Consider the following 57671-nt stretch of genomic DNA (forward strand, 5'->3'; position numbering starts at 1 on the left):
CGAAGTAACCCCAGATATGGACCAATATCAAATGCTGCGGGTTTATACCCGCTTACGTAATTGCCACATACGGAACCTCCGGCTTCAGAAAGGCCCCTGTCATAGCTCCAGGGGCCACGATACCCGCCGTCATAATAAGATGTGGCCATTACTACTTTCCGGTTGCCCGTTCCCGCCATATTGCCGGCTATGCGGCAGGCGTGAAGCCCCTGCAACGTAATATGATAACAATAAGGTGAAGCTGCTGTTTGAGGCAACTGCATGCCTGCATCGAGAATAAGCAAAGGTTTATTCAATGCATTGGCCAGTTGGTAGAGTAACTCTGCATTCGCCGAATTACAATAAGCGATCAGTAGATCTACATTGTCGGTCAATACCAGTTTTTCCCCTTTGGCATAATTGAGCGCCTCGTTTTCCCCAAAGCCAATGTTTTCTGTAAAAAAGCTGTATTCCCTTCCGCTGTCCATTGCAAGCCTGCATCGGAGGCCATTCAGCATATCATACCCCATTGCCGGATAATCGGTAGAACGCGGAAGAAGCAGGCCTATTCGGGTTTGCATAATTTGTTTTTTCTATTGGTTATAATTAGGAAAAACGCCGTTCACGCAAATGATATAATTCATCGCCAGCACCGGATGCAGTATCGATAGCAATTGCGGATTTGCACTACCCTCGGCCGAGGTCGCAATTTTAGCCGCATACGAGGCCAGACTTACATTGGCAGAAAATTCATACATATGTTGATTAGAAGTGGTGGCATATACCGAATCTTTGGGTGAAAGCGAATTAGCCACACCGGCAGCATGCGGTGTAATGGTTACCTGAAAAGGATGGGTATGCTCAGGAATGTTTTTTGTTCTCAATGGCGGCAGAATTTCGGCCCCACCTTTATCTCCAATAATATAATCAGAAATTCCTCTCCCTGCCCCTACCACCGCTCTTCCACGAAGATCGGGCAGGGCAAAAGTGTTTATACCGTTACCGCCATAGGTAGTTCCGATTACTGAATATAAAGCCGTATTGGATGCAATCGCTATCAGGCTTCCGTTGCAAAAAGCCCAGTTCCGGGGTGCAAAAGAGCCGGCAAAAATTGTAATAAACCCTAAGACGTCGTCCATATAAATATTATTTAATAATTAAGCGATCAGCCATGCGGCGGATAGATGCCTGCAACACAAATGATATAATTCAAAGTAAGGTATGGCGACAGGGTGTTGACCGGTTCTTTAGATTCGCCATTTACAACAGGGGCCGGCGGGGTTGCAGTTGTTATTGTCGCTTCGCCCATTGAAATGGTATCACTAATACCATTGCTATATTGTGCAGAACCGCCATTGATGATGGCCGGGTAAAGCCCTGTGGGTATATTGGTTGTACCTTTACTATCTGCACAGGATGGTTTGGCCGTTAAGTTTCCCGTTAACTGGTGAGTATGTTGGGGAAGGTTGTCAACGGTGATCATAACGGTTTCATGGCCGCCCATTTCACCCGGTATGTAATAGTGCCCCTGGGGGCCCTGCCCTGCATGCACCGCTACCCGCCCGCATAAATTGGGTAAGGCAAATGTAGTGACGCCATTACCGCCAAAAGTGGTGTCGAGCAAAGAAAAAAGTGCATCGTACTGGCTAATGGGTAATAGCTGGCCCTGGCAGAACATCCAGTTATTGGGTAGACGTATGCCGGCAAATGGTACTACAATTCCTATGTAAGATTCAATGAACATGCGTAAAAATTATTTGATGATAAACAAAAGGTAATGGACCATATGCAGCACATGGCCCATTGACCTAAGATCTGGATGGATAGATACCTTCCAGGCATATGATATGAGTAATAACAAGAAAAGGCGCCCTGGTATCTACCGGTACTCCAGAACCGGCATTTCCAATTGAAACATTCTTATATTCCGGGGCCAACATGGTACTTCCACCGCTTGTTGAATAAGCGCCGGTATGTTCTGCCGGGTAGCCGCCATTCACAGTAGTATCTATTCCGGGATCGCTATTGGCCGGTAAATGCAAAGCAATATCACCGTCGTGCGTATGTGTGGGAATGTGATTCAGGCTTATTGTTACAGATTCTGATCCTGCCGTTTCTCCCAGCGTATAATTATGAAAGAATGATTGTCCCGTTGATACAGCAGATCGCCCGCGAAGATCGGGTAACCTGAATGTAGTAATGCCGTCACCGCCATATTTGTTGCCAAGCAATGAAAACAATGTCTGGTTTTGTGCGATGCTTAATATCTGGCCATCACAGGGTGCAAAATAGCGCGGAATATACGATCCGGCAAAGCATACCACGGTACCGATCACCTGGTCCATAAGCAGAGGTTATTTGAGGTTATTTAATTTCGGATATTGTTTAATGACATCATCACGGTGGCTAAGGTACAGCAGACAAAAGGCTGGAATAACCCGTAAAAAGGGTATTTAAAGGTGGTTTTAAGGCAGCATTAAGCGGTTTTCGCCCTTGGGCATCTAGCGGGAAATAGCTTTCTTTGCCCGCACATGTATCATTATTTTTATAAACCCCAGATCACTTGATAAAACCAAATAATATGAAACCACTTTCCATTTTCTCTCTTATGGCAATCATTTTTATTGCAGCCTGTAATCCTTCGGCCAACGACCCAGGGAAGCCTACACCGATATTAAAGGGCAGCATAGATGTGAAGACCGCAAAACGGTTGGTGAAAAATTTTGAGCCCCGTTCTTATCACGAGACGGGTGAATATGGCTTTTTTGATACCCGTTGCGTATGGTTTAGCATTGAACAGTTAGATACACTCGTACAGAAGATCAAACATGAAAATGGCGATGGCATACGATTTTATTTGGCAGCTTACGATAAGGATTCGGCCATTCACAACAAAAGCGTTTACCGGAACCATTCCACCCTCGTTATGGTTTCAACATTCGATACTGTAGTTATAAGAGACTCCAAACGCGAGCATAAGCATTGGGATTATTATGGCAAGAGCGCAAACGGCATCGATGCAGGGGCCATTTTAACTACAGATCCCGAAAACCGGGGGGAATTATGCCCGCCTCCTGCCACCTGTGGTGAGGAGGGCGCCACTTTATTTAAGCCTTAAGAAACAGATATGACAGCTTACATTACCCTGAATACCGCTTCAGAACTTTCCTGCCTGGTGATAAGTATTCTTTGTTTATATAGAGATAAGGACCCCGTTTGGAGGTCCTTTATCCTTTTTATGTTGCTTACCTGCCTGGTAGAGCTATCAGGAATATATTTGCGAAACAGGCACCTGCCTAACTTTATGTTGTATAATGTTTTTTTAGTGATAGAATGTGCAGTGTTGAATTACTTTTTTTATCATTTGTTTAAAGCTAATCATAACCTGAAGAAGCTGTTGACCGGGTGGCTTATACTTTTCATAATTTTTTATTTCATTGAGCTATATGTAAAGCATTTCAATGCATATGTTTCAGTATCTTCCACAATCGTATCAGTTGAATTGATCCTGGCAAGTGTTTATTATTACTACCTGCTATTGAAAGAAGAAAAGTTCAGGCAATTATGGAAAGATGCTCCTTTCTGGTGGGTGAATGGCACCATTTGCTTTTATTTTGCAGGCATCGCCTGTAATATTTTTTTTAAGTACCTGCTTCAGGATAAAACACCCCAGGCTAGTTCTGCCAATTATATCGTGTTCAGTGTCCTGAATGTTATTTTGTATTCCTGCTGGTCATATTCTTTTATATGCAGATATTTTCAAAGGACCTCACCTTCCTCATAGGTGTAGCGTCAGTCATCTTCCTGATAGCCCCGGTTTCGCTTATTGCTTTTGTTATGTTGTACAACAGCAGAAAAAAAAGGCATGAGCAGGAAAAAGAATGGCTGAAAACCAACTTTGAAAATGAGTTGTTGAAAAGCCAGATGGAAGTACATGAACAAACGATGCAAAACGTTGCCAGTACCCTGCATGATAATATAGGGCAATTGTTAAGCCTGCTGGTGGTAACGCTAAGTACTATTAAATCTGACCAGCCATTGCGCGTACCTGAGAAAGTAGATTCTGCAACGGAGCTTGCCAAACGTTCTATTAAAGAACTAAGGCAGCTTTCCCGTTTAATGTATGGGCAGGAACTTATACGCATGGGGCTGGCCGAAGCGATCGCTTTTGAGCTAGATTATTTAAAAACCGCCGGCCTGCATACCATCCGTTTCCATAACAACTACAGATCGAAAGAAGGACAAACAGATAAAGAGATCATCCTGTTCCGTATTTTCCAGGAAGTACTGAACAACGCCGTGCGCCATGCCGAGGCTACCACCATTGATGTTACTATAGACCAGAATGAACAATACCTGGAACTAACGATCAAAGACAACGGCAAAGGCTTTAATGAAAAAGACCTGCTAAAAGAAAAGAAAGGGATGGGATTGTTTAATATCAGGAAACGGGTAGCTTTGATCGCCGGTGAAGTGGACATTATTACCGCACCCGAAAACGGGACCGAAATAAAAATAGTTATACCCTATCCTTAAAAAATGACCAGGAAAGAAATATTGATTGCCATTGTGGACGATCACACGCTGTTCAGGCAGGGCATCAGCAGTATTTTGTCGGAAACGGAAGACATCAGGATTGTATTTGATGCATCGAACGGAAACGTAATGAAGGAAAAAATAGCTACGCATCCCTTGCCCGATGTGGTGCTGATGGATATTACCATGCCGCAGGTAAACGGGTATGATGCCACGCGCTGGCTTAAACAAAATTATCCATCGGTAAAAGTGCTGGCCTTAAGCATGTTTGAAGAGGATGAACCCATTATTAAAATGCTGAAATGCGGGGCAGGCGGGTATATACTAAAAGAATCGACCGCAGCAGACCTTGAAATTGCTATTAAGACCATTGCCGAGCATGATTATTTTTTGAATAACCAGGTTACCGGTAAGCTCATACGTTCGCTGCAGGAAGAGGTAAAAATGCCAAACGCTGTTAATAATTTAACAGCTAATGAGGTGCGGTTTTTGGAACTTTGCTGCTCTGAACTTACGTACAAGGAAATAGCCATTAAAATGTGCCTGAGTGTACACACGATCGATAATTATCGCGATGCGCTGTTTGAGAAACTCGATCTGAAATCAAGGACGGGGCTGGTATTGTTCGCCTTGAAAAACCATATTGGAAGTTTATGATTTGACGCGGCTGATCACTGATTGAATTCTTCTTCATATACCAGTTTATTGGCGCCATTTCGTAAGCGTACATAATCGATGGCGCCGGTGCCCGTGAAATTGTAAGCAAGCCCAACCACTTTACCGAAGTCATTCTTATATGTGATTGAATAAACAGGCTTTTCATCCAGGTAAATAGTCGCTTTTTTACCGGCTACCTGTACCTGAAGATGCTGCCAGTGCTGAAGATCGCGGCCAAAAGCGGAAAGATCATGATGGATGCCATTATGATATGCTTCGCCCATTTTAATGGCTATTTCCCGCTCACATCCTTTACTCATCAGGCGAACGAAATAAATATGTTCTTCGCAAGTGATCACCAGGTCGAAGCCGGGACAGGCCACCGTTTGCAAGCTGTCGCATAGTATGCGTGTGTCGAGCGAAAAATTATCACTATCGGTGTTTTCAAATTCGCGAACATTAAAATAGCTGAGGATATAATTTTTATTTAAATCGACATTGGAAGCTGCCAGGTCGTCGCGGGTAATATGCAAAGCACCATTGCGTATTGCTTTTTCTTTCCTGATATAAATGGGATCACTATCTGTTAATGAATACCGGGTAAGCGGTAACCAGCCATCGGTTGTAATATGCACCCGAAACCGCTTTATGATAGAATCGTTGGCGATCAGTTTTGCCTTGTGAAAACCCGGCATGTAATAGATATTGGAATAAACGTGATCTTTCGGGTCTATTCTGACCTTATCGAGCGGATTCCATGACTGTTGGAAAAAGAAGCTGTCGGCATCAACGTTCGTAACATCATAATTAAAAATGATGGTGTTCGGTACACCCTGCGTTACTGTTTTATTACCGGTGAATGTAACCGGGCCTTTGATCACTGGTTTATTATTGGCTGGTCCCGAACGGAAGGCGATGATCCAGACCAAAACAACAACCGCAACTGCAACAGGCAGCAATAGCCAGGGATTAAAATACCTTCGATGCCTGGGTTGTGGCCCGGCCGGAGCAATAGTTGTGGTAGTAACCGGTTCCGTTATTGGATCAGCGAGCGGAGCAGTGATGGAAGACGCAACCGGATCAGTAACCTCATCGGCTGCCATCCGCAGCTTAAATTCCTGCCAGTCTTTATACCCCAATACCGACACCAATGCCTGGAGCGTTGTGGGATGCGGCATTTTATCGTAGTCTTTTTTCCAGAGGCGTTTTAATGTAGACAGGCTTAATACAATGCCCGATCTTTCTTCTATGCGATCTGCCAGGTATTCCAGGTCACGCTGACGTAATTCGCCATCCCCATTCCCAAACGGGAATTTTTCTTCGATCTGGCGCTTGCATATGGCAATATACTCTTGTTCAGAACGCTCCATACCAGCAAGTTACGCTAAATGCCCATTTGAATGGTAAATGACCGCAAAATGACCGGTAAATAAAAATGAATTGCTGAGGCCCATTTGTTTATTGCACCAGAAAAATAATCGTATGAAGAAAATGTATTTACTGTTCATGGGCATTGCAATCATGGGCAGCTTTTATGCAAACGGCCAAACCGTTACTGTTCCTTTTACTTCAGACCGGTGGGATAAAGAAAAGGCTAAAAGTACAATTGAAACATTTGGCGGAAAAGAATGCATCCTGCTTACATCGGGTACCATTTTTATAAAGGACCTGGCCCTGCAGGATGGTATTATCGAGACCGATATCAGCTTTCCACAGCATCGTGGTTTTCCCGGCATAGCATTCCGGATGGCAGACCGGGAAAATTATGAAAGTTTTTATATGCGTCCACATCAGTCGGGAAATCCGGATGCCACGCAATACACGCCCATTTTTAACAATCAGGCCGGGTGGCAATTATATCATGGTGAAGGATATTCAAAAGCAACGCCTTTTACATTTGAGCAATGGCATCATATAAAGATCGATATACATGGAAGGCAGGCGGAGATCTATTTCGATGATATGGAAAAACCGTTGATCAAAGTTACCGAGTTGAAACGCGACCCGAAAGCAGGAACAATTGGTGTGAACGGCGGTGGCCTGTCAACGCGCTTTGCCAATTTGCAATACACTATCCGGCAACCGGTGACACAAGCCGCCATGCCGGTGCCTGCCAATGGTGCGGATGGCCTGATAACCAAATGGCAGGTAAGTAAACAGGTAAATGGTCATCTGTTTGAAAGTAAGAAACAACTGACTTCTGACTTCAAGTCAACCCTCACCTGGACCACACAAAACAGTGAACCTTCAGGTACCATCAACCTGTCGAAATTCACGCAACCGAAAGACAGTGGAAATGCGATGGTGGCGAAGCTGATCATTGAATCGGAAGTGGAACAGGTGAAAGCCATATCGTTTGGGTTCAGCGAATATGTGGTGGTGTATCTTAATGATAAAGCCATTTATGCCGGCAGAGACAATTTTCTGTCGCGCGATTACCGCTTCCTGGGAACGATCGGTTATTTTGATACGCTATTGCTTTCGCTTAAGAAAGGGACAAATGAACTATGGTTTGTAGTGGGCAAAGATTTTGGCGGATGGGGCGTGAAGGCGAAGCTGGAAGATATGAAGCAGATTTCGTTGCGGTAAGTTAGCATGCTGTATGCCCAAATAAACGCAATCGAAGGGCGATTGCGTTTATTTTAGTGATATATTTATTATTGACCTGTAAAACGTGATCCTTAACTTCCAGATTTTGGACAGCTTTTTAATTTTTGGCCTAATTGACTGAGTTCATCTTTATCAAATATGAATATCAGATCTTTTACCTTAGGATCTCTACGTTGCTCGTCAATATGGGCATTGGTGCCATCAAAAAGGATTTTAATAGCCGCGTACACCTTGTAATTTCCTTGCTTGTCTTCTTCTGCAAATATTTCGGTGAACCAGATCCCCTGTTCTTCAGGAGTATTATCAAACCAGTCGCCTAAATAGTCGAGACCTGCAAAGAAGTTGGAGGGCAAGGCTTTTTTTACCTTTTGAATTTGAGATTCAAAAAATGCCGTATCAAATTTATATTCCCTGGAAAGGTTTAGAACTTTTTGTTCACGAATGGTTGCCATCCCGGACACACATTTCCAAATAATTTTTACTTGTGATTGAAACGTGACCGTACGCATTTCCCCCTGACAATTTCTTAGGTTGTAAATCCTGCCTTTTTGCGAATACAGGTTTGAAGCTAGAACCAAAAGCGAAAGAATTAAAAGGGATTGTTTCATTTCTAAATAGATTTTTAATCCGTTTTTTTAACTTTGAATACTACTTCTTAGCACTTTTTCGTAGATACTTTCTGAAAGTTGTTGTGTATCTGTCGCCAAACTTTACAATTGTGATGTCCTTATATGGTATGGTGGTTAACTTGTTTTCTAATAAGCCTGTTGGTGAATAATACTGTATGGCTAAGGAGTTGGTGCCAATGCGTTTGATGATGCCAATATCAAATAAGGGCTCGTCCATGTCTTCGCATTCAATAATAACATGGTAATCATTTTTCTTTAAGTCGCGAAATATGGTCTGCCAGGTTGTTAATTTAATTGATATGTTTATACCATAATTCTTGTCAATTACCCCTTCCTGTTTCAATATCTTTTTTATAGTATGGTCGTACTTGTTACAACGTAAGCTATCAAACTGATCTTTTCTTATTATGGAATAACCGTTTAATAAGAATTCATTTTCACATTGAACTAATAAAAAAGTTTTGCTTAGGCCTAAAATAAAACCGGAAATAGGGTCCTCTCTTTCCTTAAAAGTTCTGTTGATCTTTACAAAGTCCTTTTTGTCGATATGTTTTTGCAACATAAGATCATAGGCCTTAATCTTGTCTTTTAATTTAGTTGTCATGACTGGGGTTTCTCTATATCGCCTCAAAATAACAATTTAACTTTGAATATCCAGTCCATGACTTACAGGTCTTTCAACTTTGCATGCCCTATCCTACCCGTTATTGAAATATGCTCACGAATGGTTATCTTTAATAGTAATTAAAGTTTCAATGAACGATCCCATTGACGATATCAAAAATTATATCTGGAACGTTTTCTATTTTAACCGAAATGATCCTCGCATTATAGTTCCCAAAAGAGCGAGGTTTTTAGGCTGGACAGTTAATTTTGCCCGTCGCGAATGCTATTGGCTCTTATTAGTTTTGTTTTTGTTTTGTTTCTATCTTGGCACCCAATAATATCGTAAAGTTGCCTAAACCATATCTGGCATTAATGAAACTGTGCCGTTTCAGTACTATTGTTCAACGCAATCGTAGAGGATGTTCCCTGCTGAATAATATTCTGAACCATATCAAAATAACCGGTACCTACAAAGCTCTGGTGTTTTACTGCTTTAAAACCTTTGGCCTGAAGGGCGAATTCCCTTTGCTGCAGTTGGGAAAAGCCGGCCATTCCTTTTTCTTTATACGATGCAGATAATTCGAACATGGAGGTATTCAATGCATGAAAACCTGCCAGGGTTATGAACTGAAATTTGAATCCCAATGCGGCCAGTTCTTCGCAGAAAGTCTCCATTTCCTGCTCGCTTAAATGACTTCCCCAGTTAAATGACGGAGAACAGTTGTATGCCAGTAATTTTCCTGGATACCGCTCATGAATGCCTTGTGCAAATTCTTTTGCCATGCCAATATCGGGGTGCGAGGTTTCCATCCAAAGCATATCGGCATAGGGTGCGTAAGCGATGCCACGCGCAATGCATTGCTGCAGCCCATTGCGTACATAATAGAATCCCTCATTAGTTCTTTTGCCGGTAACAAACGGCTGGTCTCTTTCATCAATATCAACAGTCAATAAATTGGCTGCTTCGGCATCTGTTCTTGCAATGATCAGCGTTGAGGTATTCATTACATCTGCCGCCAGGCGGGCCGCTACCAGCTTGTTTATGGCTTCCTGGGTTGGCACCAGCACTTTACCGCCCAGGTGTCCGCATTTTTTTACGCTCGACAACTGGTCTTCAAAATGCACGCCGGAGGCGCCGGCTTCAATCATCGCCTTCATTAATTCAAACGCATTCAGGTTGCCGCCAAAGCCTGCTTCTGCGTCTGCTACTATCGGGCACATCCAGTCGGTAGTTGTTATATCGTTTACCGAATCTATCTGTTCGCAACGCAGCAAGGCATTATTAATGCGTTTTACCACGTCAGGGACCGAATTAACAGGATATAACGATTGATCGGGATACATGGCGCCTGCTCCATTGGCATCTGCAGCTACCTGCCAGCCGCTTAAATAAATGGCATCTAAACCGGCAGCCACTTCCTGTATGGCCTGGTTTCCTGTTAATGCGCCCAAAGCCGCTACGTAGGGTTGTGTATGTAATAATTTCCAAAGTTTTTGTGCGCCCTGGTTGGCCAGGGAATATTCAATGGCTACCCTTCCTCTTAATTTTAACACTTCTTCTGCGGTGTACGGGCGTTTAATTCCGTTCCATCTTGGGTTTGTTTCCCATTCGCCTGTCATTTGTAATAGCTGCTGTTCCCTGTTCATAAATTTGTTTTTAGTGAGTGGTGTAATGCATGTCATGGCTATGCGCGATTTCCGGTTCCTGTACCTTTTCTGGTTCGGAAACTTCAGCTTCTCCTGGCTCCTGGCAAACTTTTTTGTCGTTGTTTGAAAGAATGGCATCATAAGCCGGTATGGTGAGGAACTCTTCGAATGCTTCGTTTACAACGAGCCGGTTAAATAAGCAAATAGCCTGCACAAATTGCCCCTGCTGGTATTGTAAAGAACCAACTGTTTGCCTAATTTTTTCAATTTCTTCATCGCGCCAATCTTCATACAGGGCCTGGTTAAACAGGCGGCCGTCGGCTAATTGTGATTCTTCGTGCAACCATTGCCAAAGCTGTGTACGGCATATTTCTGCTGTTGCGGCATCTTCCATCAGGTTGTTAATGGCCGCTGCACCATTGCCCCGCAGCCAGCTTTCCATGTATAGGATACCAACGCTGATATTAGTGCGGATACCTTCCTCGGTTATTGTGCCTTCCGGAATATGCAGCAGGGTGGCTTCTGTACAATAAAAGTCTTCTCTTGTGCGGTGCAACTGGTTGGGGGTTGCCATGTGTGTATTGAATATTTCCAGAGCAACAGGCACCAAACCGGGGTGTGCTACCCAGGTGCCGTCGTGCCCGTCTGTTACTTCCCGCAGTTTATCAGCCTTAACTTTTTCCAGGGCTATTTCATTGGCTTTTGCATTATTTTTTATAGGTATTTGGGCCGCCATGCCGCCGATGGCATGCGCTCCTCTTTGATGGCAGGTTTGAATTACCAGTTGGGTATAGGCCCGCATACAGGGGACCGTCATAGTTACCTGCGACCTGTCGGGGAAAATATGACCTGGTATATTTCTGAATTTTTTGATGAAAGAAAAAATATAATCCCACCTGCCGCAGTTCATGCCGGCCGAGTGATCGCTCAGCACCCACAAAATTTCATGAAGCTGAAAAGTTGCCAATATGGTTTCTACCAGCACGGTTGCTTTAATGGTGCCTTGCGGTATGCCGCAATAATCCTGGGCAAATACAAACACATCGTTCCATAACCGCGCTTCTTTATAGCTTTCCATTTTAGGCAGGTAGAAGTATGGGCCAGTTCCATTTTCAATCAGGGTTTTTGCATTGTGATAAAAGTACAGGCCGAAATCAACCAGGCTGGCGCTGGCCGGCTCGCCATCAATAAGTATATGTTTTTCGGTGAGATGCCAACCCCGGGGGCGCACCATAAGCGTGGCCACTTTTTCCTGCAGGCGGTATTCTTTCCCGTTCTCATTAACATAAGAAATCGTTCTGTTAATAGCATCTTTCAGGTTGATCTGTCCCTGGATGGTATTGTCCCAGGTAGGCGTATGACTGTCTTCAAAATCGGCCATAAATATGCTGGCGCCGGAGTTCAACGCATTAATGATCATTTTTCGCTCTACCGGCCCTGTTATTTCCACTCTTCTGTCGCGGAGGTCGGCAGGAACCGGTGCAACGGTCCACTTGCTGTTCCTGATGGCTGCTGTTTCAGGCAGGAACTGCGGTTTCCAGCCATGATTGATCTGGTGCTGAATGGTGGCTCTTTCCATTAATACAATTTTCCTGGCCTGGTTAAAGCGGCGCTGGAGTTCCGTTAAAAATTGTAAAGCACCGGGAGTAAGTATGCTGTTGTATGCAGTTGGCTGGGGGGCCTGGATGCTCCAGGCAAGTGGATGTTCTGTCAAATTTCTCATACGCCTAAGTTTCTACTAATTTAAGAAATTATTTGAATTAGCGAAAAATTCGCTGATAAATTTATTTTCGTATTTTTTGCTTTTATCTTATTTTGGGGATATGATCACGGAAAATGAAAGCATTCGCCTCATCTTTGGGTTGAAAGTAAAATCGCTTCGCCAGGAAAGAGGCTTGTCGTACCAGCAACTGGCCGATAAAGCAGGCTTGTCGCTCTCTTATGTACATGATATAGAAACCGGAAAAAAATTTCCCAAGTCAGACAAGATCATTATCCTGGCCAAAACGCTGGGCGTTGACTACGACTATCTTGTTTCATTACGGGCCAGTAAAAAGTTGCAGCCGATCATAGACCTGATCAATTCTGATTTTATCAATGCCGTTCCCTGGGAGCATTTTGGATTGGCCCCGGCTGCCCTGCTCGATCTTTTTTCCAATACGCCCGATAAGGTCACCGCTTTTATCAGCACCCTGCTGCAGATCTCGAGAAGCTACCAGCTTTCAAAAGAAAGCTTTTACAAATCTGCTTTACGCTCATACCAGAATTTGCATGATAATTATTTTGAAGAGTTGGAAGATGCCGTACAAAAATTCAGGATACAATATAAATTAGAGGAAATAGTTCCCCTGGAAGGCGCCCGGCTTGAATCGATCCTTCAAAGCATGGGAATAAAGGTCAACAAAAGGAAGATGGGGAGTATGGAAGCGTTAAACAGATTGCGGTCGTACTATTCGGTAAAAACCCAAACCCTGTTCCTGAATAAGGGCCTGAGCCAGGCGCAGGAGAATTTTTTGATAGCGAGAGAATTGGGTTTCCAGTTCCTGAAGCTTACCGACCGGCCGTATGATACAGTGAATACACACAGCTCCTCATTTGATACCATGCTGAATAATTTCAAAGCATCGTATTTTGCGGTAGCCCTGCTGATGCCCGAAGAAGTTTTTACCGATGATATTAAACGGATCATTACTCAGGCAAAATGGAATGCCAAATCATGGATGGACCTTACAGCTGCTTACAATGTAACGCCCGAAATGATGATGCAGCGGCTAACCAATATATTACCCAGGCATTTTGGTATTGAGAACCTGTTTTTTTTACGAATGAATGGTAATAAGGAGGAGAACCGTTTTGAGATGACGAAGGAGTTGCATTTATCGCAATTGCACAACCCGTATGCCAATGCATTGCATGAACATTACTGTCACCGGTGGATCTCTATCAAATCCATTAAACGGGTTACCGAACTGTTCAAAAACAAAAAATACCGCTCGCCTATTATTGAAGTACAAATTTCGGAGTATTGGCAAACACACAATAAATATTTGTGTATATCCATTGCCAAGCCGGTTGTTAAGGGAGAAGTGGATGCCGCCAGCGTAACCATCGGTTTGTTGATTGATCAAAAGCTGCTGTATACCATGCCTTTTGTCAATGATCCGGCCATTCCGGTCCTAACGGTACATACCACCTGCGAAAGATGCGGCCTCATGGATTGTAAAGAGCGCGCTGCCAAACCAACCGTGATCATTGAAATGGAAAAAGAAAAAAAGGAAGCAGACGCCATGCGATTGCTGGATTAATGATCCAATACATTTACTTCCCACGACATACCCGAAAGCCCTGATCGGGCCCCTTGCCATTCGCTTCGAGGCTGGCCCGGAAAGACGATGCGCAGCAGAAGTCGGCGCCGATCCAGCCCCCACCCTTCCAGGTGCGTCCCTGCGGAGCTGCCGTTCCTTCAGGCTGCTGCCAATCCCAACACCATTCCCGTACATTGCCCGACATATCGTACAACCCTAACTCATTGGGATACTTGCTGCCGACTGGTTTGGTTTTGTTATTGTTTTTTTCCAATAGCTTCCAGGCCCAATAGCCGGTCAGGTATTTATTGCCGGCGTTTTTCCAATACCAGGCTGCTTCGTCTACATTATTACTGCCGCTATAGGTGTAACTCTTGCTTAGTTGGCCTCCTCCTGCAGCATATTCCCACTCCGCCTCTGTCGGCAACCGGTAGCCATTGGCTTTCTCATTGATGGTGACCGACCATTTTATACTATCGAGGTCATTGGTATTATACGCATCTTTTTTATTCCTGTCGATATTGTAATACGGCTGTAAACCTTCTTTTATACTTCTTTTATTACAGTACTCAACGCAGTCATACCAGCTTACCATTTCTACCGGTAACTTGTGGCCTTTGAATGCCGAGGGATTGTTTCCCATTACTTCCAGCCACTCTTTTTGCGTTACTTCATATTTGCCGAGATAAAAGTCAGGTATGGTTACACTTTTTCCGTAGTAGTTGCTCTTTGTGTTCTTAAATGTTTCGCCGCCATTGACCAGTACAAAATTGTCGGGCACTTTTTTTTGCGAACAGGCGCTGGCAACAACCATTGCGGTTATAACCTGGATCAATAATCTACTCATTGAAATATCTTCTTTATGTAATGTTCGATGGCCTGATTGCCTGATTGCCGGGTGTTTGAATGTAAAGCCGCCATGAGTAATGGCAGCATTACTAAGTTCACAGGTCATAGCCATCAAATAATCAAACCATCAAACAATTTAACAGACTACCATGTAGTTGCGTTTATATATCCGCTTTTATTACCCCATGCCTCTAACGCAAAGATCATGTAATTGTAACTGCCAAAACCCTGACCACCCCTGCTGCGCCAGTTGTTTATGTGGTTGGCCATATTAACGGAGCGGTTTTGTGCGGTTGGCGCTCCGCCCCAGGTGTCTTTATACTGCCAGAAAGTGGCTGTACCTATAATGGAAGGTGCGTTTACCCGTTGTTGTTTGTAAAAGCTGTACGAATGCCCGTCACTGCTTATGGAGTTAATGTACGTTCCGCCCGTTACAGAGCCTTTTTCAGCAACGTAATATTCTATAAGCGGGTTTGTCGTCCACCCATAAACACCCACAAAATTATAGCTGCCGCTAAGCGCGCCTACATTGTAACCTACGGTCCTGGCCGATCCGGGGTTCCAGCCTTTACCGCCTACCACGTCATTGACATTGCTATAGCTGATGGCGAAATTGCCGCCCGAACCATGGGTAATGCTGGCCGATCCGCCTTCGCGGTATAACGACCAGAACCAACCGTTAATGGTACCCTGGTCTTCCGTTGTAGCATCGTCCTTAACAAAGCCGCTCTGTCGTTCGCCGGCAGCTTCGGGCGCTGAAGTACTTTTTTTATTACAACCTGAGAAGATGGAGGCGGTGGCAACGAGCATGAAAGTCGCTGCTCCGAAAATAACCTTCCTGGTTACTTCCGGTAGGAATGTGTTTGATTTCATAATGGCAATAATTAGTTAGATGATAAATTTAACAAAGTCACCGCATAAATGTAACCGATTACAAAAATAAAGTTCGCATTTACACCATAAGCTGTTTATAACGGTGATGCAACCGTTTACACAGTTAAAATGTATTTAGTACAACTAATATTTTATTAAGCGTAGATCATATGTTTAAAGCAGTGTATAGCCGGGAAATAAAAAGTGGGGATAGATCTAATTTGTTTTATAAACTATATGCCGACAAGGAAAGTATGTAGTCAGGTCAGGGGCAGTTTGCCGGTCTTTTATTCAGGATCAGGGAAAATAATTTTTTACGTCCGTCTCGTATTTTAGTCGTACCTTCTGTATCAAATTCTGCCAGTTATTCCTCTTCCTTAATATCCGCACAGTCTGAAATCCCGTTACAGAAATCAGTTTTGTTCATTTTTTAAAAATGGAGGTTTTATGATTGTACGACTCACTTACCTTAGTTTCCTGCCGCAAAATTTGGCACAGGCTAAGAGGATTTACAGCGAACAGGTTGTTCCTGTTGTAAGAAAACAAAAAGGTAATCTTGATTGCAGATTGCTGGAACCTATTGAAAAAAATGATGATTATATTTCTATGACAACCTGGGAATCCAAGGCCGATGCCGATGCTTATCATAGCAGTGGTACGTACAGGGACCTGGTTGAAAAAGTTAGAAAAGATTTCGCCAAAGACCCGGTATTGAAAGTGTACACTACAGAAAGCATCCTGGAACACGCATAGCGGCGCTGGCTGCTATCAACTTGTAAGGGCCTTCTCAGTCAGGCCCTTACAAGTTGTTTGTTTACTGCTACAAAATGTTATAATATCTCTTCCAGTTTTTTGATCAGGGCCTCACCCCGTAAATGAACCGCCACGATCTTTCCCTGCGGATCGATCAGGAAATTCATTGGAATTTCCTGAATGCCGTAAAGCTTTGTCACTTTGCTGTTTTCTTCAGCGGTAAGCGTAGCCACCTGCGTCCAGGTGAGTTTGTCTTTGATGATAGCTGCAACCCACGCTTTGCGGTCGCCCGGCTTTTCGAGCGACACGCTGAGTATAGTGAAGTTTTTATCTTTAAAACGTTCGTAGGCCTTTGTCACTGCAGTCGTGTTTTCATAGCGGCAGGGTATGCACCACGATGCCCAGAAATCGAGCAGCACATATTTTCCGCGAAAAGATGTTAAATGAACCGGATTGCCCAGTGTGTCGTTCAGCACAATATCCTCCGCCTTGTTGCCGGGTCCTACCTTGAATGCTGCTTCAATCAGCTCGCCCAGTTGTTTGCCCACCACTGTTTTTTTCAACGGAGCAGACAGCTTACTGTACGTTGCTTTCAACAGTTCTTTTTCTTCCGATAGTGATTTTGCATTAACCTTCTCCTTTAACAAACCCAGCGATACATGTGAAGCAGGGTTGGCTTTCATATACGCCCATTCAACGCTATCGACCTGCTGCTTACAGCGGTCATTGATAGCCGTATAATTCATTTTTGCCAGGGAGTCGCGGGCAATGATCGCACGCAGCATGTCGTCGTACGATGCTCTTTCCTTTTCCCCGAAGGGTTTCATTTTCTTCTGGAACGCCAGGAAATCTTTTTGTGACAGGCCGGGGGCCTTTATAACGGCCGTTGATAATGGTGAACCTTCCAGCGTAACTTCGCCGCCTTCAATATAGAACTCACTTTTTTCACTCATTCTCCAGGGAATGGCTTTCCGTACCTCGTTGGTGGTACTGATTGTCATTGTTGCCCTGGCAGGGTCAGCCACCGTGCCTTCTATTGTAAATACACCATCCCTGATCACAGCTGCGCTATACACATTTTTAACGCCATTGAAATAAGCGATCGTAACCTTTTCGCCATTCCTTGTGGTATCTTTCAAATTCCACTTGATCCTGAATGCGGTTTGCGCGGAAAGGCACATGGAGGCGCCTGTCATCAAACTTATGGCAACTGCTGCTTTAACTGTTTTCATACCTTTTTTCATTTTATTTATTTTGAACTCTTTTAATTAATGGCTCTCCAGTTCATGTCTTTTATTTTTATCAAACCGTCCCAGTCGCTTCTGTCGACCGGTGTAATATCCACTGAATTGGGATTTGTACCTACCATAAAGCGACGCAGCCTTCCTTTGGAGGAAGCATTGTAGGTAGCAATGTACAGGGCATTGGTAGCATAGTCGATCTGGGTATCGAATTTGAGCATGGTTATTTCATCTGGTCCCAATTGCGTTAACTGGTAAATTTTTTCAAGCCCCTTGTTGTAATCGTAAGCATACAACCTATTACCAACTGAATAGAATACTACTGAGCGGCGTGACGAGAATGCATAGCAATTGGCTTTATCGAAATCTACAGCCAACGGCAATACGGTATAAACATCCCGCTTGGGCGGGGTGGCGCCGCTGGCGTAAAACTTATAAATATGGCATTGGTTGCTGTTGTCTTTCAGGATCGCAAATGAATTGCCGTTGGTAGAACCACCGTCGGTATTACGGGTATTTTCACCATACACCAGTGTTCGGCCCACTGAGGCCTGGTCCCAGGGAAAAGCATCAGTTGCTTTATCGGTTAATGCGGTTGAAGTAGTGCCGATACCAAAACCGTTATAATTCATGAAACGCTGGTTGTCGGCATCATACCAAATCATGGTGTTCATACTGCCAATGGCGTACCACAGGAACGGCGCTGTTTTTAGCCGCTTATCGTAATTGGATGCCTCCCGGTTAACCGGGTTCGTATAATAATCACCGCCCCCTGTAAGAAAAGTATGGGTGGTGAATATGTTGCCATCACTTGTCATAATGGCCCGTGTATTTTGGTTACTCATTGTTCCTGCCCGCTCCCTGATCTGCGGAATAGCGAGTATGGGAGTAAGACTTTGTTTATCGGCAAATTCGTTGGTAACCGTAATGGTGGCAAATGTTTTGGAAGTGTTCCCCAGCATGCTCTTGCGGTCGAGATAATAGGAACCGCTTTTTGTCATCACCCACACCCTTCCGTTATTACTGTTTGTATCCTTACCCCCGATCTGCATAATGGTCACGGGGTCATGCAATGCGGGCAGGCCGCTGTTACTTAAAATGCCGTGTATCACCAATGTATCGTTCGTCATCGAGATCATATCCACTTCCGCGCTCCCGTTCTCCCCAGTTCCCATCAGCATCAACCCGCTTGAATACCGCGTGCCCACCGTTACCGTGGCGCCTGCTTTCCACGCTATACCGGTTGCATTATCTATGATCCTTAAATAGAGCGTATACACATCGGGGTTCACGTTGATACGGGCATCGAGCACAGGCTGCCTTCCCAGTGTATCAACCGGATTAAATCCCCTGTACAGGATCCAATAGTAGGAAAGACGATCCGGATCAGTTATCTCTTCGGTCATCTGTATGTTGGGCTCAATGTGCAGTACATCTACACCAAGCACAACCGGGTAATTTTCTTTCAGCCCGGTTATTTTGATCTCATTGATGTCTTTGTAATCATAATTCCCCTTGTCCTTGTAACAGGCCGACAGGAAAATGAAAGCAGTTAGTATGGTTATGCTGATTTTTTTCATAATGAATTGCCGGGTTGTTAGTAATTAATAAGGCACGCCAACGATGGAAGTCCAGGGAACGGTACCAACCCACATCAGTCTGCCGTCATCCTCTTTCACAGGTGTTCCGGCATTGAACTGGTTCACCAGGTAACGCGTCATTTCTGTAGTGATGAGGTTCGATAATACCAGGGGCATCGTTGCATCTGAGCCAAAGTCTTCATAGGTAAGGTTAAAGAGCTGGCACATCAGTAACAGCTTTTTCCTGGTAAAGGCGCCCCACGCTCCTGTTTCCTTGTTGGTGGCGGTTACTACAGAACCGCGCCAAACCGCTGGTTGTACCATCAGGTCGCTTACATTGATAGTATGAAGGCTGGCATCGAAAGCGGTGTCGGGGCCCAGGTTGTTTGTGCCTAAACCCGGTATGGCCTTCCAGTTTGTAAAAACAATTCCGAAATCTTCGCTGGCAATCAGCCGGAGACCGACCTTTTTGTTTGCCACCGCCAAATCGGGTGTGCGTTTCAGTGTTACCGGTATATACCCATAGATAGCGCTGGCCGGAATAATAAATGTTTCACCGATCGGCAGAAAGTGCACGCCTTCCTGTGCGGTAGTGGAATCGGGGTTTATTTCAACAGTGAACTGCCGGTCATAGTCTTTAACTGGACCGGTGATCATGACTTTTATATTAGCGATATATTCTTTTACGCTCGCGGGTTGTTTTACAAACTCAATGTTGGTGTATGGGCGGTAAGGCCATGATGAAGGGGACGCATACGAAGGTCCGGATGTCACTGCAAAATAAATACCTTCCACGCCATCATAGCCCATCATCTCTTTTTTGCAGGATGCGAGCGAAAGCAGAATCAAAAAGTATATGATCTTTTTCATTGTTTTACTTTTTTATGCGATAAAAAAAGCATTAAGATTTCGGGATTTCGGGATTTCGGGATTTTTCGATTTTATTGAATGCTGCTATTGTAGCAATCTCAAAATCCCAAAATCAGCAATAACTAGTTGTACCTGTTAGCTACCTCACTTACAGGCAATGGCACTACATAATTGTTCAGGCTCATAGTTTTTGTGCCGGTAAGCGCCGCGTGATTAGGTACTGTCGTCATGGCATTTCGCTTATAGTAGAAGAACATTTGTCCTTCACCGAATACCTCTTTTCTGAACTCCCGGGTGATAAAATCTTTCAACTGTGCCGTTGTGGCGGGTGATAAACTAACACAGTTCCTTCCCGTACGCAGCATGTTCAGCCAGGTTGTTGCTTCGCTGAGCGTATTACTGCATTCAGCGGCAATTAGAATAACTTCACTCAGCCTAATCAGCGGCATCATGTTGGCGCCTGGACCTTTACTCGTAACGCCAAACTTAACATGGGTAAGAAAGGAGCCGCTGGTATTGTTTTGGATCATCCATGCTTTAAGCCGGTGGTCGTTCTGATCATCGTACAGTTCATTCCGCCGTACCGGGTTATCGTCATTGTTATTAAAACTCAATCGCATGCCCTGATCAAGGTCTGGCGCGAAGAAGCCCGTGTAAATATTCTGGCGACTGATAGTATATAACGAGAACATCACTTCTGAAATGAACAGGTGATCGAATTCGGGCAATGAGGGGCCGTTATTGGATAATCCTATTTTGAAAATGGGCTTGGCGGGATTAAGCACTGCCGCAAGTACCTCCTTAGCTTCCTTCCCTGCGTTCTCTTTATCCTGCTTCCAGAGATATGCCCTGCCCAGCAGTGCTTTTACAGCATAGTAGTTAAGGCGGTACTGCCTGAAATTAAAATCGTTAATACCATTGACACTGGCGCCATAACGAACTCCATCCGTTATAACCGGATCTGCGTCTTTCAATAATGCAAGAGCCGCCATAAGATCATCGATAACATGTTGCATGATCTCCGCTGAACCAAGTAAGGCAGGCGATTCTGGCCGCGATGAAGTATTATAAGGGATACAGGGCTTTTCTTTATCTGCCTGTGAATAAATGGGACCAAAGAGCCGCAGCATATCAAAATGCAGCATGGCCCTTAATGCGAGCGCCTCTCCTTTCACGATACCGAAATAGGCGCCCGGCAACAACCCGTTGCTGTTTTCCCCGCACCTTTCAATGATCACATTGCAGTTAACAATGAGTTCATATGCTTTTTTCCAAATGTTGTCGAATACGAGTTTTGTATTATCTGATGTGTAGTTAAAAGTTGTGAAGTCGGCAAACCGGTGGGTTGAAAGCGGCATATAATAATACTGCGCCATCACATCGAGGCTACTCATGGTCATGTTTTCACCATAGATGCCGGCATTGGTCAATTCAACATACACACCGTTCAATGCACTCAGGTAGCCATCTCTGGTAGAGAACAACTGATCTTCCGCCAAGCGGTCGCTCGGTTTTACATCGATCCATTTTTTGCAGGATCCAAGTAGAAAGGTTAGCATCAAACAACTGACAATTATTTTTATTTTCATGTATTGTCGTTTTGGTTATGGTCAATTAAAATCGCACCCCTACAGATAAAGAGACCGACCGGGCAAAAGGATAATCAATGCCCCGTTCGTTCTTTACAGTAGACAGCCTGAAAATATCGTTCATGTAAGCCCTGATGGTTACCGAAGAAGCTCTTATCGCCTTCAGCCATCGGGCAGTGGAATTTTCATACCCTACGGAGATAGATTCACCTGCCAGGATATTGTTGTGTGCTACAAAGCGCGATGACATAGGATTTGAACTTATTTCCATTATGGATTTAAACTTTGCGTTGTCGCCGGGTTTTTGCCAGCGATCGTGCAACGCGCGTTTATCCTGGTTCAGCCCTATTTTCTGAAAAGGAATATTTTCCACTTTATCATACAGCGTTTGCATGAATATTTGTCCGCCAATACGGTACCTAAGCGCTACGTTGGCTGAAAAACCTTTCCAGGAAAAGGAAGAACCGATGATGCCTTCCACCTCGGGATCGCTGTTACCCACCACTACCTCATCCTGGTAATTGTGAATGAACGAGTGTAAGCCATCTTTGGTAAGGAACACTTCCCGGCCGGTGGCAGGATCAATACCCTTTGAACGAACGGCCCAGAGATCGGAAGGACTGGCCCCGTCATAATAGCGGGTCATATTTGCCCCTTTGTTCTTTTCATTGAAGTTGGAAAGCGCATTGCCAAAGTCCCTGTATTGAGAACGGAGCCGGCGTGCATTTGCATTAACCATCCAGGTTAGTGCCTTCCGCCGCACCACGGTATAGTTGGCCGTAAGCGTGAAGCCTTTCTGTTCAAGGGCGCCCATATTACCGGTTACGCTGGTGGCCCCTGCAGAAGAAGGCAGTGCTGCAAACACCAGCAACGGATCAGTTGTTTTAATGAAATAGTCGGCATTTATCCGCAGCCGGTTTTTCATTGTTTCCAGGTCAAACCCAATGTTCCGGTCGATCGTTTTCTGCCATTTCAACGAAGGGTTTCCATGGTTCTGAACAATTACACTGGCACCGAAAGGGTTACGGTTCTCATTATTGTACCGGTATACTCTCGTTGAGATATAATCGCTGAAGTTCTGGTTGCCCGGGTTCCCGATAGAGGCCCGCAGGCGGAGGCTGTTCATCCAGTAGAAGGAAGGCTTATTGAAAAATGCTTCCTTGTGAACATTCCAGGCCAGTCCCAATGACCAGATAGTGGTAAACTGCCTGTTGGCCCCAAATACGGAAGCGCCGTCTGAACGCAGGGTGGCATCGAGCAGGTACCGTTCATTAAATGCGTATCCGGTGTTCAGGAAATAGCTGGCGCTCCGTCGCTTCGACTCAAGGTAGGAAGCCCGCCTGGTGTCGGAATAACCAAATGCAAATGCTGCATTGGGAAAATCATCGCTGATGAATCCACGCACTTCGTATGAACTGCCAACCGCAGCCACCTGGCTCAGGCGCATTCCCGTAACTACATTCAGCATATGGTTTTGCGCCAGCAATTTTCCATAGGTAAGCGTAAGATCTCCATCATAGTTCATCTGACGGTCGTTCAATTCATAATAGGTACCCTGCCGTAGCGGGTCGGTCCCGGCAAATTCCGAGTTGAAAGGCGATCTGAATATTTCATCACGAATGGCCAGGCGGTTGATGCCCACCCGGGCGCGCGCCCTCAGTTCATTCAGCAACCGCCATTCTATTTCAAAGTTGTTGGTGAATCCCTGCGATTCGGATTTGTTCACATTATTATTACGCAGGTCATAGAGCGGGTTATAGTAGGTTTCGGTTTTTATGGGCGCTCCGAAATAGGCGGCATATGGAAATGAATTCAACACCTTGTTGATACCGCCCAGCTCATTGTATTTCCTGAAATAGGGATTAGCCCGGGAGAATTGCGAGAACGCAATGGTTTCCCGGGTGGCGTTCACCATATCGATACTTAACGAATTGGTTACCGACAGGCGTCCTTTGCGATAAATAAGCCGAACGTTACCATTGGTAAGCTTGCGGCCCGAACCTTTCATTACACCCTGGTTTTCGCCAAAGGCAAGCGACACGCCGTAACGCAGGTTGGCATCGCCCCCTTCGGCAAATAAGGTATGCCGTTGTGTAATGGCAAAACGCAATGGTTCGTTCATCCAGTACGTGTTCACACCACGCCTTACTTCAGCCAGCAGGGCATTGTATTTTGCATCCGCCTCGGGTGTAACAAAGTTACCGCCGGCATCTATAGAGCCCAGGAAAGCGGTTTGCTTTTCGAACTCCAGTTTCTCTTCTGCATTCATCAGGTTATAATCGCTGAGGTCGGGTATGCTGTAAGTGGTATTGAGGTTATAGTTCAACTGCAGGCGGCCGGGCGTTGGTTTCCTTGTTTCAACCACCACTACCCCATTGGCCGCCTTTGAACCGTAGATTGCCGTGGCAGCCGCATCTTTCAGCAACGTAATACTTTCAATACGGTCCATGCTGAAATCGCTGATGATCTGCAGGGTGCTTTCAAAACCGTCAAGGATAAATAATGGCTGGTTAGGATTGGTGCCATATTGTTCCGTTAAACCGATCACGCTGCTCTTGCCCCTGATCTCTATATCCGGTAAACGGTTAGGGTCTGAACCAAAGGTTGTGTTCTCTATGATGGCAAACGATGGATCTAGCGTTTTCAATGCCTGTAACGGGTTCTGGTTGCCTACCACCTTCAGTTCCTTTGCAGTAAAGGTTGTTGATGAACCGGTGAAACTTTCTTTTTTACGCTGGTAGATCCCTGTTACCACCTGGTCTTTCATGGCGGTAACGGACTGTACCATTTTAATAGTGAGCCGGTCGCTGGTTTTTATCCGCACTTCCATTTGCTCGTGGCCTACGGCAGAAATAACAAGCGTTTGTCCCGTAGCGGCGCGTATTGAAAATGCGCCTTTGGCGTCGGTAGAAACTCCCCTGAACGTGCCTTTCACCAGCACGCTGGCGCCGGTAATCGGTTCGCCGAACTCGTTAGTTATTACGCCCGAAATGGTGCGCGTGCTATCGGCGGGGGCAATATCGGTTGCAGGCAATGCTGCAACTGGTTTGCGGCTGAGTGTAATGGTCTTTCCCTCGGTGCGGTAATGCAGCGGCTGGTCTTTCAATGCCGCCTGTAAAAATTCGTTGAGCGGCATGTTGTGCACCGAAATGGTTACGGGCCTTGTGTTTGTCAGGAGTTGCTTGTTGTAGAAGAACACAAAGCCGGTTTGTTTCTCCACCGCTGAAAACAAATCTTTCAGTGAAAGTCCGTTCGCCGACAAGGTCACAGTTTGCGAAAAGGTGTTTGCCGAAACGGTTAATGAAGTAGTAAAAAGAAAAAGGATTACAATTCTCATAGCTTTACTTATTGAAGCTGTGAGCAGTGAAGCAGCGCCGGCAGGTTTGCCCGGGGCCGGCACTTCGGAGTTATACCAGTGACATACCTCCTCATGTGAACATGGCCTGGCTAATAAAAAAGGCGCAATACACTGATCACAAGCAGCAGTTTTGGGCATACTTTTATTGCAGTTTGGTTGGTTAATAAATGCTTGCTGAACGCTTAAGGCGGAACGCTAAACGCAGAACGCAAAAGGCAGTCTAATAAAAAGTATTAGCGTTAAGCGTTTTTCATGGTAATACAATCAGTTTACGGCCTTCTATCCTAAAATGCACTTCCATCTCCTGCAGGGATTTTAGTAATCCCGACAAACTAACATCGTTGCTCATTTTACCGCCGAACCGGATATCAGGAATGGCTTTTTCGTACACTACTTCTATATCGTACCAGCGCTCCAATTGTCGCATCACTTCTTCCAGGCTGGCGTCTTCGAAATTGAAGAAGCCGCTTTTCCAGGCCACCGCTTTATCTACATCTGCATTGTCACGAATCGTCAATTCAGCCTTTACTAAAGTTCCGTTGGGCAGGCGTGAATCATGGGTAAGAACAGCCTGTGCACCGGGCTTTAGTATTGCCGATTGCTTCTTAGCGGAACCGGTTGCCGGTTGATAGTTAAATTTCACTTTACCTTCGATCAATGTTGTCGTTATGGCTGTTTCATTAGCATAAGCATTCACGTTGAACCGGGTGCCCAATACTTCCACTTCGGCCTCCCCGGGGGCTCCAGGCCGGGGGGGAATAGTAATTTTAAAAGGCATTTTGGTATTTCGAACTACTTCAAAATATACTTCGCCGGTTACCACCACCAGCCGTTCGCTACCTGAAAACACTGTAGGGTACCGCAGCGAACTGGCGGCGTTCAGCCACACTTTTGTTCCATCGGGCAGTATCAGTTGAAACTGCCTGCCTTTAGGCGTTGTGAGGGTATTGTAAACCGGGGCAGCCGGCCTTGCGCCCATTGTATAGGCCAGCGCTTTGTTTTTCAGTACTACCTGTGTTCCGTTCTGGGTGGTTATAACGCCGTTTCCCAAACTGTCAAGCACTACCTGTCTGCCATCGGCAAGCGTTAAAATGGCGCCATCTTTTCCTGGAGGGATATCCGCCGGTGTTTCTACCTTCACCACCGGAACAATGTCTTTTTTACTATTCAGCAAAAGATATCCGCCAATGCCTGCTAACAACAGCGCCAATGCGGCCACCCAACCCCAACGCTGCAGCGAGCTTATCCTTCGAACGGGGGCCACAGGCATACCTTCGCTTATACCCTTGCGGACCTTCGACAAGATGATGGCCTCATTGTTTTCCACTTCTTCCTGGTGGTATGAAAGGATCAACTGCCGCATTTGTTCCTCATCATCGATGGATGCAAACAGGCGGCGGTTTTGTTCAGACTGTGAAAGCCACTGGTTAAGCTGCTCCTGCTCAGCATCGGAAAGATTGCCCTGCAGGTGCTTCGTTAAAAGATCAATAAGGTTGTTAATGGTTGTCATATGCATCTACTACAATCGGGCAAGCCCAATCAACCATTCCAATGTGAAGTTTTTATGATTTTTTTTTGAGAGGAGCGCCGTATCAGGAAGGATCGTAGTACTTCAGCAGCAACAGCGACAACAACATGAAGTCTTTACCCAGCGCCAACTGCAATAACCGTACTGCAGTGACCCGCTGATTGGTTACGGTTTGTGCTTTTATCTGCAGCCGTTCGGCAATTTCGGCAGGCTTTAATCCATCGCGGTAAGAAAGCAGAAAAACCTCCTTCATGCGGGGAGGCAGTTTATTTACTTCTGCATAGATCCTGCGAACGAGTTGAAGCTGTACCTGCTCTTCGAAGAAATCGCCCTGCTCGCATTCATTGAGCTGGCGGAGCAGGTCTTCCCGGCGGCCGGCTTTCATTTGCCGGTGCTTTAGCAGGTTATAGCATTTGTTGCGGAGGGTTACGTATAAAAATGCCGCTATGGCATCAAGGGTGGGAAAAGTATCGTGTTGCTGCCAGAGCTGAACAAAAGATTCTGCTGTAAGGTCGCGGGCATCTTCCTTTTCCTCCACATATTTCCGGGCAAACCAGTACACCCGCTGGTATAAATGCCTGTATACCGTTGTAAACGCTTCCTCGCTTCCGGCGCGGAACTGTTGCATCAATACAACTTCATCGTGTATTTCATTCTTTGTAAATGTCACCAGGTGCCGGAAAACCTTTTAAAGGGTAATAATTACAGTTAAGATAAGTACATTTTGCTGGCATGCGCAAGATAGGGACAAAATAACGAGCAGTTGTATATCTTTATGGCCGTAAAACCTATATATGAAAGCGCTCGTTTATCTGTGCCTGATGCTCTGTACCCTTGCAGGTACTGCCCAAACCACCCTTTACCCCTATTCCGATGGTAAACTTTGGGGATTGACCAATGCCAACCGGGATGTTATTACCCCGCCCCAATTCGATACCATTGACTTTTTCTACGGTTCAACTGCCATTCTTGCGGTAAAAAACAAAAAATACGGCACCATCGGCCGCGATGGAAAAACGCGTATCGACTTCACCTACGATAAGATCATCGAGCTGCCTGAAGGCTTAGGCCTGGGAGCGCAAAAAGGGAAATACCTGTTGCTGAACCTGGAAACGAATAAGCTCGTATCACCTGCCGCCTATGACACGCTTAATGAATATTGTCGTTGCGAAGAAAAACTGTTTATTGCAACCAGGGGCGGCAAAAAGGTGATCATCAGCGGCATCACCGGTAAACAGGCCGGACAAACCGCTTATGATCAGGCCCGGTTCTATAACCGCAAAGAGGGATCAAGAGCTATTGTAAAAACCGGCGGCAAATATGGCCTTATCGATACAAAAACAGGCGCTCCGGTCATTCCCGTCAAATACGACAAGCTGGAAGTAACCTATCGCAATTACAAGGACGTAGTTCAGGTAACAGCCAAAGGAAAAACCCAATATCTCGACTTCGATGGTAAACCAGTAGCAGAGGAGCCCAGGCCGGAAACTGGTGAGGAAGAAACCGTCATGGGGCTTGGCGTTGTTGAAGCGCCAGCCGACGAAGATTATGGGAAAGACCTCTATGTATACAACCTGGGTAATAACAACTGGAAGCTGACCATTGAAAACCGCAGCAACGGTGGCGCCAAAGTTTTCCAAACCTTCAATGTGCAGGGATATACTTCCGTTACTAAAATGGCGTATCGCAACTGGGATAGCCAAATGCCCGCTATTATAAAAGCCATAAAAGATGGTAAGGCCGGCATCATTGGTCTTAAAGGCGACGTGCTGGTCCCTTTTGAATATGATAACATAGAAGAGGCAGAAGGCGAATCTTATTATAGAACGACGAAAGATAACAAGGTGGGCGTATTGAAAAATAATCTTGCTGAACTCAGGAAACCGGTACTGAAGCGGGTAGTGAAAGAAGAATACAGGTTTAACGCGTACCTGGTGGAATTGCCCAATGGCCAGCGTGGATATATGGACCAAAAAACAGGTAAGATCTATATTCCCGGCATAGAAGAATAACCTACACTATGAGAAAAAAACTTCTTACAGGCAAAGCGCTGCTGCTTTGCCTGCTGTATTTCACCACTGTGCACGCGGCGCCTGTTCCCGCCAACCTGTACGGCCACTGGCTCAGGACAGACGGCAGCAATCGTTTTGTCATTGGTATTTATGCCAATACGGTTTGTTATGAAAATGAAACCTGGCGCATCAGCTCGGCTAAGGAAGTGCAGGGCCGCTGGCAGCTACGTTTGGAACATGGCAGCAAAACCGCCCTGGTTACTTTACAGCGCAAAGACAGCACCACGCTCCTGTTGGGCGACGGCAGGCAGCAGGAGTTAAAGAATATCCGCACTTTCAATTACAGCTATCACCCCGAACAACCGTCTTTTTGCCAACCCTTGTTTACAGAAGGCAGTGCCCTGTTAAAAGGCCTGGTGCAATGGAAAGGAAAGCGCCGGGAGAAAGAAAATTATGTGCAGCTATCCTATAACGATATGCGCACCGGCAATGTAGAATATTTATTTGCCGATCTCGACAGCCTGAATAGTTTCAGCCTGCGCATCCCCCTGCATATGCCGGTGTTCTGCAGCATTTCCATCGGATCACTTGAGGTAAACAACTTCCTGGTACAACCAGGAGATACGCTATTGCTTGCATTTAACACTACCATTTCGCTGGACGATGCCAACCCGGACTATAACAAGCTAACGCAACGGGTCTCCTTTATGGGTTCAGGCGCCGCGTTCAATAACCAGTACCAGCACTATGTGAAATATGCAAGCCATTTGAATATTCAACCGGTAAAATCGTCTTCATCGTCTGATCGGGATATGCCCGTGCTGGTAAAGAAGCAGCAGCAATTTAACCAGTACAGTAAATTATACGATAGCATCCTTAACCGCATAGACCTCGTATATCCTGCTTATGTAGCCGAACAGCGGGTCATCGATTTTATAAAAGCAGAAGCCCGGTACAGGTGTGTACTGGCAATACTTGAGGACAGGGATACAGACAGCAGCTACTTACAGAAGATGTATGAACAATACCTTGCGGGGGAAACGCCACTGGCCCTTATGCACGGCAACTTTTACAAGCTCGCAGGTATTTATGCCGACCGTTTGCACCATAGTCGTTTTGGTAACTGGCGTTCCTATTCGGTGCCTTTCGATAAAATGGCGGAGCGTGTGCAAAAGGATTACGGGCAGTTGTTGTCGCAAGGTTTCATGGAGAAGTACAATGAGATACAGAAAGACCGGAATTCTATCGACAGGATGAAGGATTCGGTTGTCATTGAAAAGTATTTTAACGGTAACCGCGAGGAAGCCCAGAACTTCCGGTATATCTTTAAAAAAATAACCAACGAGTTCCGGAAAGAAGCGCTCGATTCCACCGCTTATCGCCTTTATGAAAGAACAATTCCCAATGCCTGTTTGCGTTTTGCCGCCAACCTGAAACAATTGCAGGGCAATTCCTGGGACGACGACGAAATCCCGATGCCCTCGTTATACCGGATAGCTATTTTCAAACACTATAGCCAGTTGCCTGAGATGCCTGATCAGCAGGTAGCCTCCGTTAATACGGCGCAGGCGCTGACGCTGGCTGCGGCCAGTATTGAATTAAAGCTGGACACCCAGCGCATCCGCCAGATCGATCATGAATCGGAATGGCAGACCGCATTGAAGGCTTATCGGGGTAAAACAGTAGTTATCTGGACCTTCAACCATTTCTTCCGAAAAGAATATGCTACCCGCGCTATGTATGAACTGAAGAAAATGCAGGCGCGTTACCGCGGAAAAAACGTGGTGTTCCTGAAATGCATTCAACAGCGCCACCGAAGCGACAGAACAAAAATATTATTGCAATACCTGGATATTTTTAATGCACATGGCCAGTTGAACGATCTGTTTTACATTGAACGCAAAATGAGTGTGGGCGCAATTATGGAAGAATCTATCAATGATTGCTGTGCCATTTATAATACTTCAGGGCAGGCGCATCATCCAAGTCATTATACCAGGAAACGGGAGAAGCGTGATTATGACAATTTCACCCTGGCTGGCGAACTGGACAGCGTACTGGCCGGAAAAGGGCATTATTATGAAGGAAAGGCTGACAATTACCTACAGGCTGACGACAGAATGGGATATACAATATTAGGCACGGGTAAAACCTGGACTTTATACGACTCAACCGGCCGTTATTATCTATACAGATCTGATGAGCCTGAAAAGCCGGTGTATGAACTTAACTATGACAGCGTATACCACCTGCTGTCGTTCATGAAGGATTCCATCTGGTTGGAAAGTAAACTGGTTTTTCACGAGGAGCCGCCATCAAAAAGCAGGGAAAGACAATTTTTTAGTTTGCCCAGGTATTCAAGGGAACATAAGTTTACCAGTCCGTTTCGTATTTATAAGTACGATCGGCACAAAAAAATATTGAACGTGTATGATGACAAGAAGAAATTGTACCGCGCTTTCCGGGTGGTCTTTATCAATCCTGAATGCCTGGTGCTGGAACTAATGCCTTAGGGCTTACCGGCCATCAGGAATAAATTAACCGGCGCTGTGTGGTCAGCATGTACTCCTCAACGCCTCAGTCCTCACAAACAACGCCGGATAGTCAACCACAAACCCTGATTCGTCGACAAGGATGTTGGCTTCAAAATCGTTGGGGATATTCTCGTAGTGATATTCGGTAGCTGAGAGGCAGCTATATTTTTGGCGAACGGGTGTAATTTTTTGTTCCAGAAGGTCGCAATAGATCACCTGAATTTCCTGGGACTGATGTTGTTTTAGTTGAAGTCTGCGGATAGGCAAGGTATTAGTGAAAGGCGTGAGGGGAATATCGATGTCAATGCAGCCGTTGAATTGTTCTGCTTTTTGGCCGTCTTTGGTCCAATTCCCTTTTCCGTCTCCTTCATAGCTTATTAACTGGGCCTGGTTGTTATGCCGGCTATTGATCTCAAAGAACACCGTTTCCCATTGTTCGTTCGTTTTGATCAGGTATTCTACTTTGTAAATTTTTCCTTCATAGGCGCCTACAATGGTTGAGGTGATAGTTGCACCGGTTGCGTTATCATCAATCAAACAATTCTCCAGTGAGTAGTATTCCCGTCCTGTCCACAGTATGTTGGTCTGCATTACTTTTTTCTTTGTTTGGCAGACCACTCAATGGCCTGCTGTATCAGTTTGCGATAATTGGGATTTGAATAACCCGAAGGCCCGTGGCCCAATTGTATATATATAACATCTGACTTTCCGTAATGGTTGACCCAGGCAAGATAGCGCATGCTTTTAGGGTGCGTAGTACTGAGTAATGGTTTTACCTGCGGTAATATTTCAACTCCACCATACACTTCATCAACTATTTCAAAATCACTAATACCCTTTGCTATTGGATGCTTTTTATCTTCCACCTTCACGGGGATGGTCACGTCGTGTTCATAGCTGGTTTTCAGGGTGTCGCCATTTACTACAACCGGGCGGGTGTGGTATTGTCCGCCGACGATCTTAATGAACTCGGGCCAGTTTTGGTACGATACCAATGCATGATGAAGAAAGATCATGGAGGCGCCTTTTTTTAGCAGGCTGATATAGGCTTCCTGCTGTGCGGGTGAAATGGAATCGGGGACCATATCGTAAAATACGAGCACATCGTATTGCCTAACTTCAGGTGAAGCGATGAAGGCATTGGCCTGGGGTTGAACCAGGGTGTCGTATGTAATGGAAGGGATGGCATTAAAAACGTCGTAAAAAGGTTGGTGTTTGAATCCGTGGCCACCGGTTATGATAAGCACCTTTATTTTTTGTTGCTGTGCGAAAGAGGGAAGCGTACATCCTGTGAGTAAAACGAGGAGCATGACGGTTGTTGGCAGGAAAGCGGCATTTTTTTTCATCCTGTTAAATTACGAATTATTGCAGGCATTAATATGAATAGGATTACCGTAATATTGAACGGAATTAGCATCACCATTGCAATGGAGTTGCCTAACGTATATAACTTTTATTTTGTGCCAAACATATTGAATTAGCGATTCTGAGATCCCTTGAGCAAAAATTATTAAGTTTTAATTGTTCGTTTACATGATCAAAAGAATATACCGAAAATAAATGTATTTGAGCAAGAATAGTTTCTTTATTTAGGGCTACTTACAATCCGAGACCAATTTAAATATCATATGTTAAAAACCATGCCCATCAACTGTACAACAGTTGTTTCGTTCTTTCCTGTTTCTATCCAGCATGCCTTCATCAAGTGCCTGTTCTTTTTCATGTGTTTGTTTTTTACTGGTGCTCTTTCTGCCCAGGACCTGGTTGTTACTGGAGGTTTCTCCGGAGGATTTTCCGGGAACTGGAGCCACACCAATTGCAACATGGAAACAGCCGCAGAAACAGTTTATGGTGGTACTGATGTATCTAACTATGTTGCTGAAATTGACCAGGATAACTGTTTTCAGCAGACTATATGCATCATACCTGGAACCACCTATACGGTCAGTCTGAAATCTTCCAGGGTAATAAACAGCCTAACACCCTCCAATCCCGGCTTTGTAATTACAGTTACAGGTTTAATTACCAGTACTGTTTTTCTTAATCAAACAACTTATCGAAATAATACCACATGGGACCTGGCTACCTCCACCTACACATTTACCATTCCATCAGGTAGCGCTGAACGTTACATTACCTTGAGATTTGATCACCCGTCGGACTTATTAAGTGAGAACGGTGTCGTATTGGATGATATTGAATTACATCCTCCTGCAGATATGTTTATAACGGGTATAAATGGTCAAACCATAGTAGTAAGAGATTCAATATATCATCTGGGATTGGCTAATGCCCTGACCGGTATAACGTATGATTGGGATTTTGATGCCGGTTCTACGCCTGCTACTTCAACCAGCGCCACGCCTTCTGTTAGCTGGAATACGACTGGGGCAAAGAACCTCAGTGTTGCCATACAAAATGGATCCTGTACAGTATACAGGTTTGGGCTGTCTTTCCTCGCGCAGGGTACCCTGCCGCTTCAATTCACCAGCCTTACCGGTAATGTTATAAATGATAAGGCCACTTTAAACTGGTCTACCTTTGATGAAAATAATACCAGCCATTTTGTTATTGAGCGGTCTGTCAATGGCGTTCAGTACGAATCTATTGGCACGGTGAAATGCTATAATATGCCCGGATCACATTCGTATTCGTTTACAGATCCCAAATACAGTTCGCCTTCTTTTTACCGGTTGAAACAAGTGGATATTAATGGGCTTGCCCAGTTCTCATCTGTAGTTATCATAAAAAAGGCAACTGATGTGGTTGACGTAAACCTCTATCCTTCCAGGGCCGGAAATGCTGTTACGTACGCTATTACTATAAAGCAACCGGCAACAGCCACTATGCAGATCGTGAATACTGTTGGCCAGGTAATAATTAATCGGAGCATTAAATTATCGCAGGGTGTGAATGTGCAAACGCTGGATGTTTCTCAATTGTCAGTGGGACAATACTTTTTAAGCCTAAGTATACCCGGTCATGTAAACGGCATTAGTAAGCCTTTCATAAAAAATTAATAAAACAACGGGAACGATCAGTGATTTTTTAATTACTGACCGTTCCTAAATACACTGTCTGACTGCTGACTTCTATTGGCTACAACAAAGGTGGCTCCATCCAGATTCAATAAAATGATTGTAAATGCAATAAAATATCAATAATTCGAATCACTTACCTGGTTTATGATCGCCATTATTATACACAAAAGTAAAAGGATTCCCAGTACTAATACAAAGGCAATAAGTGCTTCATTCAAACTATATTTTACCTTATGGATCGTTCCTTCCCGCACATCGATATATTTTGCGTTTGTGTCATCATCTTTAAAAACATACCGGTTATTTGAAGCGGGGTATTGCCCTGACCAAACTTTCATACCTTTTCTTAAAGGAGGATCTAAACCTGGTATTGAATCAATAGTAATATCTCCCCTGTCGGTTACGTAGGTATTTCTTATGTAAAGTTGATTAACCTTACTGTCACTTACATCAAAATAGAATTCGTTATCGGCAGTTTTATAGGTGCCATTGGGCACTGCCATGCCATTCATCCGCACCACAGAACCTTGCTGAAAGCCTGTTGAGTATTCATTCTCAAACTCTATCTCTTCTCCGGAATCAAGTTGTATCCATCCCAAATGCTGCTTGGCAGCCACCAGTTTTTTAAGGTATTTTTCAACATCAAGGTCTGGAATGATATTTTCGTTTGCTAACGCCCAGGGCGTTTCCTTTGAACCGTCTTTTTTTAATAATAATACCCCTTTATCAAAAAATGCAAGATTGAATAAGAGGTTAATTGAGCTACTTTGGATCAACAGACTTTGTGCTGCTGCTATATATTCCCAGGTGCCTGTTTCAACATTACCATTCACCGATTGAATGAGTCGGCCATCCCGGCGGAAAATAAATTGTTGCTTGTCGGGGTAATTGCCTGTATAGATCCAGGGTTGATCAACCAGCATTTCTTTTTTCTCGAGCGATTGGCTAAACTGTATCAGCCGGGGTAACAGGTTTTGCAAATAATTATGCATGGTTAAGGTATATTGGCTTATGAATTTTTAACAGGTTAAGTTACAGCATTTTTATACAACGGGATAGAAACGTATATATTTTTAGAAGGATATAAAATAATCTTTAATGGTGAATACATAATTACTACTGCCGGTAACGCACCCTTTACGTAATTAGCTTAACTTACATAAAACTCCCTCCAATGCCTGGCCTTACCAAACTGGCGGTTTTATACCTTTCCTGCGTTTTCCCTTTTGTACTATCGGCACAAAACGCACAGCCAGAAAACAAGATCGACCTGCCATTCAGCATCCTGATAGCGCAACAAAAATCCGCTGATTCTGTAAGCCGGAAAAAAGGAGCCCATCTTAAAGCCTGCTTTGGTAAAATGCGATTAGTTGACACGTCAGCAAAAAAATACGAATGTATCATCTATACCAGCAACCCTTCGGTGTTAAGGAAAGTGGGTATTATTGTTCAATCTGAGTTAACCGGGTTTGTTACGGCGTTGGCTACCCTACAACAGATAGAGCTGGCGGCAGCAATGAAAGAGGTAAGGTTTATTAAAGCGCCTGAGCATCTTGACCTACATAAGAATTAAGTCACAAGCCAAAATTTGTTGCGGCGCCGACAAAAGTTTTCTTTAATTTTCATTTTACTTATACCTATCAACATCAAAACCTTAATCTATGTGGAAATTTACCCCGTGTGGAGTTTCACGTTCTGTGAAGCTCCGTTCTGCTTTGTATTTTCATAAAAAAACAATCCTGCTTTCTTTATTTGCCGTTCTGTTATACGCATCCGGCTCTGCGCAGGTTCGAACCCCTGAAGACAAAATTGATCCTGCCTTCAGATTTGCCATGGCGCAACCAAAACCCGGCGAGCGGCAGGTGCCACACCCCGATTTAAAAATTACACCAACAAAAGTGTTGGCGGCTGCTGGCCAACCTGCCGAAGAACGGTACGACTGCATCGTTTATACAACCGATGTAGCAACGCTTCGCAATAATGGTGTATTGGTAAACTCGGTGCTGCCCCAATTTGTAACGGCCTGGGCTACACTGCAACAAATAGAACAGTTGTCAAAACTGACCAGCGTTAATTACATAGCGGCGCCGGTATTTGATGAACTGCACAACGACATTGCCGTGGCCAGCAGCGGCGCTGCCCTGTTGCACCAGGGAAAACTGAACAATACCGTGTACAAAGGCAAAGGCGTTATTGTGGCTATTTTCGATTCGGGCATTGACTGGAGGCATCCTGATTTTCGCGATCCGGATGATACTACCAAAAGCCGTATTCTGCGCATTTGGGACCAAACCATATCGCCTATTGACGGAGAAAATTCTCCCGTTGGCATGAACTATGGCGTTGAATACGCCCAATATCAGATCAATGATGAATTGGATGGAACGCCTACCGGTTATGTACGCGAACGCGACATTAACGGACATGGTACTCACGTAGCTGGTACCGCCGTGGGTAACGGAGCCGGCATTCCCGTTACCCGTAAATACACCGGCATGGCGCCTGAAGCCGACATCGTGGTTATAAAAGGCGGTAATGGTTCTTTTTCCACTACTAACATCATCAACGGAATGACCTATTTAAAACAACTGGCTACCGATTTGGGTAAACCAGTTGTATTGAATATGAGTTTGGGCGGCCAGTTTGGTGCGCATGATGGTACCAGGGATTACGAACTGGCAGTAGATGATTTTACTGCTTCGGCTCCCGGCCGGGCAGTGGTTATTTCTGCCGGGAACGATAATGGCAGTAACATCCACAACCAATTGTCAATTGCAGCACTCGACTCTGCAACCATCACCTTCAATGTACCGGCTGGTACTTCGGGTGCTGATGTGTTTGATTACCGGGTTTATTTAAACGACAACAGTGATGTAACAGCTACTTTTTCAGCGCCGGGCGGCGGTGGATCGGTAACAGCAACTGCCGGCCTGGTTACGTTTGCGCCCGTATTGGGCAATGGTTTTTTTGCTGTTGTAAGAAATGTGACGGAAATAGGCAATGGCGACCGGTATATAGATGTATATATTCAGCGAAACGGAAGCAATGCCGTCAATCCGGGTGGTGTGTGGACGCTTTCACTCACCAACAATACGACGAATGCCCTTTCATTACATGGCTGGATCTATTACAAGAATGCCTTGTATGGTGCAACAACGGTGGCAGGCGGTAACAACGACTACCTGGTAGGGTCACCCGGAAATGCCAGTACAGCCATTACGGTTGCTTCTTATGTAGGAAGGCCTTCCTGGTATACCTTCGGCGCCAATGGCGCATTTTATTCTCCTACGGCCAGAATGGATGACATTTCCCCGTTCAGTTCTCATGGCCCCCGCAGAGACGGTGTTTTAAAACCTGAGATCGCGGCCGTTGGCCAGCATGTAATTTCGGCGTTCTCTTCCAGCAGCGCTGCAGCTTTACCGGATATAATCTACCCGGGCCGGTATAGAAAGAATCAGGGCACCAGTATGTCGGCGCCTGTTGTAACGGGTGCCTTAGCGCTTTTGCTGCAGGCAAACCCTACGGCAAGCGTTTCGCAATTACGCACAACCCTGTTCAATAATACTTCAACAGATTCAATGACCCAGGTAGCCGGCGCTTCGCCTAACACTACCTGGGGATATGGCCGCCTTGATGTTTATAAGGCTGCTGGTTCTGTTTTCAATTGTTCACCGGTAAATCGTAAAACCTATCAATACGATGCCTCCAATCTTGTTACACAGGATGTTCAGGTAAACCTCACCACCCAACGGGTAGCCGTACGGTTTACTCCGGATATAAGTGGCCGGTTGGCCGGCGCCTATTTCCATCCATTCATTCTCAAAACAGCGTTGAAGATGGAAGTGCGGGCAGATAGTGCCGGTATACCAGGTGCTTTACTGGGAACGCTTAATGTGCCCGACACTGCTATTATGGCCTTTACGTGGAATTATGTTGATCTCAGCGATCTCGATATTCCTGTTACCAACAGCAGCGATTATCATATAGTGCTTTATCGCGATTCCATCAGTTCGGCTACCTGGAGCATGCGCCGGGAAAACACCAGTCTCGACAACCGCTCGCTGCTTTCACTTGATGGCGCTTCGTGGATAAGCCAGGCCTTTGATTACAAAATACGTTCTGTGGTGTACAGCAATCCGCAGTTAACCGGCAACCTTGTCACAAAAAATTCGTCAACCAGCAGAGACATTGCTACTACCAACCTGTTTATCGACAGCAGTTGTAAATTGATCGCGCAGGTAACACCTGCAGGCGCCAGTGCGGTGAGTGGTACAGTTACTGCCAACGTATGGAAAGAATCAAGAGTGCCTCATGACTGCGGGATTCCCTTCGTTGCAAGACATTACCAGATTGTACCAGCAGCTAATGCCGACACTGCTACCGGCCGGGTTACCTTGTACTTTACACAGGCTGAATTTTCTGCATTTAATGCCGATCTGCTCAGTTTCCTGAACCTGCCCGCCAATGCAACAGATAGTTTGGGCAAGGCTAACTTACGCATAGCCAAATACAAGGGGACCAGCGGCAATGGCACCGGTTTACCCTGCAGTTACGATGGTGATGCCACCCTGATTGATCCGGCAGACAGCGATATCGTATGGAATGCCAGTGCCAGCCGTTGGGAAGTAACATTTGATGTATCCGGTTTCGGCGGATTTGTCGTGCAAACCCATCGTTCCTTCTTCCCATTGGTTGAAAACCTGAATGGACATTCACAGGGAAGGGCCAATGTACTGGATTGGATCTTCAGGTGTTTACGTAAATGGACAATGTTTGAAATTGAGACAAGCAGTAATGGTAAAGATTTCAGCAGCATTGGCAGATCGAGAGGTTGGGATGGCTGCCGCAACGCGTTTAATTTCAGACACGAAACACCGCAAAATGGAAATAATTACTACCGCATTAAAGTGACCGATAACGGTTCCGTATCTTATTCCAATATCATTTTGTTGCAGAATGAAAGCTCAACTGCTACCACCCTGTATCCGAGTGTTATTAAGAAAGGAGAAAGCATACAAGTGGTTTGTGCCGAAAATGAAGGCGTGTTGAGAGTAATGGACGCCACCGGAAGATTGGTATACAGCCGGGTTGTTACAAAAGGCAATCAAAGTATAACATTGCCGGTAACAGAAAGCGGCCCATATTTCTACAGCATACAAAACAACCGGGGCAAACTAACCTCCGGTAAATTGATAATTCAGTAAGAACGTTTTTAAAACAATTCAGCGGCCCTTTTCAGCTAATTGAAAAGGGCCGTTTTGTTTTAGGAGGGTGCAGGTAATACTTTTTTGACGAAGTGGTATTTTGTTTGCAAGGGTTGACCATTCTTACCCTTTGAATAGACAATTAATAGCCTGAATTATCATTTTTATCCCTAATAATAAACGCTGAGTTACCCTGCTTTGACCAATTACTATTAATTTCATCCTGTCAAAAAGAATCACTTACCCTGTTATAAAAATGAGCGCTATGCCGATGTCAAAAAGCTTCGTATTCGTCTCCTGCGTATTAGGTTGTTTTTGCTATGTAACAGGATTGACATCCTGTAAAAAATCAGTTACCAACGACGATACCAATAATCCTAATCCACAAGACACAACAGTACCAGTGGTTACACCCCAGGATCCTTCTACAGCCAACACCATCGGCTTTTTTATGGATGAATGGAGTGCAAAAAGCTTCACACCACCTTCTTTTCAGGATGGTACAGTGCCGGCTGCTGCAGGGGCAACGGTGAATGTAGATGCTTCGACAATTGTTACCAAAGTTCCTCCTACCCTGTTTGCCAATAATGCCAATACGTGGATGGGCAATTTTACGGATGCCACTTTGAACACCCATATCACCAATTTTCATCCGCACATTATCCGTTTTCCCGGCGGAAGCATCAGCGATATATTTTTCTGGAATGCTGCCAAGAATGTAAAGCCTGCTGATGCTCCGGATTCCTTATTGAATGATCAGGGAGTAAAAGCGCCCGGAGGATATTGGTACGGAAAAAATACAGAAAGCTGGACGTGCTCAGTTGATAATTATTATAACATGCTTCAGCAAACAGGCAATAAGGGAATTATCACTATTAATTATGGTTATGCCCGATATGGCACAAGCACAGATCCTGTTGCCGCAGCAGCGCACCTTGCCGCTGATTGGGTTCGTTACGACAATGGCAGAACAAAATACTGGGAGATCGGTAATGAAAGCAATGGTAGCTGGGAAGCGGGGTACAGAATTGATGTTAGTAAAAATAAAGATGGACAGCCTGCACTAATAACCGGCGATTTGTATGGCAGGCATGTCAAAGTCTTTGTTGACTCCATGCGTAAGGCTGCCCAGCAAATTGGCAAAACGATCTATATCGGCGCCACGTTGGTTGAGCATGCGCCATTATCATGGGAGCCAACTGCTACACAAACCTGGAATACGACTGCATTGCCACAGGTAAATAATGCGGTAGATTATTATATCGTGCATAACTATTACACCGAATACCAGGCAAATTGGAACGCCACCTCCATTTTGAATACCGGATCATCCGTTACAAAAACGATGTTTGATCATGTTAGCCAGGCGGTATCATCTGCCGGCGCTTCCATGAAACCCATTGCCTTAACGGAATGGAATATTTTTTCAGAGGGCTCCATGCAAATGGTTTCAAGTGTTGCGGGAATGCATGCGGTATTGGTAATTGGCGAGCTGTTAAAGAATAAATTTGGTTTTGCTGCCAGATGGGACCTGGCCAATGCCTGGAACAATGGTAATGATATGGGCTTATTCAGCAATGGCGATGAGCCCGGCGTGCAAAAATGGAACCCGCGCCCTGCATTCTATTATATGTATTACCTGCAGAAATGTTTAGGCGACCGGTTCGTCAATTCAACCGTGACAGGCAATAGCAATATTAAAAGTTATGCAACCACTTTTTCATCAGGACAAATTGGCCTGACATTGGTAAATACTTCAACGACTGCCGTGGATCTACAAACCACTTTCAAAAACTTTAATGCAGGTAGTCGATATTACTGGTACAGCCTTACCAGCGGTACGGATAACGGAGAATTTTCCCGGAAAGTAATTGTGAACGGCGCCACTACTTCAGGCGTTGCAGGCGGCCCCGACAATTATGCAACATTAAAACCTTACTCAGCTTCAGCAGCAAATGGAATAAAAATAACTGTACCAGCGAGAGGCGTTGTATGTATGGTTATTGATAAGAAATAGAATAGAAAGATAAACGCGGGCCGGCTAAATAGGCGAATCGAACCATCAAAACTATTTAGCCGGCCTCTTTTTATTTTCAGTAATTTTGATATGCAGTAAATGTGCGGTTATGTGGAGCCCTGCTTATTATATAGGAATCTTCTTGTTTGTGATGCCATGGCAGCAGGATCAATACACGGCAAAAAGAGAAAAAATGGTGAAGCAGCAAATTGAACGGCGGGGGGTGAAAGATCCCGTAGTGCTGAAAGCCATGCGAACGGTTAAAAGACATGAATTTGTACCTGCCGGCCAAATTGGCAACGCCTATGACGATCGTCCTCTGCCTATCGGTTACGGCCAAACTATCTCCCAGCCTTACATCGTGGCTTACATGACCGAGATCATCAAACCTCAATCAAATTTCAAAGTGCTGGAGATCGGAACAGGTTCCGGCTACCAGGCTGCTATTCTTTCCGCCATAGTTAAAGAAGTGTATACCATCGAGATCATCCCTGAATTAGGTAAGTCTGCCACTGAAAAATTGAGAAAAGATTGTAAAAACGTTCAGGTAAAAACAAGCGATGGTTATAATGGATGGCAGGAACATGCTCCTTATGATGCGATTGTGGTTACTGCAGCCGCCGAACACGTTCCGCCGCCATTGATCAGGCAGCTGAAAGATGGCGGTAAAATGGTGATCCCGGTAGGGTCATCGTTTATGACTCAAATGCTGATCCTGGTTGAGAAGAAAAAAGATTCAGCAACTACTAAAAACCTGATACCGGTAGCCTTTGTTCCGCTTACAAGAAGGAAGTGAACGAACGATTTATTGGTATGCACAACAGCTCAATATCTTCAAATGATCTGCCATCTTCTGCCGGGAATGCCATAAAAGGCCGCCTGTTGCTATCTCTTGGCATTCTCTCCGCCGCTATCATTGCTTTTCAGTTAGCCCTCATGCAGGTATTATCCATTGTACAGTGGCATCATTTTGCCTATATGGTCATATCGGTGGCATTGCTGGGTTTTGGAGCGGCAGGAACTGTGCTGGCCCTCTTCAGGCAATGGTTGCTTAAGCATATCCGTTCGCTGCTTCCTGTATTGATGATCAGTTGTGGCATTACCATGTCACTGGTAATGTATCTTTCTCAACTTTCTTTTATCAGGTTTGATTCTTATTTGCTTTTTGCCAATTATACGCACATTGGCCGCTTGCTGCTGACCTATTTATTGTTCTTTATTCCTTTTCTGCTGGGTGCGCTTGCCATTGGACTAATTTTCGATCACTATGTAGCGGCAATCGGTAAAGTTTATTTTGCCAACCTGCTGGGCTCAGCAGTTGGTGGTTTGTTGCTGCTGGCAATGCTATGGTTTTTATTACCCGGCCGGATACCCGCATTCATTTCGTGCTTGCCTGTAATTGCCGGGGCCATGATCATCCCCAAAAGAACCGATCCGAGTAAACAAATATTACGGCTCTTTGCTTTTCTTGCCTTTATCATTTGTATTGTAACTATAGTCATTCCACCACGACTGCATTTATCGCAGTTTAAAGATCTTAGCAAGGCATTGCTGCTGCCTGATGCAGAAATTAAAATGGAGAAAATAAGTCCGTACGGACCAATACAAGCCGTATCATCACCTGTAATGCGCTATGCACCCGGCCTGAGCCTTAAAGCAGATCAGACAATAGACGCAGGCACTGCGGTGTTTATTAATGGCGACTGGCTGGGCGTCCTTGCCAGGCATAGTAAAGCCGATACGGCATTCCTGTTTCATTACACCAGTTTTGACCTTCCTTACAGAATGGCTGAAAGAAAAGATGTATTGGTGTTGCAGGCCGGTACGGGTATGGAAGTAGCACATGCCCTTAGCCGTGATGCAACCAATATTGTGGCTATTGAACCTAATGCAATCCTTATTAACGCGTTACAACATGAGCTGGCGCCCGGTAACGATTCCCTTTTTCATCGGTCTGCAGTTATTGTACACAACCAGGAACCACGCATTTTTCTCCGCGCAGATACTTCGTATTATGATCTGATCAGCCTGCCAATGGCAGGTAGTTTTGGTGGGTCGGCCGGATTGTATTCTTTGCATGAACAATTTTTATTGACGAAGGAATCATTTGCGCAAATGTGGCCTCGCTTAAAGGAAGAAGGCGCTATCAGTATCTCCGCCTGGATGGATTATCCTTTCCGCCATTCGCTTAAACTATTAGCTACCCTGGTAGAAGTGTTGGAACAATTGAACGTCCGGCAACCCCATCAGCACATAGCCGCGATCCGAAGCTGGAGTACCATCAGCTTTGTGATCACGAAACAGCCATTAACGGAAACGGCCATACAAAACATCCGGAATTTTTGTAGCCAATGGCAATTCGATCCTGCCCTTCTCCCCGATCTGCAACCGGAAGAAAAAGCTCGCTACCACCAGTTGCAGGACAGCAGTTTCTTTCAGAATATGGATTCAATATTTTCTACTGGTAGAAGCGCATTGTATGCAGGCTACGATTTTAATATCAAGCCGGCAACGGACGATCGGCCTTATTTCGCTCAATTTATCCGCTGGAAAAGCCTGCCCCACCTCGCTGATTATTTTGGTAACCGCTCCATTCCTTTCCTGGAGATCGGATACCTGTTGGTAGTGATCACGCTTATACAGATCGCTGTGGTTTCTTTTGTGCTCGTGCTGCTACCGCTTTTCGGGCGGGGATGGAAAGGGAAAAACAAGGGCGAGGTATTGCTTTACTTTGGCGGTATCGGTCTTGGTTATATGTTTGTAGAAATGGTTTTCATTCAACACTTCGTCCTTTATCTGGGACACCCGGTATATGCTGCCGCTGCCGTGATCACCGCATTATTGCTTTTTTCAGGGTTCGGCAGTTTTATAGCTGGTTATTTTAACGGTAAAAGAAAAGCCCTGCTGCTTCTGTTTACGACGATCATTTTGTTGCTTGTTATATACGCTGCTGTACTTATGCCATTGCTGCAACGAACTATGCAAGTAGGCCTGCCTGTAAAATTGCTGATCGTTTTAATGCTGACGGCGCCGCTGGCATTTTGTATGGGCATTCCATTTCCTGCAGGGCTGACATGGCTTGCCCGTACCGAGGCTGCCGAAATACCCTGGGCCTGGGGATTGAATGGATGTATTTCTGTGATCAGCGCTGCTCTCGCCACTGTTATTGCGGTTGAAGCAGGATCGGCTATGGTGATGTGGCTGGCAGCTTTTGCATATTGTTTGCCGTTGTTTGTTTGCAGCAGGTTGAAGTAATCTTTTTATTTTTGGGTGTTAACTATGGTGAAATTATTTACCCTGGTTAATAACCTCTACAGCTTTTTCCACCAATTCATCTCTATTTTGAATAATTCCCTGTATCGTTGGTTGAACAGCATAGTCAGGAATGATGCCGACCCGTTGTGTTTCTCTGCTATCGGGATAATACACACCTATTCCACTAATGCTTGTAAAAATGCCGCCAGGTAAATAGAACCTGGAAACATTGCCATCGGCTGCAGCAGTTGTGCTGCCAACTACTGTTGCATGGGGAGTGGCTCGCAATGCCATGGATTTATATTCACCAGAACTTTGCGTATTCTCATTAACAAGAATCACAATATGCCCTTTGTAATATTCATGGTTCTTTGTACCAACTGCGGCATACTTGTCAAAAACAAATAATCCCGGAATTTTTGTATAATTAGTAGTAAACCTGGCAAACTTTCTGGGTTCATGCATCAGGTATTTAATAAACTCATAAAATATTTTGTCATCCATATAGGAACGCATGTCGATGATCATTCCTTTAGTTTTCAATAATTCGGGCATCATCTTTTGCCAATTATCCTTTTGAATGGTGGACGGAAAGATGTATACAATATCTGATGTAACATACCTGAAACAAGTATCCTTTTTTTGGAATTTCTTATAAAGCTTAAGTTTACCAACAGGATAACAGGTAATAGTTACTGTATTTATGGTGTTTGCACGCTTGTATGTAATATTCATTACGGTATCGGATGTTCTTAACAGATGAATGGCCATATCCCGTAACTGGGTAGGATAATTTGAAGCAGGCGTATAAGGTAGTCTTTCTTTTACGATGCTGTCTGTACTTTTGCCATTAATGCTAATAACAATATCGCCCTTTTGAAACCCTTTTTGTGAATTGAATTCTCTATCCAGATAATCAGTTACTACGGCTTTGTTCTCAACAAAACTTATTTCCAGTGGCGCTGCATAATTACCGTGGTATTTTTCCAACACCTTATCATTACTCCTGATCGTAGCGTGTGTATCATGAACCCGTGCAATCAGCGCTAACGTTGCCAGCTTATAATCCAATTCATTGTTGGCATTAAGAAATGTTGGAACAAATTCCTTCAAAATAGTATTCCAGTTTTCTTCAATCAAATATTTATAAGGAAAGAGATATTGTATAATATTCCAGTAACGATATAAGGTCAGTAACCGAAATCCTGCATCAGGAAATGGTATTTCGGAATACCGTTTTTCATTTTTAAGATCCGCATTTCCCACATTTCCAATTCCCAGATAATAACCTGTCTTTTCACGGCTGGCGTTTTTAATATCATTTAAAAGTGCGGATAGCTGATCGCCCAATACAACTTTATCATCTATCCATTGTATATCAGGATACATTTTCACAAGGGAACTATCCGGCAGTGTTATTTTTTCGGTTATAACTTTTCCGAGCTGGCTGATCCATGTATGTAATATTTCATTCCTTTTCTTATCAGTATCACACTGAATGATTTTAGGCAGTACCCTGAACAATTCATAATCCCAGTTATAATCACCAGCTTGCAAGGCGGGATGATAGTATTTGACAAACCCCCATACTTTCCCAACTATATAAAGGTCATTGGTCCTGCGCGGATCGAGAGGGATGGAAGTAATAGCAGACCCTTTATCAAATTGCGTATCCAGATCGGCTTTGTATTTTGAAGAACCTTTAAATGCAGCCTCATTGATACTAGCCTGACCAATGGCAAGGTAAACCAGCGAGCAAAAGACGCCTGTTAAGGAAATGTTTTTCATATTGAAGGCATTTAGTTAGGGGTTGAAATTTAAACAACTTTACCCATTAACCCTGATGATGGGAAGGAGTATTGGTTGAATGGCTTTAAATAATAAATAAGGGGATGAAATGCCATCTTAACGGATGCAAGGCATACTTCTTATCGTGAATCGTTTTTTGAACACTTAATGGCCAATCCTGCACCGTTATTGGTTAAATCTACGCGAGAAATCAGAAAAATTACAGGCGGATGTAATGGAACCGATGTTTTACAATAATTCGTTTTTTCGTTGCTTTATGTTGATAAAAAGTATACTCATCGTTGTTTGACCATGTTATTTTTCTTTACTTTTGTTACTAGCTAAGTATATTCGTTAATATTACTTCCCTTATTTAATTACCAAGCCTACGCCCTGGCACAATTACTCCCCACAAACTTTAAACGATTGGGAAAAATCTGTTATCTGAATTCATTTAAATGAACCCGGATGGGCAGGTATTGACTATCGTAAAAGAATTTCATTTTGTTACATTAAACTTTTAAATTCTATGACAAAAAAAAGTAGCGTGTTAGCTACCTTAATCCTACTCTTGTACCTCAACACAACCTTTGCTCAAACATTCAACTATGCAGAAGCTTTACAAAAATCAATGTTCTTTTATGAATGCCAGCGGTCCGGACAACTTCCTTCTGATAACCGCGTAACGTGGCGGACCAACTCAGCCATGAGTGATGGCAGTGATGTAGGGCATAATCTTACTGGCGGCTGGTACGACGCCGGTGACCACGTTAAATTTGGTTTTCCCATGGCTTTCTCTGCAACCATGCTGGCCTGGGGCGGAATTGATTTTGCCAGTGGGTATAACGCTTCCGGACAAATGACCTACCTGAAAAAGAACCTGCGTTTTGTAAATGATTATTTTATCAAATGTCATACGGCGCCCAATGAATTATGGGGGCAAGTGGGTAATGGCGGAACAGACCATGCCTGGTGGGGATCAGCGGAAGTAATGGCCATGTTGCGCCCTGCTTATAAGATCGACGCCACCAAACCTGGCTCCGACCTGGCAGGAGAAACGGCGGCGGCAATGGCGGCAAGCAGTATTTTATTTAAGACGGATGATCCGGCATACAGTGCTACCCTGCTCAGTCATGCCATACAATTGTACAATTTTGCAGACACCTATCGTGGCAAATATTCCAGCTCTATTACAGATGCGGCTGGTTTTTACAACTCCTTCAGCGGTTATAATGATGAGTTAGTATGGGGCGCTATCTGGTTGTATCGTGCAACCGGCGATGCTGCCTGGTTAGCCAAGGCAGAGAGCTATTATGCTAATCTTTCATCGGAACCACAAAGCACTATTAAATCCTACAAATGGGGCATTGCATGGGATGATAAATCTTATGGCTGTTATGCTTTGCTGGCAAAATTGACAGGAAAGGCGCAATACAAAGACGATATTGAGCGGCACCTTGATTACTGGACAGATGGCTATAACGGGCAGCGAATTACCTATACACCGGGTGGACTGGCGTTCCTGGATATGTGGGGCGCCTTGCGATATGCCATCAATACCAGCTTCCTGGCAAAGTATTACCAGAGTGCAGCCACTACAACAGCCAAGGCAACCAGGTATAATAATTTTGCGCTGGCACAAATGAACTATGTATTGGGGAATAATCCACGAAACAGCAGTTATGTATGCGGTTTTGGCGTTAACCCGCCAACAAAGCCACACCATCGTACGGCGCATGGCTGCTGGTCAAATAATTTGACCGGCCCTCCTACCGAATCCAGGCATATTCTATATGGTGCATTGGTAGGCGGTCCCGGAAACAATGATGCCTATACCGATGATCGCGGAAACTATGTGAACAATGAAGTGGCAACTGATTATAACGCCGCCTTTTCAGGTTTGCTTGCCGGGTTGGTTCAGGATTATGGCGGAACGCCCCTGGCCAATTTTCCGGTTGCAGAAACACCTACCAAAGAGTATTTAATTGAAGCAAGATTGAATGGCAGTGGCAATACATATACGGAGTGGTCGGTATGGGTAAACAACCATACAGCCTGGCCGGCCCGCATTGGTGCAAAGCATGTATTTCGCTTGTTCATCGATATCTCGGAAGGATTAACGGCCGGGTATACCCCAGCCAATTATGTTGTTTCATCTAATAATGCAGATGTTACGTTTACGCAGTTACAAGCCTGGGATGCGGCACGAAATATTTATTATACCGAAGTAACATTTAATCCCACCATCAAAATATGGCCTGGCGGACAAGGCGAGTCAAGAAAGGAATCGCAGATCCGCATCCGTCTTCCTTATGAAGCCAATGCCGCTGCCTGGAATCCTGCAAACGACTGGTCATCGCAGGGCGTTGACGGAACGCTTAAGGAAGTTGCTACCATTCCGTTGTATGTAGATGGCGTGCTTGTTTATGGCAGCACACCAACACCAGGCGTTGTGGTACCTGTTACAGGGGTAAGTGTAAGTCCGACTGTTGATTCTTTACAGATCAACGAAACAGTACAATTGACCGCTACGGTAACTCCTGCCAATGCAACCAATAAAAATGTAACCTGGAGTTCAAGTGCACCTGCTATTGCTTCTGTAAGCAGCACGGGTTTGGTTACAGCTTTGGCAGCAGGTTCGGCTACCATCACGGCAAGAACGACAGACGGAGGCTTTACCGCCACTTCAAGCATTATCGTAAGCCCTGTTGTTGCGCCTAAACAATATACGATCACTACAGCAGTAACCGGTTCAGGAACCGTTGCATTGAGTCCGGCCGGCGGTACTTACCCGGCAGGTACGCAGGTAACCATTACAGCAACGCCGGCGAGTGGATATCAATTCAGCAGTTGGAGCGGTGGCTTAACAGGCACTACCAATCCCGCAACTGTAACGCTGAACGCCAATATTTCGGTAACGGGCAATTTCACGCCAACAGGTAATCAGGGTAACTGTAACAGTCCGGTCGTGGTTTCGCTACCATTCAAAAAAGACAGCGCCGGTGAATTCTGTTATGTTATTACTGGCAACATTTCCTGGGTTAATTCATGGAACCTGAGTTTGCTCGAGATCAATGGAGTGAACTATACAAACAAGTGGTCGAACAGTATGCCGGCAAGGGTAAACGGCGGATATAATATTCATTATGTTGGCCAATACCCCTGGTCGCACTTTGAGGTCGCGGGCAGTAATGCTGCTACCGTTCAGACTCCTGAAACGAATGCGCCTGAAGAAAAGGCTGGCGGGGTGATCTTTCCGAACCCGGTTACACAACGCAGCTTTACCCTTCGTTTGGCAGATCAAAGTATTACGAATGCAACAGTAACCATTACCGATCTGTATGGAAATGTGGTGTTCAGGAAGAACGTAAAAGTTAATGAACAAATACGCATCAATTCACCCATAACGGCTGGTGTTTATCACTTGCAAATTGCCAGCGGGAATAAGAAGATCATGAGTACCAAGATGGTAATATCAAAATAGTTAGAAGGTAGATTTGTAAATCCGAAATCGCCCGGCTTCGCAGGAAGCCGGGCTTTTTTATTTCAACCCTTTATTCTTCTCATTCGGTTGCAACAAGTCCCAAAGATTTCCATACAGGTCTTCAAATACAGCCACTACACCATATTCTTCTTCTTTGGGTGGGCGTATAAAATTGATGCCTCTGTCAAGCATTTTATTATAATCCCGCCAAAAGTCATCAGTAAATAGAAAGAGAAAAACCCTGCCGCCGGTTTGATTTCCTATACTTGCACTTTGTTGCTCATTAGCTGCTTTAGCCAACAAAAGGCAACATTCTTTTGCTCCAGGCGGCGCTACCAAAACCCACCTTTTTTCTTCAGTTAATTTTGTGTCTTCAATCAGTTGAAAGTCCAGTTTTTCTGTATAAAACCGGATAGCCTCATCATAATCTTTTACAACCAGGGCGATGTGTGCAATTCGTTGTTTCATTATAAACCAAAATACAATTTATTTAACCCGCTCCGACACATTTTACCAATGTTTGGTTCATGAACAGGTCGTTTAAATATTATTGTTTTGCCAACCACATTGTATAATCCACATCCTGTTTAAGGTCCTGGAAATCGCCGAAGTCTGGTGACAATGTTAATATTCTTTTTACAATCTTGTACGCTTCTTCTTTTCTGCCTAGCTTTATTAATATTCTTACCTGTGTATCGTAAATAAAATAATGGGTCTCCTTTTCAATGTAGGCAACCCCTTTCCCGATAATTTCCAGTGCTTTTTCGAGGTTTTCCTTTTTATCAGAAATCACATGCATTTGCCAGGCGACTGAATTGGCCGTAATGCGGGTTACTTCTTCATGAAATTTACCCAGATCGGTAAAATGCCAGATCATTGCAGGGACCAGCTCAAGGGTATGCAGTCCCTGATTAATGGCTGCCTGGTTCAGTTCCAGTAATTCCTCAGGCGAAAAGGATGCTTTGTGATTAGATGTAAGGTAACTATATGCATATACTTTACCATAATTCGCGTATAACAAATTGTATTCATCAACCACTTTACCTGAACTAAAATAAGCAAGCACTTCATCATAGGCCTCTAATGACTTCAACAGTTTTTCACGATCGCCACTGGCATTCATCAATTCATTTGCTTCTTTTATGCGCTTATTCATCGCCTGCCATTGTTTAACATCTTCCGAGTCCGCAGTGTCATTGTCAACACGGTTCTCCCGGAAATCTATGGTGCATCCCGGCAGGTTTCTGCTGATTGTCAACCGTTCGCTCGTTGTGAGGTTATTGTATCGAAGATTTAAGAACTGCAGTCCTTTTAATGCAAAGATCTCCTCAGGCAAACTGGTTAGGCTATTAAAGGAAAGGTCCAATACCTTTAGGTTTTGCAAATTGGATATTCCTTCCAGGTGTCCAGCTTTCAATGCTTCTCTTACAATCCCTTTTCTACCATCGCCATGTATAATATTAGGTACAATGGTTAACCGGGAAGCAAATGCGGCAAATCGTTCGGGATCATGCGCCAGGTTTTGTTGGATCTCTGCAAATTGGTCCTGTTTGATAAACTTTTCATTTCGTTCTCCATGCCTGTCAATATACAGCGTTTCGAGGCTGGTGATTTGAAAGAATGATTTCAACAAACTTTGTTTTGAACTGGGGCGCGTGGTGAATGCAATCAATCCATCTGCATGCAGGGTTTTCAAATTTTTTAATTTCGACAGGTCAGGGAACTCATTCAGGTAACACAAACTTGCATTCAGGTTCAATTCCTCCAGGTGCTGCAAATTAGTAAAGCTATCGGGAATGGTTTTTATAGAATTGCTGCCCATCCGCAATCGTTTCAATCCTGTTAGTTGGGTGATCATTTCCGGAAACTCAATGGGGGCTGCGGTGCTGCACTGATAACACGTCAATTCTTCGAGGTTCTTAAGACCTGTCAATGATTCCGGCAATCCAAAACCAACATTATAGGAGATATTCAATACCCTGAGCGATGCAAGCTGATTGATGCTTTCAGGCAATACCAAACCACTATTGTTTGCTACATTCAATACCCTGAGTTTTGGCAGCATACCAATTTCATCGGGCAAACTTTCCAAACCACATCGCTCCAGGTGCAATTCTTCCAGGTTAACCAGGTCTTTTATGTTGTCGGGTATGCATTCTATAGGATTATCATCCAGCACGAGTTTTTTGAGCGAAGTGATCTTTGTGAGTGTACGGGGAAATTCTTTCAGTTTCTTGTCGGTAAGGTCCAATGCTTCCAGGTTCGCATTCCCATTGCCCAGTTGCTCCAGTTCTTCTTCCAGGATCAGGCGGGCAGGCCGTGCGCCTTTTTTCAGTGGAGATTTGCCGGCTTTGAGTAATTCAATAAATGCAAATTGCCTGAAGTCCTTTTTTTCATCAAACACGGCCGATACCATAACCCGTTCAAAATCCTTGGTAGTGTAATCATATTCAAAGAAATCATCATGATCGCTGTAATAATTGATCAGAACGGCTCCTTCGGGCCTGATGGATGAACTGTGATCTGAATTCAGCACATATGGAACACGGGTCACTCCTTCGATCGTGATACTGCCATCATTGTAATTTCCATCAAACGCAAAAGTTATATCGGCATCACCGGTAATATGAATACATTCGTCATAACTTGTCAGCACATCGCATTGAACATTCCCTAATACCAATAAAAAGGGGAAGCTTTCAGTGGATGGTTTTATTGTGCCTGCGACCGTAAGGTTTCCATTCACAAGGACCAATGTACTATCCGTGTCGGCTTTTGCTCCCAGGGTAGCCAAGGTATTATTTGTCCATTCAATGTTTAAATCACCATTAATATACGTGTCTCCGTCAAGTAAGATCACTTTTTCAAAGCCCATATCGCCAAAGGGATCATACTGGTCCAAATCAAATCGCTGTTGGGCTTCATCGTTACTAATGAGTTTTGGTATTGCGGAGGTTGTATTAGCAGGATCAAATGATACCCGCTGTTTCCTGCCTGCTAAATATTGTGCTGAAATAATATGCCGGCCTTCATTGATATATTGGTCCAGCTTTCCGCTATTACTGTAATGATCATTCTTGATCAACTCATCCAGCAGCGGCTCCGTTGTATGAAAATCAACCTCTACCCCTTCTATCTGACCGGTACTGATGATCAGCCCCTGTACATCGCCGCCGAATTTGAAATAATGGTCTTCCGCAAAAATGGTAGTGGCTTCTGTGTTACCTTCCACAACCAGGCTGCCATGATTATAATAACCGTAAATGGTTTGCTCTACAACGAGGTTGCCTTTGATGTAGAATTCAGCCCCGCCTTTATTGACGCTTTTGGCGTGCAGATTACCGGTTACGAACAACGTTTCTCCATAATCCATATCCGGTTGATACAGGATGCCGGTTAACGTAAGATTACCATCCACAATAATCCCATTGGCGCCTGCCGCGGAACAAAATTTCTGGATATTTACGTCCTGCGTTATTTCCACATTTCCCTCGAGTAAAACATATTTGGCTTTATCGCCATGTTTTCCCTGAATGTATTTTGAAAGCTGATAACGTGCGATGGCTTCTTTCTCAGTGATAATTTTGTATTGCGTCATCTTCGAAGGGTGCTTTTTTTTCTTCTGGATAACGGGATTTTTACTCGATAAGTATTTGCCTGTTAAAAACTACCTGATTATAATTGTTTTGGTACTAACGCTAAAACCGCTGAAACAACCGATAACATTTTCACCACTGATGGTACTCTGTAATTTTACCGGTGTAGAAAATGGCCCGGCGTTTTGCCTTGCTTTATTAAAACTGTCCCAGAAATTATACACCTTTCTTTCAACATTGACCATATAGTAATTAACCGAATCGTTCAATACAAATCCATTTGAATGGGTCAGGTGCATATACTGGCCGTTCACCAAATCATCGGTATTGGGTGTAAAGCGATTTGTACCCAACGCACCCCAGCCAAAATTATCACCTGTATTGTAGGTTCGCCAATAATACAACTGGGTATTCCCAATGGTATCCGGATCTTTAAAATGGACCGTAAGACGCGCTTTTGTTTGCGTGGTATCTTCATCTTCATCAATAAAGTGATACCCGCTGGTTAAACTGTCTATGGTAAGGGGTAATAACACTGCCGTGATCGATGTATGGCGCTTACCCCCGGTTTCAATTTCAAGCAGATAATGCTTTCCGGGTGTACCCATTAATGCATTTGCCTGGTTGGTTGCCAGGGTAGTGTCGAAATAAACGCCTGGCAGCAGCACATTCCCGAATTGTGGAAGCCGGGCTTCTTTCAATTGTTTTTTTGATGCCGCATTCCATTGATATGAATTATTGGCAAGCAGCGTACCCTCTGTAATAGTTACTGTAGCGCCGGTTACCGGTAAATTTTCAAAGCCGGGGTCATAATAATTCTGACTACGTCCCAGTATAACGTAATTATATAATGGCAATTCGTTATTTATATATGCTTCAACGATCAGTTGCGGTTGATTGTCTTTAAGAACGATGTCGAAATTACGTTCGCACGAAATTATTGCGACCATTGCAAATGCCAGGAAAACCGGTATGTATGATTTTGCTAATTTCATTGTTTAAAATTTGAAGTTCCAGGTAACGCCGGGTAGAACCGGAAAAAGAAATACCTGCTTTCCCTGTACCGTCCGGTCATCTTCATCTACATCGATGTAAATAAAATAAGGGTTGCGCCGGTTGTATACATTGTATAAACTAAACACCCAGTTGCTTTTAAAGCGTTTGGTGCTATGTGGTTTAGGCGTGTAGGTAAATGCAATGTCAAACCGGTGATAGGCTGGCATGCGGTAATCGTTGATCTTATCGTATTGACTGATATTGGTAAAAATGGGCTCCTGGTCCCGCACATTATAGCCCAGGCTGTATACAAACCTGCCTGTAGGCATGGTGAGGGCATTGCCCGTGCCATAGACAAATACAGCGGACGCTTCCCATTTTTTTCCCAGGTTATAATTGGCTACCACGCTTACATCGTGCGTACGATCGTACCGGTAAGGAAACGCTTTGCCTTCATTCATGTCGGTAAAGGTTCGTTCGGCCCTGCTTAACGTATAACCAATCCAGCCAGTGAGTTTTCCTGTTTTCTTTTGCAAAAAGAGCTCAATACCATATGCCTTGCCACTGCCAAAGATCATTTCGCCTTCTATATTCTGGTTTAGCAACAACCGCGCGCCTGGTTTGAATTCTAATTGATTGGTCATGGTTTTATAATAGGCTTCCACATTTAATTCATACTTGCCATTGCCAAAACCTTTAAAATAACCGGCGGCTATCTGCTCTGCTTTACCAGGTTGAATTAACCGGCTGGCTGGTACCCACAAATCACTTGGGAAAGTGGCAGCACTGGTGGTGGCCAGGTGCAGGTATTGAATGGTTCGGGTATACGACAACTTAAGACTGGCCGCTTCTGGTAATTTGTACAGCAGGTTGATGCGGGGTTCGGGATAATGATAACGGGCAATGCGCTCCCCTCGTTTAAAATACTCTGTTTCGCCGGTAGGTGCACCGTCGGGCCCATAAATTACCCGCTCTGTTGGACCAACCTGGTTGAAGTAGCTATAACGCAAGCCTGCAATAACATTCAGCCTGGTGGTGACATTGATATCGGTGCTTACATAACCTGCGGCTTCGCGTGCATATTGATCGTTAATTTGCGACTTGAATTCCTGTACTCCGGCTGTGGAATTACCAGCTCCCGGCCTGAACGAATGCCAGGTGTATTGAAAGCCTCCTTTCCACCTGATCCAGTTCGCCGGCGTATATACCCAGTCGTTTTTTACCTGGTGATCAGTAAGTCCTGAAGAAAATACAAACCCATTTGTACTGAATTTTATCTGGCTGTTTAAATTAAAATCGTTACGCACGACTGACAGCTCATGCTTCCAATACTTATTCAATTGTTGTTTCCAGGTAAGCCCTATAATGGTATTGCCCCAGATGGCATTGAATTCACGGGAGGGGCCATCGTTGTCATTATCGGCAAAAGTGAAATCGTCTTTACCGGTGTAGAAGGTTAAATATAGCGCATTATTGTTGTTGATGATGTAGTCGGCTTTGGCGTTGATGTCGTAAAAGAAATAGCCATTGCTGCCGATACTGTCGGGGGCTATTAACCTGGCTACCTGGTCAATATAGGTGCGGCGGGCGCTTATAACAAAAGAAGATCTTTTCTTTAATAATGGCCCTTCGAGCGAAAGACGGGAAGAAATAAGACCAATGCCACCACTGGCTTTTACAGAGTCTTTGTTGCCATCGCGGGTATTAACTGCAATTACGCTGCTTAAGCGGCCGCCATATTCGGCAGGCATACCGCCTTTTATAACTTCTATGTTTTTTACTGCATCACCATTAAAAACGCTGAAAAAACCGAGCAGGTGATTGGGGTTGTACACCGGTATCCCATCCAGCAAAACCAGGTTCTGATCGGGACCGCCGCCGCGTACATAAATTCCGGCGCTGGCCTCGCCGCCGTTTTTAACTCCTGGCAACAACGTAATCGTTTTTAAGGGGTCAACTTCACCCAGAATTACAGGTAGTTTCTGGATCTGCGCCATTTCCAGACTGTGAACGCTTATCTGGTTGCGCATGATATTTCGTTTTGCAGATACAACTACGTTTTGTAACAAACTTTCGCGTGATCGTAAAAATACCTGGATGGTAGTATCCGAATTAATGGTGATGTTATGTGTGGCGGTATAATGACCAACGGCACTTACAACGATCCGGTATTTGCCTTTGGTTAAAAGCGTCGAGATAATTCCGGTTGAGTCGGCAAATCTTGATTTAAAATTTATTTTAATAGTTGCATTGCCTACCGGTAACTGCACACTGTCAAGTACTTTTATGGTCAGGTTATGATTTTGTGCATACAATACCGCGTTGGACATTAATAGCAACCCCAGCACCAGTAAACTGCTTACTTTCCGGTTGGTCTTTCCCATCCACAGTAAATTAGTTATTATCTTTCTAAGTATCATATTTTGGTCATGAAACTAACAGCTTGCAGATATATTAGGTTCGTTAACTAACGCTGATTATATAAAAAAAAACAACCCGTTGTAAACGGGTTGTTCAGTAAACAGTTTATTGTATTTATTTTTTGGTTTCTCCGGGCGCCGCGGTCACAAAACGATACTTCCCCGACCCTGTTTTAACCACTACATACTGATCTTTTCTTGTTACCTGCAGCTCTCTTTGTTCTGAAATGGCTTTACCGTTCTCCCTGATATCACCAGCGTTAACGGCGGGAATGTAAATGTCGGCGTTGCTATTGGCTGGTATTTCAACTTCCAGGATCAGTTCATTTTCATTGATCGTCCAACTGCTGCTTGCTGTACCGTAATACGTCTTCAGGGTGGCCGCCGCTTTTGTTAAACCGCCGCCAATATGTGGTTGTATTTTGATGTGCTTATATCCCGGTCCGTCTTCATACGTGTCAAGCCCGGCAATAACCCGGTACATCCAGTCGCCAATAGCGCCATAAGCGTAATGGTTGAAGGAGTTCATGCCCGGGGTTTGAAAGGTGCTGTCGGGTTTTTGTCCATCCCACCTTTCCCAAATAGTAGTAGCGCCCATTTTAACGGGATACAACCAGGATGGGTAGCTTTCCTGTAACAGCAATTTATAAGCGATATCGGTATGCCCAAAGCGGCTGAGCACATGGCACAGGTAAGGTGTACCTAAAAAGCCGG

The 57671-nt window shown here is 44.6% G+C and carries 44 protein-coding genes (2 of these 44 only partly in view); 17 read left to right on the plus strand and 27 right to left on the minus strand.

Features of this window, described 5'->3' with window-relative positions; all coding sequences use genetic code 11:
* The 4 genes from FAM09_RS16815 to FAM09_RS16830 form a co-directional block, all read right to left on the minus strand.
* On the minus strand, positions 1 to 560 hold the 5' portion of the coding sequence (locus tag FAM09_RS16815) for an ABC transporter substrate-binding protein (RefSeq protein WP_136578292.1). Its footprint begins 565 nt before the window's first position; 560 of the gene's 1125 nt are visible here — the first part of the coding sequence; it begins with the start codon at positions 558 to 560; its stop codon lies beyond the left edge, outside the window.
* A 12-nt stretch (positions 561 to 572) separates the two neighbouring features.
* On the minus strand, positions 573 to 1118 hold the full coding sequence (locus FAM09_RS16820; RefSeq protein WP_136578293.1) for a phage tail protein: 546 nt from the start codon (positions 1116 to 1118) through the stop codon (positions 573 to 575).
* A 26-nt stretch (positions 1119 to 1144) separates the two neighbouring features.
* On the minus strand, positions 1145 to 1723 hold the full coding sequence (locus FAM09_RS16825) for a phage tail protein (RefSeq protein ID WP_136578294.1): 579 nt from the start codon (positions 1721 to 1723) through the stop codon (positions 1145 to 1147).
* Between the two features lie 64 nt (positions 1724 to 1787).
* The gene (locus FAM09_RS16830; protein ID WP_136578295.1) at positions 1788 to 2324 is read right to left on the minus strand and encodes a phage tail protein; all 537 of its coding nucleotides are present in this window, start codon (positions 2322 to 2324) and stop codon (positions 1788 to 1790) included.
* A gap of 236 nt (positions 2325 to 2560) precedes the next feature.
* Between FAM09_RS16830 and FAM09_RS16835 the strand changes: the two genes are divergently transcribed.
* The 4 genes from FAM09_RS16835 to FAM09_RS16850 are packed head-to-tail and all read left to right on the plus strand — an operon-like array spanning position 2561 to position 5172.
* The gene (locus FAM09_RS16835; RefSeq protein ID WP_136578296.1) at positions 2561 to 3097 is read left to right on the plus strand and encodes a hypothetical protein; all 537 of its coding nucleotides are present in this window, start codon (positions 2561 to 2563) and stop codon (positions 3095 to 3097) included.
* A 9-nt stretch (positions 3098 to 3106) separates the two neighbouring features.
* On the plus strand, positions 3107 to 3763 hold the full coding sequence (locus FAM09_RS16840; RefSeq protein ID WP_136578297.1) for a hypothetical protein: 657 nt from the start codon (positions 3107 to 3109) through the stop codon (positions 3761 to 3763).
* Positions 3727 to 4515: a sensor histidine kinase gene (locus FAM09_RS16845; protein WP_136578298.1), complete on the plus strand. Its 789-nt coding sequence runs from the start codon at positions 3727 to 3729 to the stop codon at positions 4513 to 4515. Before FAM09_RS16840 ends, FAM09_RS16845 begins: the two co-directional genes overlap by 37 nt.
* A 3-nt stretch (positions 4516 to 4518) precedes the next feature.
* Positions 4519 to 5172, plus strand: coding sequence for a response regulator transcription factor (locus FAM09_RS16850; RefSeq protein ID WP_136578299.1), 654 nt, complete (start codon positions 4519 to 4521; stop codon positions 5170 to 5172).
* A 14-nt stretch (positions 5173 to 5186) separates the two neighbouring features.
* On the opposite strand, the gene FAM09_RS16855 is transcribed toward FAM09_RS16850, so the two are convergent.
* Positions 5187 to 6542, minus strand: a complete 1356-nt coding sequence (locus tag FAM09_RS16855) for a hypothetical protein (protein ID WP_136578300.1) — start codon at positions 6540 to 6542, stop codon at positions 5187 to 5189.
* 112 nt (positions 6543 to 6654) lie between these two features.
* Between FAM09_RS16855 and FAM09_RS16860 the strand changes: the two genes are divergently transcribed.
* The gene (locus tag FAM09_RS16860) at positions 6655 to 7761 is read left to right on the plus strand and encodes a hypothetical protein (RefSeq protein ID WP_136578301.1); all 1107 of its coding nucleotides are present in this window, start codon (positions 6655 to 6657) and stop codon (positions 7759 to 7761) included.
* A gap of 92 nt (positions 7762 to 7853) precedes the next feature.
* Here FAM09_RS16860 and FAM09_RS16865 read toward each other — a convergent pair whose 3' ends face one another.
* Entirely contained in the window at positions 7854 to 8390 is a 537-nt protein-coding gene (locus FAM09_RS16865) for a hypothetical protein (protein ID WP_136578302.1), read from the minus strand.
* A gap of 40 nt (positions 8391 to 8430) precedes the next feature.
* Positions 8431 to 9015 (minus strand): hypothetical protein, encoded by a 585-nt coding sequence (locus FAM09_RS16870; protein ID WP_136578303.1) that lies wholly within the window; start codon positions 9013 to 9015, stop codon positions 8431 to 8433.
* Between the two features lie 151 nt (positions 9016 to 9166).
* Between FAM09_RS16870 and FAM09_RS31595 the strand changes: the two genes are divergently transcribed.
* On the plus strand, positions 9167 to 9355 hold the full coding sequence (locus tag FAM09_RS31595) for a DUF5808 domain-containing protein (RefSeq protein WP_136578304.1): 189 nt from the start codon (positions 9167 to 9169) through the stop codon (positions 9353 to 9355).
* A gap of 31 nt (positions 9356 to 9386) precedes the next feature.
* Here FAM09_RS31595 and aceA read toward each other — a convergent pair whose 3' ends face one another.
* Both aceA and aceB read right to left on the minus strand, forming a co-directional pair.
* On the minus strand, positions 9387 to 10664 hold the full coding sequence (gene aceA, locus FAM09_RS16880; RefSeq protein WP_136578305.1) for an isocitrate lyase: 1278 nt from the start codon (positions 10662 to 10664) through the stop codon (positions 9387 to 9389).
* 10 nt (positions 10665 to 10674) lie between these two features.
* Positions 10675 to 12387 carry a malate synthase A gene (aceB, locus tag FAM09_RS16885; protein ID WP_136578306.1) on the minus strand — a complete coding sequence of 571 codons (1713 nt, stop codon included), beginning with the start codon at positions 12385 to 12387 and terminating at the stop codon, positions 10675 to 10677.
* Between the two features lie 100 nt (positions 12388 to 12487).
* Here aceB and FAM09_RS16890 point away from each other — a divergent pair, with 100 nt between their 5' ends.
* Positions 12488 to 13969, plus strand: coding sequence for an XRE family transcriptional regulator (locus FAM09_RS16890; RefSeq protein ID WP_136578307.1), 1482 nt, complete (start codon positions 12488 to 12490; stop codon positions 13967 to 13969).
* Between the two features lie 13 nt (positions 13970 to 13982).
* On the opposite strand, the gene FAM09_RS16895 is transcribed toward FAM09_RS16890, so the two are convergent.
* Positions 13983 to 14924, minus strand: a complete 942-nt coding sequence (locus tag FAM09_RS16895) for a formylglycine-generating enzyme family protein (protein WP_243751691.1) — start codon at positions 14922 to 14924, stop codon at positions 13983 to 13985.
* 38 nt (positions 14925 to 14962) lie between these two features.
* Positions 14963 to 15691 (minus strand): glycoside hydrolase family 11 protein, encoded by a 729-nt coding sequence (locus FAM09_RS16900; protein ID WP_136578308.1) that lies wholly within the window; start codon positions 15689 to 15691, stop codon positions 14963 to 14965.
* Positions 15692 to 16138: 447 nt separating this feature from the next.
* Here FAM09_RS16900 and FAM09_RS16905 point away from each other — a divergent pair, with 447 nt between their 5' ends.
* Positions 16139 to 16444 carry an antibiotic biosynthesis monooxygenase family protein gene (locus FAM09_RS16905; RefSeq protein ID WP_136578309.1) on the plus strand — a complete coding sequence of 102 codons (306 nt, stop codon included), beginning with the start codon at positions 16139 to 16141 and terminating at the stop codon, positions 16442 to 16444.
* Positions 16445 to 16521: 77 nt separating this feature from the next.
* On the opposite strand, the gene FAM09_RS16910 is transcribed toward FAM09_RS16905, so the two are convergent.
* The 7 genes from FAM09_RS16910 to FAM09_RS16940 all read right to left on the minus strand — a co-directional run bounded on the left by FAM09_RS16910 (position 16522) and on the right by FAM09_RS16940 (position 27280).
* Positions 16522 to 17688 (minus strand): TlpA disulfide reductase family protein, encoded by a 1167-nt coding sequence (locus FAM09_RS16910; RefSeq protein WP_136578310.1) that lies wholly within the window; start codon positions 17686 to 17688, stop codon positions 16522 to 16524.
* A 20-nt stretch (positions 17689 to 17708) separates the two neighbouring features.
* Positions 17709 to 19265, minus strand: coding sequence for a PKD-like family lipoprotein (locus FAM09_RS16915; protein WP_136578311.1), 1557 nt, complete (start codon positions 19263 to 19265; stop codon positions 17709 to 17711).
* 24 nt (positions 19266 to 19289) lie between these two features.
* A complete protein-coding gene (locus tag FAM09_RS16920; RefSeq protein ID WP_136578312.1) occupies positions 19290 to 20135 on the minus strand; it encodes a DUF4843 domain-containing protein in 846 nt (281 codons plus the stop codon).
* A 122-nt stretch (positions 20136 to 20257) separates the two neighbouring features.
* Positions 20258 to 21724: a RagB/SusD family nutrient uptake outer membrane protein gene (locus tag FAM09_RS16925; RefSeq protein WP_136578313.1), complete on the minus strand. Its 1467-nt coding sequence runs from the start codon at positions 21722 to 21724 to the stop codon at positions 20258 to 20260.
* A gap of 25 nt (positions 21725 to 21749) precedes the next feature.
* Entirely contained in the window at positions 21750 to 25220 is a 3471-nt protein-coding gene (locus tag FAM09_RS16930) for a SusC/RagA family TonB-linked outer membrane protein (protein WP_208025585.1), read from the minus strand.
* Between the two features lie 112 nt (positions 25221 to 25332).
* Positions 25333 to 26592: a FecR family protein gene (locus FAM09_RS16935; protein WP_243751692.1), complete on the minus strand. Its 1260-nt coding sequence runs from the start codon at positions 26590 to 26592 to the stop codon at positions 25333 to 25335.
* An 82-nt stretch (positions 26593 to 26674) separates the two neighbouring features.
* A complete protein-coding gene (locus tag FAM09_RS16940) occupies positions 26675 to 27280 on the minus strand; it encodes an RNA polymerase sigma factor (RefSeq protein WP_136578316.1) in 606 nt (201 codons plus the stop codon).
* Positions 27281 to 27404: 124 nt separating this feature from the next.
* Between FAM09_RS16940 and FAM09_RS16945 the strand changes: the two genes are divergently transcribed.
* Both FAM09_RS16945 and FAM09_RS16950 read left to right on the plus strand, forming a co-directional pair.
* Positions 27405 to 28622 carry a WG repeat-containing protein gene (locus tag FAM09_RS16945; protein ID WP_136578317.1) on the plus strand — a complete coding sequence of 406 codons (1218 nt, stop codon included), beginning with the start codon at positions 27405 to 27407 and terminating at the stop codon, positions 28620 to 28622.
* An 8-nt stretch (positions 28623 to 28630) separates the two neighbouring features.
* On the plus strand, positions 28631 to 31135 hold the full coding sequence (locus FAM09_RS16950; RefSeq protein WP_136578318.1) for a hypothetical protein: 2505 nt from the start codon (positions 28631 to 28633) through the stop codon (positions 31133 to 31135).
* Between the two features lie 42 nt (positions 31136 to 31177).
* Here the strand turns inward: FAM09_RS16950 and FAM09_RS16955 are convergent, their stop codons facing one another.
* Both FAM09_RS16955 and FAM09_RS16960 read right to left on the minus strand, forming a co-directional pair.
* Entirely contained in the window at positions 31178 to 31747 is a 570-nt protein-coding gene (locus FAM09_RS16955; RefSeq protein WP_136578319.1) for a putative glycolipid-binding domain-containing protein, read from the minus strand.
* Entirely contained in the window at positions 31747 to 32502 is a 756-nt protein-coding gene (locus FAM09_RS16960; protein WP_136578320.1) for a ThuA domain-containing protein, read from the minus strand. Before FAM09_RS16960 ends, FAM09_RS16955 begins: the two co-directional genes overlap by 1 nt.
* A gap of 282 nt (positions 32503 to 32784) precedes the next feature.
* On the opposite strand from FAM09_RS16960, the gene FAM09_RS16965 reads away from it, so the two are divergent.
* On the plus strand, positions 32785 to 34176 hold the full coding sequence (locus tag FAM09_RS16965; RefSeq protein WP_136578321.1) for a hypothetical protein: 1392 nt from the start codon (positions 32785 to 32787) through the stop codon (positions 34174 to 34176).
* 137 nt (positions 34177 to 34313) lie between these two features.
* On the opposite strand, the gene FAM09_RS16970 is transcribed toward FAM09_RS16965, so the two are convergent.
* Positions 34314 to 35189: a hypothetical protein gene (locus FAM09_RS16970; RefSeq protein ID WP_136578322.1), complete on the minus strand. Its 876-nt coding sequence runs from the start codon at positions 35187 to 35189 to the stop codon at positions 34314 to 34316.
* Positions 35190 to 35371: 182 nt separating this feature from the next.
* Between FAM09_RS16970 and FAM09_RS16975 the strand changes: the two genes are divergently transcribed.
* The 5 genes from FAM09_RS16975 (at position 35372) to FAM09_RS16995 (ending at position 44673) form a co-directional block, all read left to right on the plus strand.
* A complete protein-coding gene (locus FAM09_RS16975) occupies positions 35372 to 35770 on the plus strand; it encodes a hypothetical protein (RefSeq protein WP_136578323.1) in 399 nt (132 codons plus the stop codon).
* A gap of 88 nt (positions 35771 to 35858) precedes the next feature.
* Positions 35859 to 39401: a S8 family peptidase gene (locus tag FAM09_RS16980; RefSeq protein ID WP_136578324.1), complete on the plus strand. Its 3543-nt coding sequence runs from the start codon at positions 35859 to 35861 to the stop codon at positions 39399 to 39401.
* A gap of 271 nt (positions 39402 to 39672) precedes the next feature.
* Positions 39673 to 41418 (plus strand): alpha-L-arabinofuranosidase, encoded by a 1746-nt coding sequence (locus FAM09_RS16985; RefSeq protein WP_136578325.1) that lies wholly within the window; start codon positions 39673 to 39675, stop codon positions 41416 to 41418.
* 109 nt (positions 41419 to 41527) lie between these two features.
* Positions 41528 to 42214 carry a protein-L-isoaspartate(D-aspartate) O-methyltransferase gene (locus FAM09_RS16990; RefSeq protein ID WP_136578326.1) on the plus strand — a complete coding sequence of 229 codons (687 nt, stop codon included), beginning with the start codon at positions 41528 to 41530 and terminating at the stop codon, positions 42212 to 42214.
* Complete coding sequence (locus FAM09_RS16995) at positions 42211 to 44673, plus strand: spermidine synthase family protein (protein ID WP_136578327.1); 2463 nt, start codon at positions 42211 to 42213, stop codon at positions 44671 to 44673. Before FAM09_RS16990 ends, FAM09_RS16995 begins: the two co-directional genes overlap by 4 nt.
* A gap of 33 nt (positions 44674 to 44706) precedes the next feature.
* On the opposite strand, the gene FAM09_RS17000 is transcribed toward FAM09_RS16995, so the two are convergent.
* Entirely contained in the window at positions 44707 to 46461 is a 1755-nt protein-coding gene (locus tag FAM09_RS17000) for a S41 family peptidase (protein ID WP_136578328.1), read from the minus strand.
* 529 nt (positions 46462 to 46990) lie between these two features.
* Here FAM09_RS17000 and FAM09_RS17005 point away from each other — a divergent pair.
* Complete coding sequence (locus tag FAM09_RS17005) at positions 46991 to 49945, plus strand: glycoside hydrolase family 9 protein (RefSeq protein ID WP_136578329.1); 2955 nt, start codon at positions 46991 to 46993, stop codon at positions 49943 to 49945.
* A gap of 57 nt (positions 49946 to 50002) precedes the next feature.
* Here the strand turns inward: FAM09_RS17005 and FAM09_RS17010 are convergent, their stop codons facing one another.
* From FAM09_RS17010 to FAM09_RS17030, 5 genes are all read right to left on the minus strand, one after another.
* Positions 50003 to 50413, minus strand: coding sequence for a VOC family protein (locus FAM09_RS17010; protein WP_136578330.1), 411 nt, complete (start codon positions 50411 to 50413; stop codon positions 50003 to 50005).
* A gap of 79 nt (positions 50414 to 50492) precedes the next feature.
* On the minus strand, positions 50493 to 53543 hold the full coding sequence (locus FAM09_RS17015) for a leucine-rich repeat domain-containing protein (protein WP_136578331.1): 3051 nt from the start codon (positions 53541 to 53543) through the stop codon (positions 50493 to 50495).
* Between the two features lie 69 nt (positions 53544 to 53612).
* The gene (locus FAM09_RS17020) at positions 53613 to 54536 is read right to left on the minus strand and encodes a DUF4249 domain-containing protein (RefSeq protein ID WP_136578332.1); all 924 of its coding nucleotides are present in this window, start codon (positions 54534 to 54536) and stop codon (positions 53613 to 53615) included.
* 3 nt (positions 54537 to 54539) lie between these two features.
* The gene (locus FAM09_RS17025) at positions 54540 to 56921 is read right to left on the minus strand and encodes a TonB-dependent receptor (RefSeq protein WP_166437186.1); all 2382 of its coding nucleotides are present in this window, start codon (positions 56919 to 56921) and stop codon (positions 54540 to 54542) included.
* Positions 56922 to 57072: 151 nt separating this feature from the next.
* Positions 57073 to 57671: the 3' portion of an alpha-L-rhamnosidase gene (locus FAM09_RS17030; RefSeq protein WP_136578334.1), read on the minus strand. It continues 2128 nt past the right edge of the window; 599 of the gene's 2727 nt are visible here — the last part of the coding sequence; its start codon lies off the right edge, out of view; its stop codon occupies positions 57073 to 57075.

The sequence above is a fragment of the Niastella caeni genome, from assembly GCF_004834005.1.
Taxonomy (GTDB): Bacteria; Bacteroidota; Bacteroidia; order Chitinophagales; family Chitinophagaceae; genus Niastella; species Niastella caeni.

Excerpts from the sequence above, each read along its gene's own strand:
- FAM09_RS16935 (WP_243751692.1), bottom strand. The coding sequence starts at position 26,592 with ATGACAACCATTAACAACCTTATTGATCTTTTAACGAAGCACCTGCAG.
- FAM09_RS16920 (WP_136578312.1), bottom strand. The coding sequence starts at position 20,135 with ATGAAAAAGATCATATACTTTTTGATTCTGCTTTCGCTCGCATCCTGC.
- FAM09_RS16990 (WP_136578326.1), top strand. The coding sequence starts at position 41,528 with ATGTGGAGCCCTGCTTATTATATAGGAATCTTCTTGTTTGTGATGCCA.
- FAM09_RS16945 (WP_136578317.1), top strand. The coding sequence starts at position 27,405 with ATGAAAGCGCTCGTTTATCTGTGCCTGATGCTCTGTACCCTTGCAGGT.
- FAM09_RS16855 (WP_136578300.1), bottom strand. The coding sequence starts at position 6,542 with ATGGAGCGTTCTGAACAAGAGTATATTGCCATATGCAAGCGCCAGATC.
- FAM09_RS16870 (WP_136578303.1), bottom strand. The coding sequence starts at position 9,015 with ATGACAACTAAATTAAAAGACAAGATTAAGGCCTATGATCTTATGTTG.
- FAM09_RS17020 (WP_136578332.1), bottom strand. The coding sequence starts at position 54,536 with ATGAAATTAGCAAAATCATACATACCGGTTTTCCTGGCATTTGCAATG.
- FAM09_RS16975 (WP_136578323.1), top strand. The coding sequence starts at position 35,372 with ATGCCTGGCCTTACCAAACTGGCGGTTTTATACCTTTCCTGCGTTTTC.
- FAM09_RS17025 (WP_166437186.1), bottom strand. The coding sequence starts at position 56,921 with ATGGGAAAGACCAACCGGAAAGTAAGCAGTTTACTGGTGCTGGGGTTG.
- FAM09_RS16840 (WP_136578297.1), top strand. The coding sequence starts at position 3,107 with ATGACAGCTTACATTACCCTGAATACCGCTTCAGAACTTTCCTGCCTG.
- FAM09_RS16915 (WP_136578311.1), bottom strand. The coding sequence starts at position 19,265 with ATGAAAAAAATCAGCATAACCATACTAACTGCTTTCATTTTCCTGTCG.
- FAM09_RS16930 (WP_208025585.1), bottom strand. The coding sequence starts at position 25,220 with ATGCCCAAAACTGCTGCTTGTGATCAGTGTATTGCGCCTTTTTTATTA.
- FAM09_RS31595 (WP_136578304.1), top strand. The coding sequence starts at position 9,167 with ATGAACGATCCCATTGACGATATCAAAAATTATATCTGGAACGTTTTC.
- FAM09_RS16890 (WP_136578307.1), top strand. The coding sequence starts at position 12,488 with ATGATCACGGAAAATGAAAGCATTCGCCTCATCTTTGGGTTGAAAGTA.
- FAM09_RS16965 (WP_136578321.1), top strand. The coding sequence starts at position 32,785 with ATGTTAAAAACCATGCCCATCAACTGTACAACAGTTGTTTCGTTCTTT.
- FAM09_RS16895 (WP_243751691.1), bottom strand. The coding sequence starts at position 14,924 with ATGACCTGTGAACTTAGTAATGCTGCCATTACTCATGGCGGCTTTACA.
- FAM09_RS16980 (WP_136578324.1), top strand. The coding sequence starts at position 35,859 with ATGTGGAAATTTACCCCGTGTGGAGTTTCACGTTCTGTGAAGCTCCGT.
- FAM09_RS16865 (WP_136578302.1), bottom strand. The coding sequence starts at position 8,390 with ATGAAACAATCCCTTTTAATTCTTTCGCTTTTGGTTCTAGCTTCAAAC.
- FAM09_RS16970 (WP_136578322.1), bottom strand. The coding sequence starts at position 35,189 with ATGCATAATTATTTGCAAAACCTGTTACCCCGGCTGATACAGTTTAGC.
- FAM09_RS17010 (WP_136578330.1), bottom strand. The coding sequence starts at position 50,413 with ATGAAACAACGAATTGCACACATCGCCCTGGTTGTAAAAGATTATGAT.
- FAM09_RS16955 (WP_136578319.1), bottom strand. The coding sequence starts at position 31,747 with ATGCAGACCAACATACTGTGGACAGGACGGGAATACTACTCACTGGAG.
- aceA (WP_136578305.1), bottom strand. The coding sequence starts at position 10,664 with ATGAACAGGGAACAGCAGCTATTACAAATGACAGGCGAATGGGAAACA.
- FAM09_RS17015 (WP_136578331.1), bottom strand. The coding sequence starts at position 53,543 with ATGACGCAATACAAAATTATCACTGAGAAAGAAGCCATCGCACGTTAT.
- FAM09_RS16900 (WP_136578308.1), bottom strand. The coding sequence starts at position 15,691 with ATGAAATCAAACACATTCCTACCGGAAGTAACCAGGAAGGTTATTTTC.
- FAM09_RS16950 (WP_136578318.1), top strand. The coding sequence starts at position 28,631 with ATGAGAAAAAAACTTCTTACAGGCAAAGCGCTGCTGCTTTGCCTGCTG.
- FAM09_RS16860 (WP_136578301.1), top strand. The coding sequence starts at position 6,655 with ATGAAGAAAATGTATTTACTGTTCATGGGCATTGCAATCATGGGCAGC.
- FAM09_RS17005 (WP_136578329.1), top strand. The coding sequence starts at position 46,991 with ATGACAAAAAAAAGTAGCGTGTTAGCTACCTTAATCCTACTCTTGTAC.
- FAM09_RS16985 (WP_136578325.1), top strand. The coding sequence starts at position 39,673 with ATGTCAAAAAGCTTCGTATTCGTCTCCTGCGTATTAGGTTGTTTTTGC.
- FAM09_RS16825 (WP_136578294.1), bottom strand. The coding sequence starts at position 1,723 with ATGTTCATTGAATCTTACATAGGAATTGTAGTACCATTTGCCGGCATA.
- FAM09_RS16850 (WP_136578299.1), top strand. The coding sequence starts at position 4,519 with ATGACCAGGAAAGAAATATTGATTGCCATTGTGGACGATCACACGCTG.
- FAM09_RS16910 (WP_136578310.1), bottom strand. The coding sequence starts at position 17,688 with ATGAAAAAAGGTATGAAAACAGTTAAAGCAGCAGTTGCCATAAGTTTG.
- FAM09_RS17000 (WP_136578328.1), bottom strand. The coding sequence starts at position 46,461 with ATGAAAAACATTTCCTTAACAGGCGTCTTTTGCTCGCTGGTTTACCTT.
- FAM09_RS16925 (WP_136578313.1), bottom strand. The coding sequence starts at position 21,724 with ATGAAAATAAAAATAATTGTCAGTTGTTTGATGCTAACCTTTCTACTT.
- FAM09_RS16820 (WP_136578293.1), bottom strand. The coding sequence starts at position 1,118 with ATGGACGACGTCTTAGGGTTTATTACAATTTTTGCCGGCTCTTTTGCA.
- FAM09_RS16960 (WP_136578320.1), bottom strand. The coding sequence starts at position 32,502 with ATGAAAAAAAATGCCGCTTTCCTGCCAACAACCGTCATGCTCCTCGTT.
- FAM09_RS16845 (WP_136578298.1), top strand. The coding sequence starts at position 3,727 with ATGCAGATATTTTCAAAGGACCTCACCTTCCTCATAGGTGTAGCGTCA.
- aceB (WP_136578306.1), bottom strand. The coding sequence starts at position 12,387 with ATGAGAAATTTGACAGAACATCCACTTGCCTGGAGCATCCAGGCCCCC.
- FAM09_RS16835 (WP_136578296.1), top strand. The coding sequence starts at position 2,561 with ATGAAACCACTTTCCATTTTCTCTCTTATGGCAATCATTTTTATTGCA.
- FAM09_RS16830 (WP_136578295.1), bottom strand. The coding sequence starts at position 2,324 with ATGGACCAGGTGATCGGTACCGTGGTATGCTTTGCCGGATCGTATATT.
- FAM09_RS16905 (WP_136578309.1), top strand. The coding sequence starts at position 16,139 with ATGATTGTACGACTCACTTACCTTAGTTTCCTGCCGCAAAATTTGGCA.